This window comes from Acinetobacter sp. TSRC1-2, from assembly GCF_049895885.1.
Taxonomy (GTDB): domain Bacteria; phylum Pseudomonadota; class Gammaproteobacteria; order Pseudomonadales; family Moraxellaceae; genus Acinetobacter.
In genome coordinates, this window is sequence record NZ_JAFCTF010000006.1 from 1 (window position 1) to 57,671 (window position 57,671).

At 40.7% G+C, this 57,671-nt stretch carries 44 protein-coding genes, 5 tRNA genes, 1 other RNA gene and 1 pseudogene (1 of these 51 running past the window's edge); 29 read left to right on the top strand and 22 right to left on the bottom strand.

Annotation, left to right across the window (positions count from 1 at the left end; all coding sequences use genetic code 11):
- The first annotated feature begins 272 nt into the window (after positions 1-272).
- Both ACP69Y_RS07815 and ACP69Y_RS07820 read left to right on the top strand, forming a co-directional pair.
- Complete coding sequence (locus tag ACP69Y_RS07815) at positions 273-524, top strand: hypothetical protein (RefSeq protein WP_425917649.1); 252 nt, start codon at positions 273-275, stop codon at positions 522-524.
- A gap of 1,050 nt (positions 525-1,574) precedes the next feature.
- Positions 1,575-4,142 (top strand): bifunctional diguanylate cyclase/phosphodiesterase, encoded by a 2,568-nt coding sequence (locus ACP69Y_RS07820; RefSeq protein WP_425917650.1) that lies wholly within the window; start codon positions 1,575-1,577, stop codon positions 4,140-4,142.
- A 372-nt stretch (positions 4,143-4,514) separates the two neighbouring features.
- On the opposite strand, the gene ssrS is transcribed toward ACP69Y_RS07820, so the two are convergent.
- The 3 genes from ssrS to ACP69Y_RS07835 all read right to left on the bottom strand — a co-directional run bounded on the left by ssrS (position 4,515) and on the right by ACP69Y_RS07835 (position 5,637).
- Positions 4,515-4,698, bottom strand: a non-coding RNA gene (gene ssrS / locus ACP69Y_RS07825) — 6S RNA.
- A gap of 100 nt (positions 4,699-4,798) precedes the next feature.
- Positions 4,799-5,083 carry a cell division protein ZapA gene (locus ACP69Y_RS07830; RefSeq protein ID WP_131213774.1) on the bottom strand — a complete coding sequence of 95 codons (285 nt, stop codon included), beginning with the start codon at positions 5,081-5,083 and terminating at the stop codon, positions 4,799-4,801.
- Between the two features lie 2 nt (positions 5,084-5,085).
- The gene (locus tag ACP69Y_RS07835) at positions 5,086-5,637 is read right to left on the bottom strand and encodes a hypothetical protein (protein ID WP_425917652.1); all 552 of its coding nucleotides are present in this window, start codon (positions 5,635-5,637) and stop codon (positions 5,086-5,088) included.
- A gap of 64 nt (positions 5,638-5,701) precedes the next feature.
- Here ACP69Y_RS07835 and ACP69Y_RS07840 point away from each other — a divergent pair, with 64 nt between their 5' ends.
- The 6 genes from ACP69Y_RS07840 to ACP69Y_RS07865 all read left to right on the top strand — a co-directional run bounded on the left by ACP69Y_RS07840 (position 5,702) and on the right by ACP69Y_RS07865 (position 11,673).
- Positions 5,702-6,331 (top strand): UPF0149 family protein, encoded by a 630-nt coding sequence (locus ACP69Y_RS07840; protein WP_425917653.1) that lies wholly within the window; start codon positions 5,702-5,704, stop codon positions 6,329-6,331.
- Positions 6,332-6,410: 79 nt separating this feature from the next.
- Entirely contained in the window at positions 6,411-7,742 is a 1,332-nt protein-coding gene (pepP, locus tag ACP69Y_RS07845) for a Xaa-Pro aminopeptidase (RefSeq protein ID WP_425917934.1), read from the top strand.
- Between the two features lie 338 nt (positions 7,743-8,080).
- A complete protein-coding gene (locus tag ACP69Y_RS07850) occupies positions 8,081-8,317 on the top strand; it encodes a DUF378 domain-containing protein (protein WP_425917655.1) in 237 nt (78 codons plus the stop codon).
- A gap of 484 nt (positions 8,318-8,801) precedes the next feature.
- Positions 8,802-10,010, top strand: coding sequence for a 2-octaprenyl-6-methoxyphenyl hydroxylase (gene ubiH, locus ACP69Y_RS07855; RefSeq protein ID WP_425917657.1), 1,209 nt, complete (start codon positions 8,802-8,804; stop codon positions 10,008-10,010).
- Positions 10,007-11,248: an FAD-dependent monooxygenase gene (locus ACP69Y_RS07860; protein ID WP_425917659.1), complete on the top strand. Its 1,242-nt coding sequence runs from the start codon at positions 10,007-10,009 to the stop codon at positions 11,246-11,248. Before ubiH ends, ACP69Y_RS07860 begins: the two co-directional genes overlap by 4 nt.
- Positions 11,249-11,424: 176 nt before the next feature.
- Positions 11,425-11,673, top strand: coding sequence for a hypothetical protein (locus tag ACP69Y_RS07865; RefSeq protein ID WP_425917661.1), 249 nt, complete (start codon positions 11,425-11,427; stop codon positions 11,671-11,673).
- 80 nt (positions 11,674-11,753) lie between these two features.
- Here the strand turns inward: ACP69Y_RS07865 and rsmI are convergent, their stop codons facing one another.
- Positions 11,754-12,593, bottom strand: coding sequence for a 16S rRNA (cytidine(1402)-2'-O)-methyltransferase (rsmI, locus tag ACP69Y_RS07870; RefSeq protein ID WP_425917663.1), 840 nt, complete (start codon positions 12,591-12,593; stop codon positions 11,754-11,756).
- Between the two features lie 12 nt (positions 12,594-12,605).
- Here rsmI and ACP69Y_RS07875 point away from each other — a divergent pair, with 12 nt between their 5' ends.
- The 4 genes from ACP69Y_RS07875 to ACP69Y_RS07890 all read left to right on the top strand — a co-directional run bounded on the left by ACP69Y_RS07875 (position 12,606) and on the right by ACP69Y_RS07890 (position 15,598).
- A complete protein-coding gene (locus ACP69Y_RS07875) occupies positions 12,606-13,541 on the top strand; it encodes a penicillin-binding protein activator (protein WP_425917665.1) in 936 nt (311 codons plus the stop codon).
- Positions 13,541-13,972 carry a YraN family protein gene (locus tag ACP69Y_RS07880; protein ID WP_425917667.1) on the top strand — a complete coding sequence of 144 codons (432 nt, stop codon included), beginning with the start codon at positions 13,541-13,543 and terminating at the stop codon, positions 13,970-13,972. Before ACP69Y_RS07875 ends, ACP69Y_RS07880 begins: the two co-directional genes overlap by 1 nt.
- Before the next feature lie 65 nt (positions 13,973-14,037).
- Positions 14,038-14,721, top strand: coding sequence for a BON domain-containing protein (locus ACP69Y_RS07885; protein ID WP_425917668.1), 684 nt, complete (start codon positions 14,038-14,040; stop codon positions 14,719-14,721).
- The gene (locus ACP69Y_RS07890; RefSeq protein WP_425917670.1) at positions 14,711-15,598 is read left to right on the top strand and encodes an alpha/beta hydrolase; all 888 of its coding nucleotides are present in this window, start codon (positions 14,711-14,713) and stop codon (positions 15,596-15,598) included. The genes ACP69Y_RS07885 and ACP69Y_RS07890 overlap by 11 nt, the downstream gene beginning before the upstream one ends.
- Before the next feature lies 1 nt (position 15,599).
- Here the strand turns inward: ACP69Y_RS07890 and nudC are convergent, their stop codons facing one another.
- The 3 genes from nudC to dnaQ all read right to left on the bottom strand — a co-directional run bounded on the left by nudC (position 15,600) and on the right by dnaQ (position 19,555).
- The gene (nudC, locus tag ACP69Y_RS07895; RefSeq protein WP_425917672.1) at positions 15,600-16,373 is read right to left on the bottom strand and encodes an NAD(+) diphosphatase; all 774 of its coding nucleotides are present in this window, start codon (positions 16,371-16,373) and stop codon (positions 15,600-15,602) included.
- The gene (locus ACP69Y_RS07900) at positions 16,373-18,016 is read right to left on the bottom strand and encodes a chemotaxis protein (RefSeq protein ID WP_425917674.1); all 1,644 of its coding nucleotides are present in this window, start codon (positions 18,014-18,016) and stop codon (positions 16,373-16,375) included. Before ACP69Y_RS07900 ends, nudC begins: the two co-directional genes overlap by 1 nt.
- A 126-nt stretch (positions 18,017-18,142) precedes the next feature.
- Positions 18,143-19,555, bottom strand: coding sequence for a DNA polymerase III subunit epsilon (gene dnaQ, locus ACP69Y_RS07905; RefSeq protein WP_425917676.1), 1,413 nt, complete (start codon positions 19,553-19,555; stop codon positions 18,143-18,145).
- A gap of 218 nt (positions 19,556-19,773) precedes the next feature.
- On the opposite strand from dnaQ, the gene ACP69Y_RS07910 reads away from it, so the two are divergent.
- The 6 genes from ACP69Y_RS07910 to ACP69Y_RS07935 all read left to right on the top strand — a co-directional run bounded on the left by ACP69Y_RS07910 (position 19,774) and on the right by ACP69Y_RS07935 (position 29,930).
- Positions 19,774-23,043, top strand: a complete 3,270-nt coding sequence (locus ACP69Y_RS07910; protein ID WP_425917678.1) for a LysM peptidoglycan-binding domain-containing protein — start codon at positions 19,774-19,776, stop codon at positions 23,041-23,043.
- A 29-nt stretch (positions 23,044-23,072) separates the two neighbouring features.
- Positions 23,073-24,911, top strand: a complete 1,839-nt coding sequence (locus tag ACP69Y_RS07915; protein WP_425917680.1) for an extracellular solute-binding protein — start codon at positions 23,073-23,075, stop codon at positions 24,909-24,911.
- Positions 24,912-24,943: 32 nt separating this feature from the next.
- Positions 24,944-26,008 (top strand): microcin C ABC transporter permease YejB, encoded by a 1,065-nt coding sequence (locus ACP69Y_RS07920; protein ID WP_425917682.1) that lies wholly within the window; start codon positions 24,944-24,946, stop codon positions 26,006-26,008.
- Positions 26,008-27,021 (top strand): ABC transporter permease, encoded by a 1,014-nt coding sequence (locus tag ACP69Y_RS07925; protein WP_425917684.1) that lies wholly within the window; start codon positions 26,008-26,010, stop codon positions 27,019-27,021. The genes ACP69Y_RS07920 and ACP69Y_RS07925 overlap by 1 nt, the downstream gene beginning before the upstream one ends.
- Positions 26,996-28,585 carry an ABC transporter ATP-binding protein gene (locus ACP69Y_RS07930; protein ID WP_425917936.1) on the top strand — a complete coding sequence of 530 codons (1,590 nt, stop codon included), beginning with the start codon at positions 26,996-26,998 and terminating at the stop codon, positions 28,583-28,585. Before ACP69Y_RS07925 ends, ACP69Y_RS07930 begins: the two co-directional genes overlap by 26 nt.
- A gap of 100 nt (positions 28,586-28,685) precedes the next feature.
- Positions 28,686-29,930, top strand: coding sequence for an NADH:flavin oxidoreductase/NADH oxidase family protein (locus tag ACP69Y_RS07935; RefSeq protein WP_425917685.1), 1,245 nt, complete (start codon positions 28,686-28,688; stop codon positions 29,928-29,930).
- A 5-nt stretch (positions 29,931-29,935) separates the two neighbouring features.
- Here the strand turns inward: ACP69Y_RS07935 and ACP69Y_RS07940 are convergent.
- From ACP69Y_RS07940 to pyrC, 11 genes and pseudogenes are all read right to left on the bottom strand, one after another.
- Positions 29,936-30,640 (bottom strand): annotated as a pseudogene (locus ACP69Y_RS07940) (glutathione S-transferase N-terminal domain-containing protein).
- Positions 30,641-30,773: 133 nt separating this feature from the next.
- Positions 30,774-30,849: transfer RNA gene (locus ACP69Y_RS07945), tRNA-Glu, on the bottom strand.
- A 12-nt stretch (positions 30,850-30,861) separates the two neighbouring features.
- Positions 30,862-30,937 (bottom strand) — tRNA-Glu (locus ACP69Y_RS07950).
- 135 nt (positions 30,938-31,072) lie between these two features.
- Positions 31,073-31,957 carry a hypothetical protein gene (locus ACP69Y_RS07955; RefSeq protein WP_425917687.1) on the bottom strand — a complete coding sequence of 295 codons (885 nt, stop codon included), beginning with the start codon at positions 31,955-31,957 and terminating at the stop codon, positions 31,073-31,075.
- An 81-nt stretch (positions 31,958-32,038) separates the two neighbouring features.
- Complete coding sequence (locus ACP69Y_RS07960) at positions 32,039-33,457, bottom strand: amino acid permease (protein WP_425917689.1); 1,419 nt, start codon at positions 33,455-33,457, stop codon at positions 32,039-32,041.
- Positions 33,458-33,568: 111 nt separating this feature from the next.
- Positions 33,569-33,644: transfer RNA gene (locus tag ACP69Y_RS07965), tRNA-Glu, on the bottom strand.
- A gap of 255 nt (positions 33,645-33,899) precedes the next feature.
- Positions 33,900-34,064: a hypothetical protein gene (locus tag ACP69Y_RS07970; protein ID WP_425917691.1), complete on the bottom strand. Its 165-nt coding sequence runs from the start codon at positions 34,062-34,064 to the stop codon at positions 33,900-33,902.
- Between the two features lie 94 nt (positions 34,065-34,158).
- The gene (locus ACP69Y_RS07975; RefSeq protein WP_425917693.1) at positions 34,159-36,675 is read right to left on the bottom strand and encodes a TonB-dependent receptor plug domain-containing protein; all 2,517 of its coding nucleotides are present in this window, start codon (positions 36,673-36,675) and stop codon (positions 34,159-34,161) included.
- 205 nt (positions 36,676-36,880) lie between these two features.
- Positions 36,881-36,956: transfer RNA gene (locus ACP69Y_RS07980), tRNA-Glu, on the bottom strand.
- 20 nt (positions 36,957-36,976) lie between these two features.
- A complete protein-coding gene (gene rnt, locus ACP69Y_RS07985) occupies positions 36,977-37,636 on the bottom strand; it encodes a ribonuclease T (protein ID WP_067724098.1) in 660 nt (219 codons plus the stop codon).
- Positions 37,621-38,655, bottom strand: a complete 1,035-nt coding sequence (gene pyrC, locus ACP69Y_RS07990; RefSeq protein ID WP_425917938.1) for a dihydroorotase — start codon at positions 38,653-38,655, stop codon at positions 37,621-37,623. The genes rnt and pyrC overlap by 16 nt, the downstream gene beginning before the upstream one ends.
- A 154-nt stretch (positions 38,656-38,809) precedes the next feature.
- Here pyrC and ACP69Y_RS07995 point away from each other — a divergent pair, with 154 nt between their 5' ends.
- Positions 38,810-40,069 (top strand): GGDEF domain-containing protein, encoded by a 1,260-nt coding sequence (locus ACP69Y_RS07995; protein WP_425917695.1) that lies wholly within the window; start codon positions 38,810-38,812, stop codon positions 40,067-40,069.
- Between the two features lie 62 nt (positions 40,070-40,131).
- Here ACP69Y_RS07995 and argG read toward each other — a convergent pair whose 3' ends face one another.
- The gene (gene argG / locus ACP69Y_RS08000) at positions 40,132-41,475 is read right to left on the bottom strand and encodes an argininosuccinate synthase (RefSeq protein WP_425917697.1); all 1,344 of its coding nucleotides are present in this window, start codon (positions 41,473-41,475) and stop codon (positions 40,132-40,134) included.
- Positions 41,476-42,267: 792 nt separating this feature from the next.
- Here argG and lldP point away from each other — a divergent pair.
- From lldP to ACP69Y_RS08030, 6 genes are all read left to right on the top strand, one after another.
- Entirely contained in the window at positions 42,268-43,932 is a 1,665-nt protein-coding gene (gene lldP, locus ACP69Y_RS08005) for an L-lactate permease (protein WP_425917699.1), read from the top strand.
- A 20-nt stretch (positions 43,933-43,952) separates the two neighbouring features.
- Positions 43,953-44,696 carry a transcriptional regulator LldR gene (gene lldR / locus ACP69Y_RS08010; RefSeq protein WP_425917701.1) on the top strand — a complete coding sequence of 248 codons (744 nt, stop codon included), beginning with the start codon at positions 43,953-43,955 and terminating at the stop codon, positions 44,694-44,696.
- A gap of 2 nt (positions 44,697-44,698) precedes the next feature.
- Entirely contained in the window at positions 44,699-45,853 is a 1,155-nt protein-coding gene (gene lldD, locus ACP69Y_RS08015) for an FMN-dependent L-lactate dehydrogenase LldD (protein ID WP_425917703.1), read from the top strand.
- A gap of 302 nt (positions 45,854-46,155) precedes the next feature.
- On the top strand, positions 46,156-47,853 hold the full coding sequence (gene dld / locus ACP69Y_RS08020) for a D-lactate dehydrogenase (protein ID WP_425917704.1): 1,698 nt from the start codon (positions 46,156-46,158) through the stop codon (positions 47,851-47,853).
- Between the two features lie 199 nt (positions 47,854-48,052).
- Entirely contained in the window at positions 48,053-50,086 is a 2,034-nt protein-coding gene (locus ACP69Y_RS08025) for an FAD-dependent oxidoreductase (RefSeq protein WP_425917706.1), read from the top strand.
- A 97-nt stretch (positions 50,087-50,183) separates the two neighbouring features.
- A tRNA-Ser gene (locus tag ACP69Y_RS08030) sits at positions 50,184-50,273 on the top strand.
- Positions 50,274-50,462: 189 nt separating this feature from the next.
- Here ACP69Y_RS08030 and ACP69Y_RS08035 read toward each other — a convergent pair.
- The 3 genes from ACP69Y_RS08035 to ACP69Y_RS08045 all read right to left on the bottom strand — a co-directional run bounded on the left by ACP69Y_RS08035 (position 50,463) and on the right by ACP69Y_RS08045 (position 53,945).
- On the bottom strand, positions 50,463-51,434 hold the full coding sequence (locus tag ACP69Y_RS08035) for a methyltransferase (RefSeq protein WP_425917708.1): 972 nt from the start codon (positions 51,432-51,434) through the stop codon (positions 50,463-50,465).
- 347 nt (positions 51,435-51,781) lie between these two features.
- On the bottom strand, positions 51,782-52,480 hold the full coding sequence (locus tag ACP69Y_RS08040) for a pirin family protein (protein WP_425917710.1): 699 nt from the start codon (positions 52,478-52,480) through the stop codon (positions 51,782-51,784).
- A 232-nt stretch (positions 52,481-52,712) separates the two neighbouring features.
- A complete protein-coding gene (locus tag ACP69Y_RS08045) occupies positions 52,713-53,945 on the bottom strand; it encodes a L,D-transpeptidase family protein (RefSeq protein WP_425917712.1) in 1,233 nt (410 codons plus the stop codon).
- 202 nt (positions 53,946-54,147) lie between these two features.
- Here ACP69Y_RS08045 and hemE point away from each other — a divergent pair, with 202 nt between their 5' ends.
- From hemE to ACP69Y_RS08065, 4 genes are all read left to right on the top strand, one after another.
- Complete coding sequence (gene hemE / locus ACP69Y_RS08050; RefSeq protein ID WP_425917714.1) at positions 54,148-55,218, top strand: uroporphyrinogen decarboxylase; 1,071 nt, start codon at positions 54,148-54,150, stop codon at positions 55,216-55,218.
- Positions 55,219-55,256: 38 nt separating this feature from the next.
- A complete protein-coding gene (locus ACP69Y_RS08055; protein WP_425917940.1) occupies positions 55,257-56,057 on the top strand; it encodes a DUF817 family protein in 801 nt (266 codons plus the stop codon).
- A 144-nt stretch (positions 56,058-56,201) separates the two neighbouring features.
- A complete protein-coding gene (locus tag ACP69Y_RS08060; RefSeq protein ID WP_425917716.1) occupies positions 56,202-56,672 on the top strand; it encodes a DUF3015 family protein in 471 nt (156 codons plus the stop codon).
- A gap of 76 nt (positions 56,673-56,748) precedes the next feature.
- Positions 56,749-57,671, top strand: the beginning of a protein-coding gene (locus tag ACP69Y_RS08065; RefSeq protein ID WP_425917718.1) for a DUF4105 domain-containing protein. The gene runs 964 nt beyond the window's last position; only the first 923 of its 1,887 coding nucleotides appear in the window; the start codon lies at positions 56,749-56,751; its stop codon lies off the right edge, out of view.

Here is a 57,671-nt window from a genome sequence, read left to right on the forward strand (position 1 = left end):
ATTTCCAATAAGTTGCTTCAAATTTAAGAAAGAAATCATCAATTAGGCAAAATAATTCGGTACTATTAAACATCAGGCCTAGAGCTTTAGGTTTGGTGTGGTAACTCAACTGATGGCTCTAGTCCTCTTATTTTTCAAGTCAATTTCTTATCCGAGATTCGGGTTAAATAAGTTCTAACAATAAAGAAATCATTACATATCTAATTATAAAATTTACAATTTTTACTTAGCGTCTTTTTATAATGTCTAGGAAAAATAACAGAGACATAAACATGCCTAAACTTCATAAATTAAAAGAGGTCAGTGCTAAAAGTAGTTGTGGCACAGAAATTATCGTAGAGCGGATTTATGAAAGAGTTCTAAATGAAGCCAGTAACGATGAAGCATGGATACCTTTGTCTAAAATTGCGCTTACAGACAAAGTAATTGATTTAAGTTATGACGAGACATTTACTCATCCTCGAACAGGGAAAGTATTTAAAGTATTAAGAGAGGAATATACGTCGGTTATTAGGGTGAACTAGTATTTTTCCCAAGCTGGATCGTCTTGGATAATTGGATAAATACGCCAAATAAAAGATGAAAAGCCCATGTAAAAATGGGCTTTTTTTGTAATAAAAATAAACAAATACTTAACAAATATTTTCTAAATACTAAGAAAGATGCATGCAATATATATTGCTTAATTAACCACTTACTTGATTAGAAAAAATGAAAAATAGTGCTAATTTTCATATATTGCAGCAAGTTTATAACTTTATTGCAGAAAGACCGGGCTTTAAATCGAAAAGTAAGCTGGATCTATTACTGGAGTTTTTCTCGGCAATACATGAGGATTTTCAAACTGCAATCAGGCTTGATTCGCCTTCTAAGATTGTAGGTAAATTTGGAAGTCGAGAAATAATTAATATTAAGTTGGCACCTTCACTAAGGGATAAAAATGAATTCTTGAAATGGGTATATCAACAATTGCACCGATAGTTTTATTTTCTGAACATCAACTTATTAATACAGGTGAAGACTATGATTAGGTTCCTGAGTAAATTATTTTGCATTCCTGTACACGATTATGAGTCTAATATATTTGCTGAAGTCGAATATCAGGAATATGACAAGACTAAATCTGAATAAATTTTCTCCAGTTCTGTGAATACATGATGCTAGACGCCCCATCGCTTGAAAAAGTAGGTGGGGCTTTTCTTATGGGGAATTTTATATAAAGTTGATAATGAACTTCTTATTTAATCTTGTCTCGAATACCGCTATTGATCAGGGCTATATTTTATTGTGACGGAGTGGCCGTAAGCTGAACTTTTGGTGCAGAGCTATTTATTTTGAAATTATATTTCTAAAGTGAGTTTTAGTGAAAATTTTGGGCAATAAAGTCAATTATTGCTATTCTCAATGTCTTAAAAATTGCTTATAAATTGAATGAATGTTTATAGAAATATTCCATCAAATATTTCTCTATTTAATATTGCTCGCTTATACTCGAATAAATACTCATTTCCTGTAATGATTAAGCTAGAGCTAGATCCAAAATGTAGCAAAGCCACAGAAGATAGAGTTTATAAATGAAAAAAAAATATGATGACCACGGTACCCAGCATATTTTTAACCTCATTGGACAACATACAGATCTTACATGTATTTTAAATGCAGTTACCCAGTGGCTTGAATTATGTATTTCAAATGCACTGGTCACTATTATGCTCTATTCCGAACAAGAGCAGACTTTAAAACTGGTCAGTGGGAAACAGCATTTTTCAGATCAGTATTGCACTGCAATCGATGGTTTAAAAATAGGTCCACATCAGGGAACTTTTGGAGCGGCTGCATTTCTGCGCAAGCTGGTGATTAGTCCAAATTTGATGAAAGATGATCATTGGGAACCCTATCGTGCTCTTATTAAAGCCGAAAAACTCTCTAGCTGCTGGGCCGCACCTATCATAAGCGCGACAGGCATCCTATATGGAACTTTTGCAACTTATTACAAAACCTCAAAAATACCGACTAAACGTCATATTAAGCTTTTAGAACAAGCTTCAACTTTAGTTGCATTAGCGCTTGAACTCAATGATGAACGCCAGCGACGACTGGTCATGAATGAAAAATATAGTTCGTTTTATACTTACCATCCCGATATAATTTTTGAACTTGATATACACGGGCATATTCTAAATACAAATATTGCATGCTGTGAAATTACGGGTTTTTCTGAAAAGCAAATTCGGGGCCAACATTACTGTGCATTTATCCCTGCTGAATATCATGAATTGGCTAACTCTGCATTTGAAGAAGCTAGTCAAGGTAAGGCTCAATATTATGAGCTTCCTATCTATAATGCCTTAGGAGAAATCTTGTGGCTTGAACTAACTAATTTGCCCGTTAAACAAAATCAAAAAGTTACGGGGGTATTTGGGATAGCACGCGACATTAGCCTAAGTCGAAAAAATCAGGAAAATTTACGCCTATTGAAACTTGGGGTAGAAGCGAGCCCTAACGCTATATTTATTACTGATGCATCTGAAGAAATGTTAATGGTTTATGTTAATCCTGCATTCCTTAATTTAACAGGCTATACAGAACAAGAAGTAATCGGACAGAGCTGCAATTTTTTACAGGGTTTCGATACCGATTTAGAGCAAATTTTATTACTCAAGCAAGCCGTGAGAGAACGAAAAGAAGTTCAGCTTACGCTAAAAAATTATTGTAAGGATGGAAGCTGGTTCTGGAGCCGTTTAACGTTGGGACCTGTCTTGGATAAAGAGGGGAATTGTAGTCATTTTTTGGGAATTCAGGAAGATACGACCCAACAACGTATTCATGAGGAATATATTAAGCATCAACACAGCCATGATTATTTAACTGGATTACCTAATCAAAAAGCTTTTGAAATTTTTTTAGAGCAATCTTTTGAATCACAACGCGATAGCTTAAAGCCTTTAATCCTGTTTTATATAGATCTAGATGACTTTAAGTCCATGAATGATAGCTTGGGACATCAGGTAGGTAATCAAATTCTGAAAAGTGTTGGTGAGCGGCTGCAAAATTTTCTAAAAGAAGATGATTTTCTCAGTCGTTTTGCGGAAGATGAATTTGCATTACTGATATCAGGTCCCCAAAATCAGAAGAGCGTCATTGCATTAGCCGAAAAGATTCTCGATCTTCTTTCACAACTTTTTCAGGTAGATAATCACCAGATCCATTTGAGTGCCAGTATTGGCATAGCAGTAGATAACGGTTCTATACCACGGTCTTCTGATCTCTTATATCAGTCTGTTCTGGCAATGAAGGAAGCAAAAAAACAAGGTCGTAATACTTGGCAATGGTATAAAGAAAGTAATAATAAAATTGCACCAGAAATAGATTATGCCCATTTGCGTCTGGAACTTAGGGAAGCTATCCAGCAGAAACAGTTTAATCTGTTTTATCAACCTCTGGTTCATCCATCAACTGGAAAGGTTAAGGGGGTGGAGGCGCTTGTACGCTGGTGTCATCCAGAGCGAGGTTATATTTTCCCGGATGTGTTTATACCTTTAGCAGAAAGAACTGGGCAGATTGTAGCAATTGGTCAATGGGTATTAGAAAAAGCCTGTTTAGATATTGCCGAATGGAACAAGCAACACAATACTCATCTTACCGTTTCAGTCAATATTTCTCCCTTACAGTTCGGTAGAACCGGTTTTCTAGAGGGGCTTAACCATGTGCTGGAAGTAAGTCATTTGCCTCCTGAATTGCTTAAAATTGAAATTACAGAAGGTGTAATTATCACGGGGGCAGAAAGAACAGTAGAAATTTTAAAATCGGTACGTGCTTTAGGGGTACAAGTAGCAATTGATGACTTTGGTACCGGTTATTCAAGCCTCAGTTATTTACGCCGTTTACCCATCAATCAAATTAAATTAGACCGTAGTTTTATTGAAGAATTAACCATAAATAATCAGGATGCTGCGATTGTTCAATCCATTATTCACCTGGCACATCAGCTTAATTTAGAAGTGGTGGCCGAAGGTGTAGAAACATTGAAACAGGCCAGTTTGTTATATCAGCAAGGTTGCGATTTGCTTCAGGGTTATTTTTATGCGAAACCTGCCCCGCTCACTGATTTAAAACTTATGTATACGGAATTGGGAAATTAAAGAAGCAGTACTAGGTTTTATTTTATGTTGTAGGGATTTACTTCAGATAACAACCTAAGAGCCACTGTTATTTCTAAGTGAAATATCTGATATATGATGAATATCAATATCTCGAACTGAATATGGATTTGGCCTGTAGATTAATTATATTTTTTGATTTTTTAAGAGATTCAAAACTAAGTGGATAGATAATTTTTTGATTAAATTTTCAATAAATTAAAATAGGAATATTAATTTTCTTCTCAGACCTCTTTTAGTCTAACTCGCAGAGCTGGGAAGATAATTTTTTATCTAGAGTATACAAATACTTAAAAAGGAAGAAATATAGAAGTAGAAATTTTTATTAGATTTATTTTCAAATAAATAACTTAAAACACTCCGAAGATGCCGCTGCATGTCATTACCCTTGAACCCTAAAGTTCAAGGTGGACGCGGCGCATACTTGCTGGGTTTCCTACACGAAGGCAGGCATACACTCTAAATATACAGAACGCATCCGGGGATGTAGATATCGGCTCAGGGGAATCTGACTCGCTGGCGAACATCTCAGAGATGAAACAAGTATAACCAATAATCACGTATTGGCAAATCATCCGTGTGCAGGAACTGTAAACTTAGATTTCAACTGCCGATACTTTACCCGATTTTAACAAAAATTAAGCCAAATCATCCACATCTTCTAAAATGGTCGCCAATAAGCGTTCGCAGTGAGCGTACTCTTGCAACGATTTATTCATCGCGAGCACTTCTTGCATCAACTCCAGCGCAACCATAATAATCAGTTTGGTTGGCTCTAGACGTGGGGCTTTACGACGAAAATCATCATATTTTCCATTTAACAATTCAGCCGCACGTTCCAAATCAGCCTTTTCAGTTTCAGTGGTGGCTAAACGAAAATTATGTCCCAATACGCGCAGCTCAACAGCAATTTGTTCACTCATGCTTAAATGTCCTCATTGGCTTCTGTCGGATGGGCAAGTTGTTGAATTTCTTGCGCGTGCTGGTCTTGAGAAGTCCCTAAAATAGATAAACGCTGAATAATGGCTTCAACCTTGGCCTTGGCATGTTCATTTTTTTGTAACAATCTTTCTCGTTCCTGCTGCAAACCCTGAATTTCCTGTTGAGCAAGCCGTTGTTCATTTTGCATTTTTTCTTTGATGACACGTAATTCATTACGTTCAGCCAGAATTTCCTGAAAACGATTTTTAAGATCGGTACAACTTTTTTCCAAACGGCTATAACGGTCTGCTAAAGAGGTGGCATCTGTATTCAATTGTTTGAATTGGGACCGCGCATCGCTTAATTGTTCACTCAGATCGTCTATTTCTTCTTGTTTCTTGGTGATGATGCCGTTCTTTTGCACAATTTGGGCATGGTGATGCTCGGCAGAATTTTCTTTTGCCGCGGTGAGTGCATTATTTTCACTTTCATAATGCGTAAGTCGCGTTTTTAAAACGCCAAGATGCGCCTGTAGACGCTGTAATTCTTCTAACATATCGTAGTCGCACAGTATTGCAAACAAAGGTAATATATACGAAGTATAGAGATTGGATAAACGAATGCAAGACGATATTTCAGGTTGGTCGGAATGGCACCACAATTTTTCAAAAATTGAAGAGATTTCAAGCCCAAGTGAGTTACATGGGTTACTTACAGGTATTGTTTGTGTTACTCAAGCACCTACCAGTGATGAATGGCAACAAATTTTAGCAAGTCTTGAAATTCCAGCATTGGATGAACATGTTCTGAATCTGCTCGCAGATGAAGCGGAAGATATTGCCCATGCTTTATCAGATGATGAACTCGACTATTTACCTCTTCTTCCTGATGACGAGCACGTTCTTGCGGATCGTGTACAAGCGTTGGCAGACTGGTGTGCAGGGGTTGTACTTGGTTTTGGTTTGGCTTCAGGTCACATCCGTCAAGATGAAATCGAATGGATTGAACATCTTCAAGATGTTGCAGCAGTCGAGTTTGAAGAATCTGATGATGACGAAGAAGGCGAAGAAAGCTATCAGGAGCTATATGAATTTGTACGCTTAATTCCTGTTAGCCTGTCATTGGGACGTAAGAAAGTAGAAATTGCAGAAACACCTTTGTTGAAAAAGATTCAGCCTCAATTGAAAAGCGCAGCTCCTACAGAGCCAAACAGTGTTGTAGAAATGTTTACCCCACATCGTCCGAGCTAATTCGGGCGATTCTGGTTCAACAATAGACCATTTAAAAAGTTATAAACTCCACTCATAAAAGACAAAAGTAAACTTAATGATGAAACTGACTCAAGCAGATTTTCAGGAACGTCGCGACCGCCTGGCAGAAGAAATGGGTCCGCACAGTATTGCGATTATTGCCACCAGTCCGGTTGCTATGCGTAACCGTGATGCAGATTATAAATTTCGTGCGGACAGCAGCTTTTTCTACCTGACGGGATTTGCAGAACCTGAAGCAGTGGCTGTCATTGAGACGTTTGAGTCTATTGATGAAGGTTATACCTATAGCTTGTTCTGCCGTGAACGTAACCGGGAAATGGAAATATGGAACGGTTACCGTGCCGGTGTAGATGGTGCAGTAGATGATTATGAGGCTGATGAAGCCTATGCCATCGATCTGCTGGATGAAGAAATTATCGAGAAATTGCTCGATAAACAAAAACTGTTCTATCGAATTGGCCAGCAAGCTGATTTTGATGCACGTGTAGCAAAGTGGATTGCTGAGGCAAATGGCGAATCACGTCGAGGTACGTCAGCACCTGCACATGTGATTCAGCTGGATCGTATTTTAGATGAAATGCGTTTGCACAAATCGGCACAAGAAATTGCCTTGATGCAAATTGCATCGAATATCAGTAGTGAAGCACATACGCGTGCCATGCAAACGGTTAAACCGGGCATGATGGAATATGCACTGGAAGCGGAACTAAATTACATTTTTGGCAAAAATGGCTGCGTTCCTGCCTATAACAGTATTGTTGGTGGCGGTGCCAATGGCTGTATTCTGCATTATGTGGAAAATGACAAAGAACTAAAAGATGGTGATCTGGTTCTAATTGATGCAGCAGCTGAATATCAATTGTATGCATCGGATATCACTCGTACTTTCCCGATTAATGGCAAGTTTAATCCTGAACAGAAAGCTTTATACGAGCTTGTACTAAAAGCACAACTGGCTGCGATTGATGCGGTACGTATCGGCAATTCCTATAAACAACCGCATAACGTTGCTGTTCGCATTATGGTTGAAGGTTTGGTGGGGCTTGGCTTAATGAAGGGCGACATTGAAGAAATTATCCGTACTGAATCTTTCCGTCAGTTCTATATGCATGGTACGGGTCACTGGTTGGGTATGGATGTGCATGATGTTGGTTCATATAAAATTGATGGGGAATGGCGTGCCTATGAAGAAGGTATGGTCGTTACTGTTGAGCCAGGCTTATATATTGCACCAGATGATGAAACAGTGGAGGCGAAATGGCGTGGTATTGGTATTCGTATTGAAGATGATGTGGTCGCTACTGAAAATGGGCCACTCGTACTCACTAAGGATGTGGTGAAAACAGTAGAAGATATTGAAGCGTTGATGGCGAGAGTGAAAGTAGCCTAAACGATTTTTTAGGATTAAAAGCCGGTCAAATGATCGGCTTTTTTATTAAAAATGCAATATTCTTGGACAAGGCATTTAGATATTTTATGAAGAATTAGCCTGAGTCATGGAGTGAATGTAAATGTTAGGATACTCATTCAATCAAAAGGCAATTTAATTTACGTTTATCACGAATAACTTAAACAAAACTAACCAAGTTAAAATTTAAGTTCTAAAAACTGACACGAATTCAACATAGAAAATCGGTTTTTAGCATCAAAGCAACATATTAAATCTGATTTTCTTCTCATACTTTCTCTGATCCTCAAATAAACTTAAAGAAGAGTGGGAGAGAAATTATGAGATTAAATACTATAGACTGGATTGCTTACGCTTTAACCATTATCGGTGGCATCAACTGGGGCTTAATTGGTGCATTTGACTTCAATTTGGTCGCTGCAATCTTTGGTGAAATGAGCACTCTATCTCGAATTGTTTATGTCTTGGTCGGTTTATCTGCACTTTATTTAATCTATACAGGAACTAAGTTAGGTAAATCGGTAGATCATGAGCCTCAGACAAGAGTTGTGCGTTAAGAGATAACGATCGCATACAAAGACCAATTTGAATCCTAATAAAGTCAATTATTCCGTAATTTATATCATTGGCTTATTCTGATGACCGAGTTGATCCTAGAAACTAGTTGATCTTAGAAAAGCGGAGCATAAGCTCCGTTTTTTTATAATGATGCATCAGAAATAGATGTGTTCCTGTTGGATATTATTTGGCATAGATATAGATACAGAATTTTTAGTTCTTATCGCTTCAATATGCTTTTCATGTTTGAACCATTTTTTATCATTGTTCCACTTATTTGAATAAATAAGTGTAAAAAATCCTTTTATGGCGGAAAGGCAGCAATAGGCTAACAACTGTATAACCGAAATTTACCGACAATCGAACATCACTTACAAGCGAAGCGCTAATTCATTATAAAAATGAAAATCTTTGAGGTAATATAAAATCAATCAAGATTATAAGTATCTAAACCTTATAGATACGACATAAAAGGATCAAAGCATGCAGCAAGAAGTGATCATCGTAGGCGGTGGTATGGTGGGGCTAAGTTTGGCCTTAATGTTAGCTAAAGCAAACATTGGGGTGAAGCTGTTAGAAGCCATCAAATATCCAAATTATGATGATGCCAATCTTGCGCCGTATCACTCCAGTTTCGATGCGCGAAATAGCGCATTATCCCGTCGTAGTGTGCAAATTTATCAAGAACTCGGTTTATGGAATGCCTTGCAAGAACATGCTACGCCTATTCTGGAAGTCAATATTACTGAACAGGGCAGTTTTGGTAAGGCACGTTTAAAAGCCGATCAAGAAAAAGTCGAAAGCTTTGGCCAAGTGATTGAGAATGCCTGGTTGGGTCGTGTGCTGCTCACTGAAGTCCAAAAACAGCCCCTGATTGAATTAATTGATGGTGTACAAGTCACCTCACTAACGCAAGATGCTGATCAAGCCCATATTGAAGCTGTACGTGGTGAGGAAAGCTTATCTTTGCAATCTAAACTCGTTATTGCTGCGGATGGCCGGGACTCTTTCTGCCGTAAAGCTCTAGGCATTGGTGCAGATGAGTATGATTATGATCAGGTCGCAATTGTTACTACAGTGCAAACCTCTAAACCTCATCACCATGTTGGTTTCGAGCGTTTTAGCCATTTAGGGCCTTTGGCACTATTACCTTTACCAGGCGAATATCGCCGTTCAGTGGTTTGGCCAGTGAAAAAAGGCACAGAAGGTGAATGGCTCGGTGAAGAAAACGATCAACATTTCCTAGATGCTTTGCAAGAAACCTATGGTGACCGAGCAGGGAAGTTCCAAAAAACTGGTCGTCGTTTCAGTTTCCCATTGTCACAAGTCCTTGCTGAAAAACAGGCAGTCGGTCGTGTGGTGCTGATGGGCAATGCGGCACATACCATTCATCCCGTTGCTGGACAGGGCTTTAACCTGTGTATGCGTGATGCTTATGTATTGGTGCGTTCTCTGACAGAGCAATTGGCAAAATCAGAAGATATTGGTGAGCCAAGCATGTTGCTTGCTTACGAGCAGGCCCGATTAACCGATCAACAGCGTGTAATTAAGTTCTGTGACACTGTGGTACGTGGTTTTAGTAATCAAAACCCGGTGCTCAAATTGATCCGTAATACCGGATTGCTTGCTTTTGATATGATTCCGGGCGTTAAGCCATTGGTAGCAAATTATGCAATGGGGTTAAAAGCATGAGTGACGTTCTGGAGGTGTTAGATGTCGTTGTTATTGGTGGTGGCTTGGTGGGTGGCTTAACCGCATTGTTGCTGGCTCAAGGTGGTGTTCAGGCGACTGTACTTGATGCCGCACCTATTTTAGATGAGCAAAAAGTACTTTCGGTTGCAAATCCACGTGTTTTGGCCCTTAGCCAAGCCACGATTCATTTGCTAAAAACAGTGCAGGTATGGGAAAAGCTTGCCCGTCAGATGCCGTATAGCGGCATGCAGGTCTGGAATAAAAATGGCTATGGTGAAATCAACTTTGGACAAGCGAGCCAAAACAAACCCAGTCCTGAACATAGGTTAGGTTCGATGGTTGAGCCGAGTATTTTGAATTTAGCCATTCAGCAAAAAATGCTGCAACAGCTACAAGATTACCGCACCCAAGTCAAAGTCATACGCGTAGAACAAGGTGTGGGGGTTTGGCATATTCATCTGGCGGATGGGACAGAGCTTAAAACCAAACTGGTGATTGGTGCCGATGGTGCAAACTCATTTGTCCGAGAACAAGCTTTTATTGATCTGGATATATTGGATTACAAGCAAGCAGGTTTAACTTGCGCAATTCATACTGCACAGCCACACCAGCATGTGGCCCGTCAGATTTTCCTTGAAACCGGCCCCTTGGCATTCTTACCGATGGCCAGTTTAAAGCCGGAACAAAATGGCTATTGGCAATCTATTGTGTGGACATTGCCTGATGATTACGCAGAACAATACGCAACTTTAGATGATGCCGCATTTACTGAACTTTTAACGCGTGAGAGTCATCATATGCTAGGTGAGGTTTTAGAGGCAACACCACGTGCACAATTCCCGCTTAAAGCACGTGCCGCACAGCAATATGTAAAAGCGGGCTTAGCCCTGATTGGCGATGCTGCACATGTGATTCATCCTCTCGCTGGGCAAGGAGTGAATATTGGTTGTCTGGATGCTGCCATTTTATGTGATGCATTACTGCACGACAAAAAGCGTGGAGTGTGGGCACATGAGCAAACCTTGCAGCGTTATGAACACCGTCGTAAAGGACAGAATGATGCCATGATGCATAGCATGTCTGCGATTGGCTGGATGGAAACCACCCAACTTTTCCCGGTTGTCTGGGCGCGAAATTTTGGCTTAAAACAAGTGGAGCAACATACCGCCTTAAAAGATGCCTTTATGTCTCAAGCCAATGGATTACAGGCTCTAAAAGACACTTGTTATGCAGTTTGAGTCTGAAATGCTGCTTTTTGTACAAATATTCATATAAGTTTACTTTTTTGATTAAAAAAGATACGATTTTTTTGTATTTGACTCTATCCGAAACCATCAGAGATTGCTAAATTTCTTCCTAATTCAAAACCAATTCACATTGGAACGATAGACGTTATTTGTGGGGAGAAAGAGCGATGACAGATATGAATGACTACGATGAAGTAGAAGAAACAGCAGTAGATGAGGATGAAGCGAAGGCGGCTGAAAAAGGTGCATCTGACAGTGAAGCTATACCCACTGATGGCGATGTGGCTGAGGCAGAAACTTTAACCGTGACTGCTAAACTTAAGAAGCGCCAAGCCTTAGAAGATGAACTTGCTGCCTTTCTTGCTCAAGGTGGCCGTATTACGGAAGTTCCCGCAGATGAATCTGCTAAGGGTTAATGGTTGTAATCCTTGATTTTGTCCCAGGCTATAAAAAAGCATCACAGAAGTGATGCTTTTTTGGTTTTTACTGATGCATTTTAATCTTTAGTGGTGAGTTCCAAAGCACGTTGATAAGCCACTTTCTTTTTAATGCCCGTCAAATCAGCGGCCAACTGTGAAGCTGCTTTTACCGATAAATCTTGCAACAAGCGAGTCAATAATTGATCCAGTTTTTCTTGATCTAAATCTTTTTCTGCCGTTGCACCACCAATGACTAAAACAATTTCACCTTTTTGCTGGTTATGGTCAGATTCAATCAATTGAATCAACTCCGCCAAAGTCATTTTTTTGATGGTTTCAAACGTTTTGGTAATTTCACGGGCAAAACCAACCGGGCGGTCTGCACCAAAAATATCGGCCATATCTTTAACTGAATCTAAAATGCGATGTGGTGCTTCATAAAAAATTAAAGTTTGGGTTTCATCTTTCAGTTTTTCTAACTGAATTCGACGCTGAGATTGACGCGAAGGCAAAAAACCTTGAAAGCTGAAACGGTCGCTCGGCAAACCGACAGAACTGAGCGCCGCAATTGCAGCACAAGCACCCGGTACAGGAACCACGCGAATATTTTGCTCTTGCGCAGCACGAACCAGTTTAAAACCCGGGTCACTAATCAGCGGCGTCCCTGCATCACTAATTAATGCCATATTTTCGCCATTCAGCAATCTTTGGATCAATATATCTATTTTGTTACTTTCGTTATGCTCATGACACGCAGTCAGGGGAGTTGATATATTATGATGCTTTAATAATTGAGCAGAAGTACGCGTATCTTCTGCCGCGATAATACTTACAGACTTTAAAACATCAATCGCACGATAAGTGATGTCATCTAAGTGCCCAATTGGGGTCGCTACAACAAATAACTGAGCACTCATAAGGTTTCTCCAATGTTGAACAATAAAAATAATTTGATGGGCTTCATGCTGTATTGCGTTTTTAATCATGCACACGCTGAAGTGTTGGTTATTTTACCTGAATCGGGTCCCATGGCGCGAGCCGGATTGAGTGTCAAACAAGGTTTTATGAGTGCTTATCAAGCATCAGACCAGAAAACCCAGATTAAATTTGTAAATTCAGATAAAAAACAAATTGTGCAGCTGTTAAAAATATATGTGAATAAAAAAACCCAAATGGTGATTGGGCCTTTAGCACGTAATGAGGTGGAAGGGTTAATCAAGAGCAAACCCAAAGTTCGTGTTTTGGCTTTAAATGAAGTGACCGACCAAGCAGACAATATCTGGCAGTTTAGTCTATCCAAGAAAGATGATGCTTATGCGCTAAATCAAATTTTGCAGAAAGATAAAATGATAGAACTTTATGTTTTTCGCCAACCCGGAACAGAAGCCGACAGTGAACTTTTTCTCATGTCCTTAGTTTCACAAATGGATTATCCCTTAACTGTTGTCGAGGAACTACCTAAAAAGTTGAATAAAAAAAGTAGTTTATTACTACTCGGAAATAATAAATGGATCAATAGTCTGACAAAGTTACCCAATAAAAATGTCTATGTTTTGGCCAATGCCATTGAACAACATCAACCCCTACCCAAAGGCGTGAAGTTTTGTGATGCGCCGGCTTTGTATGATCTGGCATGGTCAGATGTGATTAAAGCCTATCAACAAAATCCTGTTTCCATGTCGTATCAACGACTATTGGCCTTTGGGGGCGATGCATGGCATATTACTCAACAATATTTAGAGGAACCAAATTTAAAAAATATTGAATTTTATGGGCGTACAGGGCTGATTAAAATCAGTAATAATCATATTCAGCGTATTCCACAGTGCTATGAAAATACCAGAAAAGGCATTAAGACTTTGTAATGGCAACGAATATGCAAGCTAATTTAAATTTAGGCCAATGGGCAGAACAGCAGGCTTTGGAACTTTTACAAGCTCAAGGTTTTGCACTGATTGTCACGAATTATCATTGCCGTTATGGAGAAATTGACCTGATTGTACAAAAGGATCAAGAATTGATATTTGTGGAGGTGAAAGCACGCTCCGCGACTCGATATGCACAATCCTGTGAAACGATTTCATTCTCTAAACAAAAGAAGATTATGAAATCAGCATTATGCTTTTTAAATACTTATCCACAATTCCAACAGTTTTATTGTCGGTTTGATGTGATTTGTTTTGATTTTTTTCAACAATTTGCAAAAACCATACAGCAAGATTTTTCTAAATTCACTTATGATCAGCAATGGATTGAAAATGCTTTTACTTTTGAGCAAGAGTTTATTAATCTTTGAACAAAATCAGAGCATAAATGCTGAAATAAAATAGAATTGAAATTAATGATGAGGAGTCTTGCTGAGTGTTTAACCGTATTGCAATGACGTTACTGTGTGTAGCAAGTTTATCTGGTTGTGCAAGTTTCATCTCTGGTGGCACAGGATCAGCCCCAGTAGGAACAGAGAGTGGTGCCCGTTCGCTTGGACAGGTGTTTATTGATTCTTCTATAGAACGTACCGCTAAAATTAATTTATATAAATTAGATACCCGCTTTAAACAAGCCCGGGTCAATATTGAAAGTTTTCATGGCAATGTCTTACTGACCGGTCAAGTGCCAGATGCCCATTTAAAGCAATTGGCTGAAGATAATGTGCGTGCAATGACGGATGTCAAAACTGTACATAATTATATTACCGTGGGTAATCAAATTGGTTATGCCACGATTATGCAAGATACCACGGTTACAGCCAACACACGTGGGCTGATAATGAAAGCTGTCGTGGTATCGGATAGTAAAGTCCGCATTCACACTGAAGATGGTATTCTATATGTGATGGGACGTTTAAATAGTGCCGAGATTCAGGATCTTAATCAGGTACTTGAGCAAGTGGGGAATGTCACTAAAATCATTACCCTGATTGATAACGTTGAAGAGTCACGTGCAGTGACTTCAAGTTTTAGCAGTCCTGTGGTGTATGCACAACCTGTTGAACAAACCCCTGTAGCGATTGATCCTGACCAAGCTGAGCCTGCGAATGCTCAATAATGTAACTCAATTGGTCAAAAAGAAACTGGAACAAAATGTCGCATTGGTGAAGATGTTTTACAAAGATTTTCGCCTTTACGATTTCGGTAGTTATGCACTGAATCGTTTAACCTCCAGAAAAGGTTATTCGGTCGTTGAAAACGTTGCTTATGGCTTAAAAGCCCGGCAACGCCTCGATATTTTTACTGCGGAAGCACCACGTGAACAACGTCCTTTAATTGTATTTGTACATGGCGGGGCGTGGTTACATGGAGATAAAAAAAATTATCGTTTTGTCGGTGAAGCCTTTGCGAAAGAGGGCTATGATGTTGCGGTGATCAATTATCATCTTGCACCAGAACATGTATTCCCCAGTTATATTGATGACCTCAGCCTGGCATTAAACTATCTGAACCAACATCAATCTAAACTGAATATTCGGACTGAAAAAATCGTGTTGATGGGGCATTCGGCCGGCGCATTTAATGTCATGTCGGCACTGTATCATCCAAAGCCATATACCTTGCACTGTCGTGCTCAAATTCAAGCGATTATTGGATTATCTGGACCTTATCATTTTGATTATAAGAATGATCCCTTATGTGCAGATGCGTTTGATCAGAGTGTACCTTATCAACATGTGATGCCATATTATTTTATTGAATCGAACACGGTGAAGCATTACCTGTTTTTGGCATCCAATGATCAAGTGGTCGGTCATAATAATTCAAAAGATTTGCATCGTATTTTGCAGGAAAAAGGCAATCATAGCCAGATGATTACCATCCCGGGTACCGGGCATGTTTCCATTATGGGATCGGTTTCGAGTTTGTTTAGCCGTTTTTTTCAGACCAAGAAACAAATTTTAGCGGCTTTGGATGAAGCGCTAAAACCCTAGCTTACAACCATTCACGAGTGTCATCTGCAACAGGGTGACCTTCGGTAATGTGTTTAATCATCGCGTAAGCAATACTGCCTTTAAAAGGGATTTCCGGCAGTTGATCCAGTTTAAAAAATTGTGCATCGCTAATTTCTTCTTCTTGAAGCTTGATGTCACCGGAAGCATATTCAGCACGGAAAGCGAGCATTAAATTACTCGGAAATGGCCAGGGTTGGCTGGCAAGATATTGCACATTTTTTACTTTTAATCCGACTTCCTCAAAGGTTTCACGGCGTACTGCTTCTTCTAAAGTTTCTCCAACTTCGACAAAACCGGCAATCAGACCATACATATTGGTTTTGTTTTTAGCATTTTTAGCCAGCAAGATTTCGTCATCACCGCGTGTGATTACCGTGATTACGCAAGGCTGTACCCGCGGATATTGGTGGTAACGACAAGCAGGGCAAATCATGGCATATTCAGTCGGATGTGCTTCCGTCTGATGTCCGCAGTGACTACAGAATTTATGGTTTTTACGCCATTCTAAAAGTTGAATTGCACGACTGGCATGTTCGAATTGCCTTGTATCCCAAAGCGTCAATAGCTGACGGATGGGAACCAACTGCAAGCCTTGAGGAATAGCTTCGTGTTCGAGAAGATCACGGGCAATCACTTGATCACCCGTGTTGAAGTGAAGATCACTTGCTAAACGTTCTACTTGAGGAAGTTGAAAGTTTTCATCCACTAACAGTTGATGTTGATGAAAAATATAAGCAAGTGATAATTCAGACATTAGGCAACAGTTTTCAGTTTTTCGCTACTTTCCAATGCTACATTAAACATCGCCTGTAATACAGGTTGTTTGTATTTTAAATTGTCAATCATCATATCGGCACTGGCTAAAGTGTCGAGAGTATGATTGATTTGTTCAGCAGTAATCACTGTTGAGCTTTCAATTTGCTGCTGAATAAAGTCTGCTGCGGTTTTTAACGCAGTTTGACCCGCTTCAGCATTTAAGAACAAGAGTGCTCCACCAATTTCACGCAATTGGGTCGGCGTATTTTCTATAGTTGCCAAATTGTTGTCTTGTAAGTATTGCATAAGGGTTTGGCTAGAAAGGTCAATCACCGCTTTAGTTTCATTCAGCAAAGCAGCATGCGCTTCATCTAAACGGTCTAAAGAGATATTCATGTTATGCACACGAAGCTGTAAACGGCTTGAGGTGTGATGACGTTCCAATACGCCAATTGAATTCATCGCAGATAGAATGCAATTCATCAATTGTTGTGCAAATCCTTCATCTTTAAGCACTTCAGCACTGCTAAGCAAACTGGCTTGGCGCGACAAATCATTAAAGGCTTCGTTCAGATTTAACACTTTGAAAATATTAGCCAGACTGGTTAATTTGTCTTGTAACTCTCGTGTTTTTTCTGGGCTCATATTTTGATAGTTGTATTCGATGTCGTTACGAATTTGTGTCATTTCAGTGGTCACAAGTTCACTAATCGTATGCATGGTATCAAAATCGGGACCATAAAGATGACGGCTGAACACTTGTAATTGCGTATCGGTCAAATGGTCTTCACCCAGATTAAGCTGGCTGCGGATATGTTGCGCAGTCTCATCTTCTTGACTAATACACAAACTTAAAATGTTGGCTAAATCTGGCAAGCTTGGTTTGAACCGATCAGGAGTATTGAAATATTGCGCCATGTTGCGTTCAATACTAATCAATGTGCGCAAACGCGGATCATTTAGAAGCAAGTGATCAATCTGGTCAAATGCAACATGCACCAGACTCCAATACTGCTTACTTGGGGTGTTTTCCGCAAAACCAGCTAAATATGCCCCGGTTAATTTGATCGCTTGTAGATCAAATTCAGTTTCTTCCTGTTTAATCAGCTTGTTTAAAGATAATTTATACAAGCGATGCACATATTTAGACTTCTCTAAGTTCGGTGCTTTAGGAAGCTGGAAGTCAGGGGTGAAGCTATCAATTAATGACTCAATATGCTGACCTTCATGGGTAATCGGCTTACCCAATACAATCTCAAGGCGATTCAGCGTATCGAGTAAAAATTGCGGAATTTTAACTTCACGCAAGCAAATAAATTCGATATAGCGTTTCATCATGGTGGTGCCTTCACTTAAGGCGATCACCTCCTGCGTATTAATTTGAGCAGGGTGCCCCATGATTTTACGCATTAATTCGGCAGAATATTGAGCGATTTTAGCCAAGCTTTGCATATCAATCAGCGCGAGTACTTGGGCACATTGCTCAAATTGATTCAGCGCATCATCAATACCAAAAGGTAAAGTTTGATCCTCTGCTAAGCTGCTAACCGCTGATTCGACTAGTTTAATTGAGTTATCAACCTCATTTTTTATTATCAGCAATGCAGTTGGGTCAAAATGAATAGAGGTTTGGTAAGACATGTATCTGCACCTTTCCTAGTGTTTTATCTGTTTATGAGCAGCCGGTTAAGGGCGAAACTTCTTTACATTTAACTATAACTTAACTGTTAAACGTTTAAATACAAAAAACCACTAGAAATGTAGATTTTATTTTGCAAAAAGACAAGCTGTTCCATGTTTTTCTTCAAATTGTTTGACCCATGTCTCATGTGCTTCAAGTTCCTGTTCTGAAGGCAGGATAACAGGAAGATCTATTTGTACACTTAGACGTGCGGTCTGTGCCTCTTGTTGCTCACTTTCGGTCAAGGTATCCATATCGAAGGAAACTTGACCACCCGTCATAGCTAAATAGACATCAGCTAAAATTTCAGCATCGAGTAAGGCACCGTGAAAAGTACGGTCTCGTTGTGGAATTTCATAACGGCGAACCAACGCATCCAGGGAGTTTTTCTGCCCTGGATGTTTGCTTTTCGCCATGGCTAAGGTGTCAGTAACCTTACACACTTCTGATAAAGCCACAAAGCCCGCACGTTTGAACTCCATGTTCAAGAAGTTCATATCGAAGCTGGCGTTATGCGCAATAATTTCTGCGCCTTTTAAATACTCAAAAAGTACATCGGCAATTTCTGCATACACAGGTTTGTCTTGTAAAAAGGCATCTGAAATACCATGAATGTTTTCAGAATCACCGACTGGTTTTTTCGGATTGATATAAATATGAATGGAACTACCCGTCAGTTTACGGTTGACCATTTCAATGGCACCGACCTCAATAATCCGGTCAGTATCCTGAAAGTAGAAGCCGGTGGTTTCCGTATCCAGAATCAGTTGGCGCGGACCATGAACCTGTTTGGTTCGTGGCGTAATCATAATATGTGGATGTTCTACATTTAAAAGGTCAGGAGCAACACTTTCTATAAGCTCATCTTGAACTTCAGCTTCGTCATTCATCTCTTCAGGCTGAATCATTTCTTGTTCTAAGTTTTCTAAAGCTTCCGTATCATCCTGCACATCCGATTCGATTAAATCAAAACCAAAAGGATCATCTAGGAGCCAGTCCTTTTCCACTTTTTTTTTATCTAAAACGACAGTTTGTTCTAATGGTTTTTCCGCTTTTGATGATGCATTTCTCATGGCTTTTAAGGTTTGATCTGCACCTAAGTTGGCGAGTTGATCTGCCATTTCATTGCCTGGGTGTCCAGCATGACCTTTAATCCAGTTCCATTCAATGTCGCGGCCCTGGCAGGTTGCGTCAAGCAATTTCCACAGATCAGGATTCTTAACATCTTTCCAGTTTTTCTTTTTCCAACCATGAATCCACTCGGTAATGCCTTGTTTCACATAGTTGGAATCGGTCCAGATAATCAGTTTGGCGTCAGTAGGACAGAACTTAATCCCTTCAATGGCCGCAGTCAGTTCCATGCGGTTATTGGTGGTTTCCGGTACACCGCCATACAGTTTATGTTCTTCAGTTTCAGTAATGACATATGCACCCCAACCGCCTAAACCTGGATTGCCGCGACAAGCGCCATCGACATAGAGTGTGATTGTTTGAGTCATATAAACCAAATCCGAACGAGTGAAAGTCAAATTGAACAGTGTGAATGGCATATTGTATAACGCAATTGCACTTTTGAACTGTATAACATGCTTATTTTTTAATTTCTTGTAACATTTATAGTGAAATCGCGCTAAATTATTGCCTTGTGTCTAAGACATGCTTCACTACAATGGCATATCTAAAAAATAAATTTTATACGAGTTGTCTGGATTTCTTTATGTATAAACCAACCGCGATTTTGGGGCAGCCTTTATTACCCAAATTTTTTAAAATTACAGTATTGGGTTCAGCTTTAGCTGCGCTAGGTCTGACTGGCTGTTCCTCGAGCCAAAGTGCAACGCAAGGATCAAAATCGAAACTGGTTGGTTCGGGATATCTGGACGCCAATAGTCTGGACTCCTTGGAAGATTTGCTTTCTGCCACAGATATGCGCGCGGTGGAGGGTGATCGCCTGCTGATTTTAAAACACGGTGACGTTTGGAAACGCATGACCGTGGGTTTTAAAATGGATCAAACCCATTGGGACTCTCGTATTGAAGCGCAGCGCGGTTGGTTTATTTCGCGTCAACCGTATTTAGATCGTTTGAGTGCGCGTGCTTCACGTTATCTTTATCATACGGTGAAAGAAGCAGAGCGTCGTGGCTTGCCGACTGAACTGGCTTTATTGCCAATTATTGAAAGTTCCTATGACCCTGCAGCAACCAGTAGTGCAGCAGCAGCCGGCATGTGGCAATTCATTCCAAGTACCGGCCGTATTTATGGTTTAAAACAAACCAGTTTATATGATGGTCGCCGTGATGTGGTTGAATCAACGCGTGCAGCGTATGAGTTTTTAGGAGGCTTGTACAACCAGTTCGGTTCATGGGAATTGGCTTTGGCGGCTTACAATGCAGGTCCAGGTCGTATCCAGCAAGCAATTAACCGTAATAAAGCCGCAGGTTTACCGACAGATTATTGGTCACTGAAATTGCCTCAGGAAACCATGAACTATGTGCCACGTTTTCTGGCAGTTGCACAAATTATTAAAAATCCGGGCGCATATGGGGTGTCTTTACCACCGATTGCCAACCGACCACACTTTAGAGAAGTGCCTGTTGGCCCGGTAAGTTTAAATGAAATTGCTTCTATTACCGGCTTGAGCCGTGCTGAGCTATATCAATTAAATCCAGGGCATCGCGGAGATTTGATTGATAGTGAAAGCCCAATGCGAATTATTATTCCGGCAGACCTGAGTCCATCGATTGATGCGCGACTTAAAAAATTATCTTCCAGTTCTGGGGGGTTATGGGCAAGTACTGCAAAACCCTTTACGCCAGAAAAATCTAATCCGCCTGACTTAAACACTCAAGTGATTAATCCGATAAAAACAGCTCCACCCGTATTAACCACGACACCTACAAAAACGTCTCAAGCTGTTGTAACTGCAGCGGTTAAAGCTACGAATCCGGTAACAACAACCTCCACATCAAAGGCACCTCTTTCTACCCCTCAAGGTTCAGCCGCACTGGCATCGTTTGCATCGAATAGCGATATTCCAAGTGCGCCACGTATTCCTGTAGCCGTGACTCAAGTGGCAAATGTTAAGCCGGTAACAGTTGAGCCGCCATTGTCTTCGGCTGAGCGTGAGCAAATTTTGGCTGCAGTGAAAGCTGAAGGTGAAAATAAAACAGTCGAGCAAGTGCTACAACCTGTAGCCAGCAAAGCTGAACAAGACAAAGTGGTTGCAGAGCTTAAAGCCCTTGCACCGCAAGGCACAGAAATTATTGATCCATTTGACGGTAAAATTAAACTCACTGCGATTCAAACCAGTCAGTCGGTGGCAGAGCAACAAGGGAAGGAGTTAACGAGAGGCTTTGCTTATCCTAAGGGGGTAGCGGAAAATACCAAAATTGATTCTGACGAAGCGAAACGTAACCAAGGTAAAAACTACGTTAAAACGGATTCAGAAATTGTGGTGGTTGCGCCTAAAGGAAAACGCAGTACCTATACTGTACTTCCAGGAGATACCTTGGCTGTGATTGCCATGAAAAATGGTTTGAACTGGCGTGATGTGGCGAAGTGGAATCAGATTGATCCAAACTCAGCGCTTTATGTCGGAACCAGTATTTATCTATATGATGCTAAACCGCAAAACACAGAAACATCTGCCAGCAATAAGTCAAAAACGCAGCCTGAAAGTTATGTGGTTCAAGCCAATGATAGCTTGACTGGGGTTGCTAGCCAGTTTGGCATGTCAGTTAAACAACTTGCGGATTACAATAATTTATCAGTCAGTAGTGGTTTGCGTGTTGGGCAAAAATTGTCGTTAAAAGAAACTGCTCAAAGTAATTCCGATACGGCGGAAACTAAGATCAGTAACGCAAAATCCAATGCTAAAGTGAAAACCAAGTCCTATGTGGTCAAACGTGGTGAATATTTAAAGCTGATTGCAGACCGTTATGCCTTGTCTAATCAAGAGCTGGCAGATTTAACCAAGGGTTTAACTGCGGGCAGTAGCTTAATGGTGGGGCAGAAAATTAATGTTCCATTACAAGAAGCAGAAATTAAAGTAGAAACGAAGCAGGAAGAAAAAGCCACTGCAGTTAAAGTAGAAACGGCTACTGTAGAACCTTCGTATATAACTGAAAGCTATCGTGTGCAACGGGGTGATACTTTATCCAGTATTGCAGCACAGTCAAAAATTTCTTTAACTGAATTAGCCCAACTTAATAAATTATCCAATAGCAGCGGCTTACAAGTTGGTCAGACCCTTAAAATTCCTGCAGGTTCAAATGTTCCTGAAAGTTATACCGTACAATCGGGTGATAGTTTGTCGGCTATTTCAGCTAAATATAATTTAGGCATGGATTATATTGCCAATATTAATGGCATTAACCGTAATACAGGCTTGCGTGTTGGACAGCGCTTAAAACTGAGTGGTGAAGAAGCTGCTCAAGACAAAGTTGAAGCAAAAATTGAAAAAGTCAGCTTCGAAAAACAGCCGGATACGCATACTGTAAAATCAGGCGAAACATTAAGCAGTATTGCCAAAAAATATCATTTACAACTGGATTATTTATCTGCATTAAATGGCTTAACCCGAACTTCAAGTTTACGTAGTGGGCAACGTTTGAAAATTGAAGGGGAGCTTCCGACGCTTGAAGAGAAAATTGACGCTCCAACTATAAAAGCTGTCAAATCATCAAAAAATGCTGATGCTTACACAGTGAAACCAGGCGAGTCTTTAAATGCGATTGCCAGTCGGGCCGGAATATCAGTTGCTGAATTGGCATCGTTGAATGATCTGAATGCACGTGCAGGCTTGCGTGTCGGTCAGCAAATCGTTGTCCCTAAAACAGTAATTGACTATAAAATCAAACGCGGTGATACCTTGATTGGTCTAGCCAACCGTTATGGTTTGGATCGCGAAAAGCTTGCTGAAATGAATGCGATTCAACCAAATACTCAATTGCGTATTGGTGATGTCATTAAAGTGCCAAACTTATAATTATACGCAAAGACAGGGAGTCATTTTAGATGTCATTTGCTTTAGCAAAACGCTTTGGTTTTGCCTGTGGGGTGAGTCTTTTGACGCAAGGACTGTGGGCTGCTGTGCAGACCACGCCTTATATTGCAATTCATAGCCAGCCGAAATATGCAGGCTTATCGGTCATGCCTTATGCAAATGCCAATGCTCCCAAAGGCGGTTATTTAAGTACAGCAAGTAATGGTACATTCGATAACTTGAATAGTATGAATGGCAAAGGCAGTTCAACAGAGGGCGTTGACCGTCTATTTGACTCGCTGATGTCGAATTCACTGGATGAACCGGGGGTGATGTATCCCTTGCTAGCGGAGAAAGTAACGTATGATCCCAAGCAAACCAAATATGTCATTTTCCATTTAAACCCCAAAGCACGCTTTAGTGATGGCGGTGCGGTGACTGCCGAAGATGTAAAATTTAGTTTTGATATTTATCAGACCAAGTCTAATCCGGGTTTGCAAATGTATCTGGCAGATTTGGATAAAACCGAAGTATTATCCAAATATACGGTAAAGATGAGTTTCAAGTCTGACAATAATTCTGAAATGCCGCTGATCTTGTCGCAAATGCCAATTTATTCGAAAAAAGATTGGCAGAACAAGGATTTCACCCGGGTCACCATGCAGCCGATTCTAGGTTCAGGGCCGTATCTGATTGATCGAATTGATGCTGGTCGCAGTATTACCTATAAACGTAACCCGAATTATTGGGCTAAAGATTTACCGGTCAATAAAGGGCGTTATAACTTTGACCGGTTGAAGTATGTTTATTACCGCAGTCTGGATATTGCTTTTGAGGGGTTTAAGTCGGGTCAATATACCCTGCATGAAGAGTTTACTGCGCGTAAATGGGTCACGGAATATCATTTTCCAGCGGTAAAAACAGGGATGGTGGTGAAATACAAGTTTCAGCACAATAACCCGATTCCCACGCAAAGTTTTGTGTTTAATACTCGCCGTACACCTTTTCAAGACATCAAATTTCGTCAAGCGATTACTTATGCATACGATTTTGAATGGCAAAACAAGGCGCTATTTTATGGACAATATCGACGATTACAGAGTTATTTTGCCAATAGTGAGCTTGAAGCAAAGGGTGTTCCAAGCCCTGCAGAACTGGCGGTTTTAAAACCCTATTTAGCCAAACTCAATCCGATTCAACGTCAGGGTGTTTTAAAGGACTGGAAATATCCAGTCTCCGATGCCAGTGGTTTTAACCGTAATAATTTGCTGACAGCACGCCAGTTACTCATCCAAGCAGGTTATACCTTTAAGAGTGGTCGTTTGCTCGATACCAAAGGCAAACCGATTCGGATTGAGTTTTTAATTCATCAAGACGGTTTGCAACGCACCCTCATGCCGTTTGTACGCAATATGAAACGTCTGGGTGTGGATGTTGCCATTCGTCATGTTGATGTGCCGCAATACATTGAACGTATGCGCAGCAAAGACTTTGACATGACCACCAATGTGATGCCACAGTCACTCAACCCAGGGAATGAGCAATCACAGTTCTGGGGCAGTGCATCGGCAGATCAACCGGGAAATTATAATTATGCCGGCATCAAAAATCCGGTGATTGATGATGTGATTCAGCAGGTCATCCGTGCACCTGATCGTGAGCAATTGGCCATCAGAACCAAGGTGCTGGATCGTTTATTGCGTGCCGGTTATTATCAAATTCCGACCTATGGTAAAGGTGAAAACTGGTTTGCCTATTGGAACATGTATCATCAGCCGAAGATTAAACCCAAGCTTTCAACAGGGATTGACTATTGGTGGAGTGATGCAGAACAAGCCAAAAAAGTCACTCATTATTTAGGTCAACAATAAGCAAGAGCACAGGCACAAGGAACGTCGTTTCGATGGGCATATATATATTAAAAAGACTGCTGCTGATTATTCCGACACTGTTTTTCATTTTATTGATTAACTTTGTGGTGATTCAAATTGCACCCGGGGGTCCGGTCGAGCAAGCCATTCAACAAGCAGAAGCTTTTCAGGGGCTAGGTGCGACTGGTGGTGAAACCGCGGCGACCAAAAGCAATTATCAGGGCGCAAAAGGCCTGAGCGAAGAAATGGTCGAGAAGATTAAAGCGCAATATGGTTTTGATCAGCCTGCACCCGAACGCTTCTGGATGATGCTGAAAAGTTATGTGACTTTCGATTTTGGCACCAGTTTTTTTAAAGATAAGCCTGTGACCCAATTGCTCTGGGAAAAAATGCCGGTGTCCTTATCATTAGGACTATGGAGCACTTTGCTAATTTATCTGATTTCTATTCCTTTAGGCATTAAAAAAGCGCGGCAACATGGCATGCTGTTTGATAAATCCACCTCCATGCTATTGGCGATCGGTTATGCCGTACCGTCTTTTGTCTTTGCGGTTTTGTTGATTGTCTTTTTTGCAGGCGGTTCATATTTTCAGTGGTTCCCACTCCAGGGACTGGTTTCAGAAAATTTTAGTGAACTGAGCGTATTGGGGAAAATTAAAGATTATTTTTGGCATATGACTTTGCCTTTGCTTGCGATGGTGATTGGCGGTTTTGCTAGCCTCACCTATTTGACCAAATATTCGTTTATGGAAGAATTAAACAAGCAATATGTCTTGGCGGCGCGTTCCAAAGGCTTAACAGAATCAAGGGTGTTATATGGTCATGTTTTCCGTAATGCCATGTTGATTGTAATTGCTGGTTTACCGGAAGCGCTGATTGGTATTTTCTTTGTCGGCAACCTGTTTATTGAAATCATTTTTAATCTGGATGGTCTAGGATTACTCGGTTTTGAAGCCATTCAACAGCGTGATTATCCCGTGATTTTCGGGACATTGTTCCTGTTTACCTTGTTGGGTTTGATTCTACGTTTAATTAGTGACGTGCTGTATCAGGTGATTGACCCGCGTATTAATTTTGATTCGCGAGGTGCAGAATAATGTCACCTTTAATGCATGCACGCCTGAAACGATTTAAGGAAAATAAACTTGGCTTTACTTGTTTAATTGTTTTCACGGTCATTTTTGTGTTGTCGCTGGCTTCTGAATTGATTGCCAACGATAAACCGCTGTTAGTGAAATATGATCATTCTCTCTATGTACCCGTTTTAAAATCCTATCCGGAAACCACTTTTGGCGGTGTCTTTGAAACCGAAGCCGATTATAAAGATCCGGTAGTACAGCAACTCATTAACGATAAAGGCTGGGCAGTCTGGCCGCTGATTAAATATTCCTACCAAACACCTAATCTGGAACTGGCGGTTCCAGTACCCTCTGCACCTACTTCCCAAAACTGGTTAGGCACGGATGATCAGGGGCGTGATGTATTGGCGCGCATTCTTTATGGTTTACGTGTATCGCTATTGTTTGGCTTTGCATTAACCATTGCTTCGGCCATTCTTGGAATCGCTGTCGGGGCGATTCAGGGCTATTATGGTGGATGGATTGATCTGCTTGGTCAGCGCATCCTGGAAGTATGGGGCGGTTTACCGATGCTATTTATGGTGATGATTCTGGTCAGCATGTTTACCCCGAATGTGTACTGGCTGTTTCTGATTATGCTGTTATTTGGCTGGACCACCTTGGTGGGACTGGTTCGTGCTGAGTTTTTAAAGGCACGTAATCTGGATTATGTCCGTGCCGCACGCAGTCTGGGTGTGGCAGATCGAACCATTATGTTGCGTCATATCTTGCCGAATGCCATGAGTTCGAGTTTGTCGCAGCTACCATTTATGTTAACCGCCAATATTACTGCTTTGACCGCCCTAGACTTTTTAGGCTACGGCTTGCCACCGGATGCGGCATCTTTAGGTGAATTATTATTACAAGGTAAATCCAATTTGAATGCACCGTGGTTAGCGCTTTCGGGCTTCTTTACCTTGGCGATTGTTCTATCTTTATTGATTTATATCGGGGAGGCGACACGTGATGCATTCGATCCAAGACGCCAATAATCCGCAAGCGCTATTAACTGTAGAGCATCTTAATATTCAGTATCAACAGCAGGTTTTGGTGGATGACCTGAATTTTCAGCTGCATGCAGGTGAAACTATTGCCATTGTTGGTGAAAGTGGTTCCGGTAAATCGATTAGTAGTCTGGCTTTACTTGGGCTGTTATCCAGCACGCTAAAAATAAAAGGTCAGGCTAGGCTGGGCCAACAGGATTTGCTAGCACTTAAAACTGAACAGCTGAGACAAGTTCGGGGTCATAAAATTGCCATGATTTTTCAGGAACCGATGACGGCTTTAAATCCGTTGCATCGGGTCGAGAAAATTATTGGCGAGACTTTATTACTGCAAGGCTGGTCAAAACAAAAGACTCAGGCACGCATTATTGAATTGCTGAATGATGTCGGAATTAGCGAGCCTGAAGAGAAATTACGCCGTTATCCGCATGAACTTTCCGGTGGGCAACGTCAACGGGTGATGATCGCTATGGCATTGGCCTTAGATCCGGACATTCTGATTGCCGATGAGCCCACCACCGCTTTGGATGTGACTTTACAGGCGCAAATCTTACATCTGCTTAAATCATTACAGCAAAGCCGACAGATGGCGATGATTCTGATCAGTCATGACCTAAATCTGGTACGTCGCTATGCCGATCAGGTGATTGTGATGAACAAAGGCGTAGTAGAAGAACAGGGCAGTGTTGCGGAAATCTTTAAAAACCCGAAACAAGCCTATACCCGAGATTTGCTGAATCATGATTTTGGCGAAGCAATTCAAATTGCAGACAGCCCCAATATCTTGGCTTTACACAATGTCGCGGTGAAGTTCCCGATTAAACAAGGATTGCTGAACCGAGTCAAAGACTACTTTGTAGCGGTTGAACCCTTAGATTTAAAGTTGGCACAAGGCGAATCGATTGGCATTGTGGGGGAAAGTGGGTCGGGCAAAAGTTCGCTGGCTCTGGCGATTACCCGCTTGATTAAAAGTGATGGTGAAATTGTTCTGCTCGGTACAGATTTAAACCAGTGCAATGAAAAGCAGTTACGACCCTTGCGTGCCGAGTTTCAGATTGTGTTTCAAGATCCGTTTAGCAGTTTAAATCCACGGCTGAATGTCGAGCAAACCATTGGTGAGGGGTTGGGCTTAAAAAAACTGTCTGCAATTGAAATATCACAGCGGATTGATGAAGCTTTGGAAAAAGTAGAATTGCCCATTAGCTTTAAAACGCGTTATCCGCATGAATTGTCAGGCGGGCAACGGCAGCGTGTCGCATTGGCACGAGCATTGGTATTACGACCGAAGTTACTCATTTTGGATGAACCGACCTCGGCACTGGATCGAACTACACAGCGTGCAATCGTGAAATTGCTCAGACATTTACAGCAAGAGCACCAGATCAGTTATTTATTTATCAGCCATGATTTACAGGTGGTGAAAGCATTGTGTCAAAAAGTGTTGGTGCTGCGTCATGCTCAAGTGCTGGAATTTCAAAGCACAGAACAATTATTTTTAAATCCAAAAACTGAATATACCCGTCAATTGATTGAAGCAAGCCAGTATGTTTAAAATTACTGACAAGTCATATTGTCAGAATAGTCATTGACGGATTGCATAATCAGTTTAGAGTTTTAACTCTTTATAAATATAAACAAAACAGGATATGGATATGAGCCATCTTGCCGAAGCAATCAGTATTCGAAATACTCCCTTTAAAAATCGCATTATTAAAGGTGCGATGAGTGAAGCCTTGGCAAATGATGCAGGTCAGCCGGGTCAGTTACATTTGGGTTTGTATGAAGCGTGGGCAAAAGGTGACCTGGGTTGTGCAATTACCGGTAATGTGATGGTGGACTTCCGTGCCAAAAACGAACCGGGCGTGGTGGTAATTGAGTCAGAGCGTGATTTGGTTCAGCTGAAGCAATGGGCAGAGATCGGTAAACAACATGGCATGGTGCAACTGATCCAGTTGTCCCATCCAGGCCGTCAGTGTCCTAAAGGTTTAAATAAGGAAACTGTGGCACCATCGGCAGTGCCTTTTAGTCCAATGCTGGCGACCACGTTTGGTACACCGCGTGAATTACGTGAAGATGAAATTCTCGACATTATTCAACGTTTTGCAACTTCAGCTCAAATTTGCGAGAAAGCCGGTTTCGAAGGCGTACAGCTGCATGGTGCACATGGTTATCTGATCAGCCAGTTTTTATCGCCATTAACCAATAAACGTCAGGATCAATGGGGTGGTTCGATTGAAAATCGTATGCGCTTTTTACTAGAAATTTATAAAGCAGTACGTGCAGTCACTTCGGATCAATTTATTATTTCCGTAAAATTGAATTCAGCTGATTTCCAGCGGGGTGGCATTACTGAAGATGAAGTAATTGCAGTCTTTAAAGCGATTGATACAGCGGGAATCGATCTGATCGAGATTTCTGGTGGAACTTATGAAGCACCTGCAATGGCTGGAGCTAAAGCAGATAAACGTAAAGTCAGCACCATTGCCCGTGAAGCCTATTTCCTCGATTTTGCGGAGAAGATTCGTCAGCAAGTAAAATGTTATTTGATGGTGACAGGTGGCTTCCGTACGGTAGAAGGGATGAATGCTGCACTGGACAGTGGTGCATGTGAATTTATTGGGATTGCACGGCCGTTGGCGGTGGAAACTGATTTAACCAATCGTCTGATTGCTGGGGAGGATGTTCGTTATGCGGTAGATAAAATTAAAACCGGTATTCCCATGGTCGATAAAATGGCGATCATGGAAATTATCTGGTATGCCGCACAGTTTAAAGAGATCGCACGAGGAAAACGTCCAAATCCAAAACTCTCGCCACTGAAAGTTTTCTTTAAGTATGCCAAAGGCAATATTACAGCCATGATTAAAGGTCGGGTTAATTCACGTCGAAGTGCTTAAGTGGCTTACCACGCTTTAGACCTATAAGATTGAAATTCCGAAGCAGACCATTGTCCTTTCTTTAATATGCTTTGAAAGGTAGGTCTGCTTTGTATGTGTTACAGATAGCACTGAATATTTTGCAGGGATGAAAATTCTGTATTGGCTTGGGTGCAAGCCCATAGTGGAAACCACAATAAAACATCGGCAATGATGAAATGATTAGCAGCTAAATATAAGTACTTTTTAAAGGTTCATTTATCATGAATAAATGCTGCTGTAATGCATGATTTAAATAACCTCGATCAAAGCCAAACTTTAGAAACTTACTGACCAGTCTCACGGGGAGAGGGGTTCTTGCTACAATTTGAGCAAAAATCTGTTTCAGGGCTAAATCGGGCATAAAAGTCGCTTCAGCAAAATTTTTCCAATAATAATAGAAGTGTATTTCTTGAAGAGAAAGCTGGGAGATACCTAAATCATTTAATTGATGATTTAAGTGATCGGCAATTGCAGCCGTTTCAGTGAGGCTAAGACCTCAGCGGAATGGCCATCAAAAATGTGTATCGTGGGAAATTTGGTGGGTGGATGATTGCTTTGGAGTGGTGCTAATTCTTGAGTCGGGATTTGGTATCACAAAAGACCAATTCATAATCGAGCTGTAATTCTTCTTATAGCCAGAGAATGCGTTGAGAAGGTGAATTGGTTTTGTGGAACAGGCGAATAGGCATAAGGTTAAATTTATTATGTTACTGTCTTGAAAGGATAAAGCAGAAAGAAATTTTGGATTTAAGAATATTTAAAAACAAAAAAACCTGATTCATCATGATCAGGCTTTTTGTTGAGATTTTTCAATCTCGAATATGGCGACCCTACGGGGATTCGAACCCCGGTTACCGCCGTGAAAGGGCGATGTCCTAGGCCTCTAGACGATAGGGTCATCTATATGAATTGGCGTCCCCACGGGGATTCGAACCCCGGTTACCGCCGTGAAAGGGCGATGTCCTAGGCCTCTAGACGATGGGGACGTTTCAGAGGTGGGCGTATAATAGGGTGGATATGATACCCTGTCAAACCTTTTTCCGGGATAATCTTTAAAAACTTAATCAAGTGAATAAAAATAAAACAAATAGGTGGAATATACTCTGAAATGCCCTGTTTTTTCAGTTTAAGGCCTCGACAATGCTTTTAATCACAGCAGGATGCTGCAGGTAGCCGCTAATATTATGGGGATTATTGATCAGCGTCATAATTGCCTGATTAATAATCGGGGGATCGAAATTAAAAGGGGCTTCGGAGAGGGGGAAGGCTGTTAAAAAGTCTTCAGGTGAATAAAAATTAAACCAGTCACCATGCAGTTGAGGCGGTCGGGAAATCGGTGCAACCAGTTTGGCTTGAACCACTTTAAAGGCGAGCGGTGATCCCAGAGTAATAAAGCGCTGTAACCTAAAATTTTTGAATCGATGGAGGAGATTGTAAGCAATCACAGAGCCTAGTGAATGTGCCACAATAATATGATCTTTATTGGGATCAAGATGCGACATAATCCTGTGATGTACCTCATGCATAAAATCTGGATTAGATAAATACAGATAAGTTTCAATTAAAAATTTATGAATCAGTGTTTCATGCAGTTTGGGATAATGATTAAGAAACAAGGATAATTCTCTGAAAGCATGATCTTTAGTGAGCGCAGAAATGATGGATAAACGTTGGGTAAGCGTTTCAGAATGATTTGGATTAAAGGTGGGTAAGGAGGTGACGCAAGGTCTATGTTCTTGATCAATACAGGTATTGTGGCCTAAGTAAAAGGGGAGATGCAGATGTGAAATTGATTTGGGTAAAAATGTGTCTAAATCCACAGTGTTATACAAGTGATGCTTGCTCAGTAAATCACCATAAAAGGGCAGCTTGATTTCCAGTGAATTAACATCAATATTTTGCCCGGAATGATTTAAACCGATTTGAAATACATTTGACCAATGTTTTTTTAATGACTTTTCATCATAATTTTGTTGGTTCATACCGTGAATAAAAATGATTTTCATACCGGCTCATGTTGTTTATAGAAGTTATTGTCTTTATTTAGCTTAAAAAAAAGAGTGGTACTTGACCACTCTTTTTCTGTGTTAGTTTTGCTTCCGGTAGAAAACATAGTAACTGAGATAACAAGCTGCAATAAAGATCAAGCACCCAATAAAGCCAGGCAGCATTTCAGGGTCGAATGCCATGCTTATTGCCGTGATAAAACAGAACACAAAACCTAAAATGGGCACAAGAGGAAACAATGGCGCAGCAAAACCTAAGTCTTTTGCGCTGTGACCCTGTTTATACCATTGACGACGGAAATTGAACTGGCTTAAACAGATACTCATCCATACAATCACCATTGTGAATGCTGCAACACCCAGTAAGTTCTTAAAGATAGTCTCTGGGGCAAATTGTTCAGACAATAGACCAGGTAAGGCACCCAGCATGGTGACCACCACGGCCACAAAGGGAATACCGCGATGATTCACTTTAGAGAAAACCGCAGGTAACTGTTTTTTATCAGACAAAGACCACATCATACGTGATGCAGCAAATAAACCCGAATTTGCCGCAGACAATAATGCTGTGATAATCACAAAACGAATAATGTCTTCAGCGTATGGAATACCGATATGGGTAAATACAGTAACAAAGGGACTGCTACTAACGCCTTCGGCATTTAGGCCGGCCATTTGATGCGGTAACAGCGCACTGATCACCACGATGGTACCGACAAAGAAAATCAATAAACGCCAAATAGCTGCATTGATGGCTTTAGGGACATTCTTGGCTGGGTCTTTGGTTTCACCTGCAGCAACACCAATCAATTCAGTACCAGAGAAGGCAAAATTGACAATCAGCATGGTTGCAAAAATGGGGAACAAGCCTTGTGGGAACCAGCCTTGAGCGGTTAAGTTGCTAAACAAGGGAGCAGACTCATAACCATTAAAGTTTAAAATGCCGAAAATGGCCAATAGTCCCAGTAAAATAAAAGCAATAACAGTCAGTACTTTAACTAAAGATAACCAAAATTCAGATTCGGCAAACCAGCGGGTTGAACTCATATTTAAGCCGAAAACCACCGCAGCAAAAACAATGGTCCATAACCAGACCGATACGTGAGGAAACCACTCCTGCATCAGCAATGCAGCAGCGGTAAATTCTGTACCGAGTGTCGCTGCCCAAGTTAACCAGTAAAGCCAAGTTACGGTATACCCGGTACCTGGACCAATATAATTTCGTGCATATGTACCAAAAGAACCCGATTCGGGCATATGTACCGCAAGCTCGCCTAAGCAAAGCATAACAGCATAGGCAATTAAACCGCCCAATACATAGGAGATGATTGCACCTACAGGCCCCGTTTGTGCAATGACTTCACCCGAACCTAAAAACAAACCTGTTCCGATTGCGCCACCAAGCGAAATCATGACCAGGTGTCGAGTACTCATAGCGCGTTTTAAAGGCGCAGAATTGCCCTGATGCGAAGCATCATTCGGAGTATGAGATGACTGCATAAGAGAAAAATAAAAAAGACAAATGAAGCGAGCTATTGTAGTGAAAAACTACAAATCTGCAATGTAATAATGAGAAGTATTGAAGCTTGAATGATCGTATAGCACGATATATGGCGACCCTACGGGGATTCGAACCCCGGTTACCGCCGTGAAAGGGCGATGTCCTAGGCCTCTAGACGATAGGGTCGTTAGGAGGTGATGCGTATATTATGGATTTTTAATGGGGCTGTCAAACCTGTAATTGGATTATTTTTTAAATATTGAATTGCTTGCATAAAAAATGACAATTTAAAAAGTAAATTGCACGATAAACAATTCAATTTGAAAATGGTCTGAATATTTTCTTGCCATTAAAATGTATTTACATTTAAAAAAGAATGAAGTTAAGAGCTATAAAACCGATAAATTACCCTTTAGAGTAAGGCACGTTTAAAATTAGGCATTAGTGGTCTGGGGTTTGATATTTTTGTGATTGTTCTTGTGCGGGTATTTGTTTAGGTGCTGCAGGAGAGGATTCTCTAGCCTGCTCTGCATCTTTGCTGGCGAGATATAAATATACAGCCGAAGGAAGCAAAATCATTAAAACAATAAAAACTTTTTTCAACATAATCGGCATAACCTTCATTTAAAGGCACTAACGTTAGCATGCAAACTGCCATAAAAAAAGAGCACCGTAGTGCTCAGGAGTTAAACTGTTAAAATTAGAATTTAAAAGTAATATCGGCAATAAACTGGCGACCGATTTCAGAGTTCGTAGTTCCCTCATTATTTACATAGCTATTATGTCGATTTATCACATTGTTTACAGTCAGACCTAAGATGGAATCCAGGTTTTTAGAAACTGAAATTAGGTAAGTGGCCCGAATATCCCAATTAAATGCGTTTTTTGTTTCAATAGGCGTAAACAGGTCATATTGATGACCATCACTATCTGTATAGCCTAATGCTTTTCGTTGCATTGCATCCATTTTTGCTCGGTAGCTAAAGAAATTATTGATTCGTAATGGCGTATTGCTGAATTGAATATCCCATCCTAACCGTACTGTCCATGGGGTATTGTAATTCGAAGCTGGTATCTCTCTGGCATTAATTAGTTTACCGCCGTAGTAGACTTCAGATGTCCCATTGTAGTTCGTGGTGTAATCTGTAAAGTTACGGGTTGTATCAGTGTAATCTGCAGCTAAGCTCAAATGATGGAAAGAGTTTCTCAATTCAATAGGATTAATATTCTTTATGGTAAAAGTATAAATATTTGATTCTGATCGTCCGGAATTATCATAAGTCCACGTTTTTTGTGTTGTAGAACCCGTAATTTCAGGTCTCATAATTGAGGTAGTTTGATTAATCTGGTCTTTGTTGTCGCGATTAACCCACTTTAAGCCCATATCTAAATTTCGATATTTTCCATTCATTGCAAAAAGTATTTCATCTGAATAGGGCGTATTGAGTTCTGAACGTAATCCAGTTGCAATGGCATAAGAGTCATCTGTCTTCCATGCTTCATTGGCATTATTTCGTGTTTCTTTGGTTTGTAAACGATCCTTGCGATCTTGGAGCTCATTAAAAAAAGCATTTAACCCATAATAACGATTCCATCCTGTGGTAATCAAAAAGTGATCATCTCCCCATGGCCTGAATACAAAAGCTGTTCGTGGAGCGATATTATTGTTTTTGGTTAAACTGTCATAGTCTGTTCTAAAACCTAAAGTTGCGGTAATGTACTTATTCCACTGAATTTTATTTTCTAAGAAAGCATGCCAACGGTCTTGTTGAACATCAATAATGCCTTCACGGTAGGAAAAACGATTTTTTAGGAATTGCCCTTGATAATTGCTGAGTATGGTTCTACCTTCATCACAAGCATCATAAGATGTACCATCGGGAGCCCTACAGCTATTGCCATTCAAATTTGCAAAACCGGTATACCAATATGTATCCACAGGTCTTGCCCAATATGCTTCATAATGACCATAACCGGCACCCATTTTAAAAGTATGGCTAAAGTTGTCTGTTTGTATAGGCTCAAAGAGTGCCTTGAAAGAATATTCTAGTTTTTCTTCTTGCTGTTCCATGCTGCCAAAAGTCCCTTCATTTTGAGCAGTTTTTTCTGACCAGTTTTTTGTAATGGATTTTGTCCAGGCATATGCATCTTGTTCGCCATCTCGTGCTGCAGTTTGGGTTTGGTAATTTAGCTGTTGCTCAATATCGACATGGTTCAGTTTGTTTTTAAGATTAATATAAAAATTTTGGCTATTGGAAGTGTGAATAGAATCAGAATCTAATGAATTGGATTGGAAATATAATCCTTCTGATTCAAAAAATTGTGTACCAAATTTTAGGCTGGTTTGATCGTTAGGGGTATAGAATGCTTCAAAACCTGCATTGCTTGATTCACGTTGTTGATCGAACTTAGAAGGCTCAAGTAATTCGGTTTGCAAGGGAATGTCGGAGCGGCGATATGAGCCAAAGACATTTAATCCTAAGTTGTCAGTCAAATTGCCATATGTAGTTGCACTTATACCTTGTTTGGTAAAGTAACGCTGATAATCTTTACCGGTTGAATTTTCAAATTTTTCTTGTTCGGTTTCATTTATATAATTAATTCTAGACCAGTGATCGGACGTATAGTCATAGCTCAAAGAACCATGAATCTTGCCAATAGCAGTTTTAGGCATACATGTGTCAGCACTAACTACGCCGCCAGTAAACTCACCATATTCAGCGCTAATGTTGCTATCTAAAACGGTTAAATTGCAAATTAAATCAGTATTTACTGCTACAGTTTGCGAACTGCCCATCAAATCCATATTGGAGTTGTTGTTAGAGCCTCCAGCTGGATTAATATTATTATTGATGCTTAATCCATTAATTAAAAATTTATTCTCATAAGGCAGGCTGCCATTAATACTGATTTCAGCAGGGGATAATTCACCTTGCTGTTTTCCACTTCTATAGCTTTTATCAAATTGCACATTCGGATTGACCTTTAACAAATCGCTAATGTTCTTTGAGCTATTCGGTATTTTGTCTAAATCTTCTTTTGTATAGACAGTTGTTCCTGTTTCGTCAGTTTTTTCTGCCTGCATCACAATGGGGATAAGAGGAATAGGTGAATCAATTGATGCGGATGTTGCAGTTTGTGAAAGATCATTAGCGTGAATAGAAGTACTCAGCGCAATTAAGATAGCAAAACTGAGAGAAGAGCGGTTAAATCGCATAGCTAATGATTTTAAAAGTGAAAACGAGAGTGATTATCATTAAATAATTAATCTTAATCAATAGTAATGAGAATTATTTTCGATAAAATATTTTAATAGAAAGTAAATTAATCAATAGTATAGGTAGTATTGTTTAGCAATATAGCGAAATCTATAGAATAGAGTGCATTTAAGAAATTGAATTAAAGCGAGGAGAAATAATATATGGCGTCCCTACGGGGATTCGAACCCCGGTTACCGCCGTGAAAGGGCGATGTCCTAGGCCTCTAGACGATAGGGACGTTTAGAAGATGGCGGTATCTTATTGATCCGCCACCAGAGTGTCAAGTAGGTGAGGTGCGAGTTTGTTCAAAATATAGCAAAACAGTTCAGCAGTCTTTTGAGTATCGTATAAAGCAGAGTGTGCTTCCTTACCATCGAACTCAATTCCAGCATGAATACACGATTTTGCCAGTACGGTTTGACCAAACATGACTGCACTTAAAGTCACGGTATCGAACACAGAAAAACTGTGAAATGGATTTTGATTTTTAGTTCCCGTACGCGCAATTGCTGCCTGTACAAAACCCAAATCAAAATGCGCATTATGACCGACTAAAACGGCATGGGTACAATTCTGCTGGCGACGAACTTCATTTACAGATTTAAAAATACGTTTTAAGGCACTTTTTTCATCTTCAGCCATCGCCATGCGCATCGGATTAAATGGATCAACCCCAATAAAATCCAGTGAACGACGGTCTAAATTAGCCCCTTCAAAAGGATTAATATGTGCATGATGGGCTTCACCTGGCACAAATTGACCTTCTTCGTTATAAATAATGGGGATTGCTGCAATTTCCAATAAGGCATCGGTCTGTGAGTTAAAACCTGCTGTCTCGACATCGACAACAACAGGTAAAAATCCACGGAAACGCTGACCAATTATTGGTTGGGTTTCATCTGTCACACTTTTCTCCATTGAATGGTATTACCCGCATATAGTGGGATAATTTTTTCACCATCCAAGTAGTCTAAACTTGTCGGAATAACTTGCTCTTCTTTTACCAAAGTAATGGTATTGGTATTACGCGGCAGACCATAGAAGTCAGCACCAAAATGGCTGGCAAAACCTTCCAGGCGCTCAATTTTACCTACTTGGTCAAAAGCTTGAGCATATAATTCAATGGCGGTTGGTGCACTATAACAACCTGCACAGCCACATGCATTTTCTTTGGCATTTTTTGAATGTGGCGCACTGTCTGTACCCAAGAAAAATTTAGGATTCGAGCTGGTCGCCACTTCAAGTAAAGTTTGCTGATGGGTTTGACGTTTTAAAATCGGCAAACAATAGAAATGCGGTTTTATACCACCAACCAGCATATCATTACGGTTAAACAATAAATGCTGAGGGGTAATTGTAGCCGCAACATTGCGGTCTTGTTCAAGTACAAAATTCGCAGCTTCACTGGTAGTAATGTGTTCAAGCACAAGTTTAAGCTTAGGGAACTGTTTTAGTAGCGGTGAAAGCACTTCATCCAGGAAGCGTTTTTCACGATCAAAAATATCAACATGGTTGTGAGTGACTTCACCATGGAGCAGTAAAGGAACTTGATGCTCTTCAAGTTGTTCAATTACAGCATAGACTTTACGAATATCGCTTACGCCATTGTCTGAATTTGTGGTTGCACCAGCAGGGTAGAGCTTGATGGCATTTACATGTTCAGATTCTTTAATCTTTTTAACTTCGCTAGGTTGGGTGTAGTCCGTAAAGTAAAGCACCATACGTGGATCAAATGAGATACCTTCAGGGACATGGGCCAAAATTCGTTCACGATAAGCATTAGCTTCTTCAACTGTTTTTACAGGAGGAACAGTGTTTGGCATACAAATTGCGCGCGCAAACTGTCTGGCTAAATCTGGAACCGTACGTTTTAAAGCCAGACCATCACGAAGGTGAGCATGCCAATCATCTGGCTGGAGAAGAGTGATTGTATTCAAGGTCATTTTAATCGAACAAATAAAACAAATGATAATCCATAAAGTGTGAAAATGGTAACGACAATTAAAGACAAAAGGCGATATATATTTAAATATAAATCATAAAATTGTGTTATTTTTAAGTAACTAAAAAAGAACTACATAATGCTTGCAAATGGAATACAAGTATAATCTGGCTAAATTACAGTACGATAAAGAAAAAGTAGAAGAACTGGTTACGCAGCAAAGTCGCCGTGTAGGACAAGTTTTTCCAAAAAAACTAGAACAGGAATTTTGGTCTAAAAATTTAGAACGCGCGCGTAAACATATTGAAAAATATTTCTGGGGTGGCGTTTTAATCTATTTTCTTTTCGTAGTGGTCATGATTCCAAGTGACTACTGGATTATCGACAAGCAATATTTTGTCCATGATTTTGTGCAATGCCTGTTGGGACTGGCGAATGGTGGCGCGTGTTTGCTGATTCTATTTTGGTTTGCTTATTTTCCTAAAATACGTCCATATTTTGCCCATGCAGCGATGGGAATCAAGTTTTGGGCCATTGTTTCCATGTCATGGCTGACTATGACAGTTGAAACAGTGGTGCTTCAGCATCAGGCCATGGCTATATTGTGTATTATTTATATTCTTGGCTATATTCTTTCTGGAGTAAAACCGTTTCATATGTTGTTGACAGGTGTGTCGGCAGCAATATTCACAATTGTTCTATTTTTAGGGCTGGATATTAATTTTGATGCGATGGTATTGGGGCGCATTCTCACTGGAAGTTGTGTACTGGGTTATGTCATTAGTCATATGATCTTTGCACGTGAACGTATGATTTATTTATATTCAATGCGTGCCAGAATTAGTGAGAAAATTCACCGCATTCATAATTCAGAATTACTGCATCTTAGTCAGCACGATGAACTGACTAAAATTTCAAATCGCCGTACTTTCGATGAAATGATGGAAGTTTTTTATCAGCAAACTCGTCTTGACCATACCTCTTTATCTATTTTGTTTATTGATGTTGATTTCTTTAAAAACTATAACGATTTTTATGGTCATCAGAAAGGTGATGACGTGATCTCTTCAATTGCCAAATCGATTAAAAATGCCATCCGGCATATGGATTTCGTTGCGCGCTATGGCGGTGAAGAATTTGTGGTTTTATTACCTGAAACAGATGCGCATGGTGCCTATGCGGTTGCATCGAATATTTTTAAGGCAATCGAGCGTTTAGAAATCCCACATGCTAAATCATTGGTGTCGAGCTACATTACGATTAGTTTGGGGATTACGGTTTATCGTGGGGAAAATGAGATTAGCAAAGAAGAATTACTCAAGATTGCCGATCAAGCTTTATATCGGGCTAAACAACTTGGAAGAAACCAAATTTATTATCAATCTATTCGTACGACAAATATCGCTTAAAGGCTTAAAATTCAAGCATAAAAAAACCGCCTAAATAGGCGGTCTTTTAACATCAAACAAACTTATTTGTTTTTGTCTTTTAATTGAGGTACTGCAGAACCTGTCCCCACAGCAAGAAGGCCTGCGTTGGTATAGAGGCCGAGTTTCGCACGCGTATCTGTAATGTCCAGGTTACGCATAGTTAACTGGCCAATACGGTCCATAGGCGTAAACATAGAATCACCTTTCTCCATCGTCAAACGCTCTGCTTCATAAGTGAGGTTAGGAGATTCAGTGTTCATGATTGTAAAGTCATTACCACGACGAAGTTCTAAAGTTACTGTACCTGTTACTGCTTTAGCGACCCAACGTTGAGAAGTCTCACGAAGCATTAATGCTTGTGAATCGAACCAACGACCTTGGTAAAGCAGGCGACCTAGACGTAAACCGTTGATACGGTATTGTTCAATAGTATCTTCGTTATGAATACCCGTTACAAGGCGTTCATAAGTGATATGAAGAAGAGCCATACCCGGTGCTTCATAGATCCCACGAGATTTTGCTTCAATAATACGGTTTTCGATCTGGTCCGACATGCCTAGACCATGACGACCACCGATACGGTTCGCTTCAAGAATCAAGTCAACTGGATTGTCAAAACGTTGGCCATTCAATGCAACTGGCATACCTTCTTCGAAAGTCACAGATACAAGTTCAGGTTTAACCTCAACATCATCTTTCCAGAACGCAACGCCCATGATTGGGTCAACAATTTTGATACCTGCATTGAGGTATTCAAGATCTTTGGCTTCGTGCGTGGCACCCAACATGTTTGAGTCAGTTGAATAGGCTTTTTCTTTTGACATTTTGTAGTCAAAACCGTTATCAATCAGGAACTGTGACATTTCTGCACGGCCACCCAACTCATCAATAAACGTTTGGTCTAACCAAGGTTTATAGATTTTAAGGTTTGGGTTGGTGAGCAAACCATAACGGTAGAAACGTTCAATGTCGTTACCCTTATAAGTTGAACCATCACCCCAGATGTTTACGTCGTCTTCTTTCATTGCGGTAACAAGCATAGTACCTGTTACTGCACGGCCCAAGGGGGTCGTATTGAAATAAGGAACGCCGCCAGTGCTAATGTGGAAAGCGCCACACTGAATTGCAGCAATACCTTCAAGTGCAAGCTGTAAACGGCAGTCAACCAAACGAGCTTTTACTGCGCCATAAGCTTCAGCTTTTTTAGGAATCGCATCGTAGTCTTCTTCATCTGGCTGACCCAAATTTGCTGTATAAGCATAAGGTTCAGCACCTTTTTGTTTCATCCACAATAAAGCAGCTGAGGTATCAAGGCCACCAGAGAAGGCAATCCCGACTTTTTTGCCTACTGGTACATTCTGCAAGATAGTTGCATTGTCAGTCATTGTAAGTCCTAACGATATGAAATAGGCACCACGATAATTGGTAGCCGAGGAGAATCTATAGTTGCCTCAATTGTAGCACTTTTAGGTGAAATTTTTTTCGTAAAAATAAGCAATCAAAAAAAATATCTGTACTTTTTAAGCGGATAGTATAGTGAAAAATCATCAACAGGTGATTTAAGGCCACAGAAAGTAAATTAACTTAAATAAATTAAACCATAAATGAATGAAGTAAATCGTTTGAGCTTAGCAACCCAATAGGGGGTGGATAGAGCAGAAAGATAAAAAGCTTGGTTAAGCCAGACTTTACTTTACTCAATTGCAACCCCTTTCAAACCGTTAAAATAAATTACTGGCCGATTTCTCCGTTAATGAATTGACTGAATGCATACCAAGTTGAAAATTTTAATGAAAAGGCGGGACAGATTATTTTGAGTATTAAAAGTATACAGTAAGAAGCGGAAAATTAGAGGATTAGACTAAAGTTGCATAAATATAAAAAGATTAAAACTTTATTCAAAAAACTTAAATAAAAACAAAGGTAGTAATTCTTTTGAGTAATTTTAGGAGTGTTTTAAAAAAGCAAATTATTATTTAAATTTAAATAATATTGGTCAGACCAATATTATTTTAATCAGACCACTATTGATCTTTAATTAAACAAAAACTAGTATATTTACCGAAATATGAATTATTTTTTTGTTTAACTCAATATTGGTCATACCAATTATAGGTTAATCTTTTAACTAATCAGACCAATTCTAATAGAGCCGTGAGCATTTCAAGGAGAAGACAATGCTTCAATCTTGGCAACAGATTTACGATCCTATGGGCAATATCTGGATTTCCAGCGCGATTGCCCTTATTCCCATTATCTTTTTCTTCCTCGCATTGGCGATTTTCCGGTTAAAAGGTAGCGTGGCGGGAACCATTACGGTTGTTCTAGCACTGTTGGTTTCTCTTTTTGCTTATCAGATGCCTGTTGCAATGGCTTTTGCCTCCATGATTTATGGTTTTTTCTACGGCTTGTGGCCGATTGCCTGGATCATTATTGGGGCAGTGTTTTTATATAAAATTTCAGTAAAAACCGGACAATTTAATATTATCCGTTCTTCCATTTTATCCATTACTGAAGATCAGCGTTTACAAATGCTGCTCGTAGGTTTTGCTTTTGGTACCTTCCTGGAAGGTGCGGCAGGCTTTGGTGCACCGGTCGCAATTACTGCGGCCTTGCTGGTCGGCTTGGGCTTTAAACCGTTATATGCAGCGGGTCTATGTTTAATTGTAAATACTGCACCTGTTGCCTTTGGTGCAATGGGAATTCCGATTATTGTCGCAGGGCAGGTGTCTGGCGTGGATACCATGGAAATCAGCCAGATGGTGGGTCGTCAGTTACCGTTCATGGTGCCAATCGTGTTGTTCTGGATTATGGGGATTATGGATGGTTGGCGCGGTATTAAGGAAACCTGGCCCGCTGTGATTGTGGGTGGTGGTTCTTTTGCGATTGCACAATATTTAACGTCTAACTTTGTTGGTCCGGAACTTCCGGATATTACTGCAGCCATTGCATCTTTAGTGACCTTGACGATTTTACTTAAATTCTGGAAACCTAAACACATCTTCCGTTTTAGCAATGCAGATGGCAATGTGGATGAGAGCTTACAAGCCGATCAGCAAAAAAAATACACACTTGCACAGATTGCCAAAGCGTGGTCTCCATTCATGATTTTAACCGTGATGGTGACCATTTGGAGCATCAAACCCTTTAAGGATCTATTCACCAAAGACGGTGCCTTACATGATTGGGTTTTTTCAATCAAGGTGCCGTATTTGCATCAACTGGTGCAGAAAATGCCGCCCGTGGTTCCACAAGTTAAAGATTACGATGCCATTTTTAAATTTGACTGGCTCTCTGCGACGGGAACAGCCATTTTTATTGCCGCGCTTATTACCATTATTTTCCTGAAAATGAAGCCAAAAGAAGCAGTGGTGACTTTTGGCGAAACCCTGAATGAATTAAAAACTCCCATTTATTCCATTGGTATGGTCTTGGCCTTTGCTTTCATTGCCAATTATTCGGGTATGTCGGCAACGCTGGCATTGGCACTGGCTCATAGCGGCAAAGCCTTTACTTTCTTCTCGCCATTCTTGGGCTGGATCGGGGTATTTCTAACCGGTTCCGATACTTCGGCGAATGCGTTATTTGCAGCATTACAAGCAACTACAGCACAACAGATTGGGGTGCCGGAAGTGCTGCTGGTCGCCGCCAATACCAGTGGTGGAGTCACCGGAAAAATGATTTCACCGCAATCCATTGCGATTGCCTGTGCCGCGGTAGGACTGGTAGGTAAAGAATCTGATCTGTTCCGTTTTACGGTTAAACACAGTATCGTCTTTACCATCATGATGGGTATTATTATTAGCTTACAAGCTTATGTATTCCCGTGGATGATTCCATAACACGCAATTGAGGTCAGCAAATGAAAGTTTCCGACAAAGTAGTACAAAGCCTGCGCATATTGATTGAGCAAAACAATATGAAAGTTGGAGACCGTTTGCCTGCTGAACGAAGATTATGTGAACAACTGGGTGTATCTCGTTCCTCTTTACGCGAAGCTATTCAGCAACTGACCAGTCGCGGAATGTTGCTGAGTAAAGTGGGAGCAGGCACTTTTTTGCAGCAATTGCCGACCAATTGGTCACAACATCAGATTGTGCAGCCTTTAAGTGATTTAATTGATCAAGATCCTGCTTACCGCTTTGATGTGCAAGAAGCACGAACTATTTTGGAAGGCGGGACAGCGTGGTATGCCGCAGAGCGTGCAACACCAGAAGACCTGCAAAATATTCGTGATTGCTATGCACAAATTAGCCATTTTCAAGCCATCGGTGATGATGATCAGGCAGCACAGGCCGATGCCAGATTTCATCTTGCCATTGCCGAAGCTTCGCATAATTTGGTGCTGATCCAGATGATGCGTGGCTTATTTGATTTGTTGCAATTCAACGTGGTGCTGGGGCGCCGAAAAGTGTATTCCGAACCCCATCGTTTTGATCAGTTGCATTTACAGCATCAACAAGTGATAGATGCGATTGAACGTCGAGATCCAGAAGCTGCCAGACAGGCAGTATGTGGACATATTGAGTTTGTTATTCAACAAGTACGCTCGATTGATGAGGAAGATGCCCGTCGTCAGCGTGCGAGTCGATTAAATAGGATTTAACCATGATTATTTCTTCTGCTAATGATTACCGTGAAGCCGCTAGGCGTCGCTTGCCACCCTTCTTGTTTCATTATATTGATGGGGGTGCATATGCGGAATATACACTCAAGCGTAATGTAGAAGACTTATCCAAAATTGCCTTAAGGCAGCGTGTTCTGAACGATATGTCTTCTTTAAGTCTGGAAACCAGATTGTTTAATGAAACCTTGTCGATGCCTGTCGCTTTATCGCCGGTCGGATTGACCGGGATGTACGCACGTCGCGGCGAAGTGCAGGCGGCGGTCGCAGCAGATAAAAAAGGAATTCCTTTTACTTTATCGACAGTTTCAGTTTGTCCGATTGAAGAAGTGGCACCAGCCATCCAGCGCCCAATGTGGTTTCAGCTGTATGTGCTACGTGACCGCGGTTTTATGAAAAATGCCTTAGAGCGTGCCAAAGCGGCGGGTTGCTCAACTTTAATCTTTACGGTAGATATGCCCGTTCCAGGCGCGCGCTACCGCGATGCCCATTCCGGAATGAGTGGCGCCAATGCCGCCATGCGCCGTTATTTACAATCGGTATTGCATCCACAATGGGCATGGGATGTGGGATTGCATGGCCGTCCGCATGACTTGGGCAATATTTCAAAATACTTGGGCAAACCGACAGGACTTGAAGATTATATAGGCTGGTTAGGCAATAATTTTGATCCGTCTATTTCCTGGAAAGACCTGGAATGGATTCGGGAGTATTGGGATGGCCCTATGGTCATCAAGGGTGTTCTGGACCCAGAAGATGCCAAGGATGCGGTACGTTTTGGTGCCGATGGGATTGTGGTGTCGAATCATGGGGGACGTCAGCTCGATGGTGTTTTATCCAGTGCACGTGCTCTACCGCCGATTGCCGATGCAGTCAAAGGCGAGATTAAAATTTTGGCCGATTCCGGTATCCGTAATGGTTTAGATGTGGTGCGTATGCTGGCTTTGGGTGCAGATACTTGCATGCTCGGTCGTGCCTTTATTTATGCTTTAGGTGCAGCAGGCGGAGCCGGTGTTTCTAATCTACTGGATTTAATCGACAAAGAAATGCGTGTAGCGATGACTTTAACCGGTGCGAAGACCATTGCAGATATTACTTCGGATTGTTTGGTGAAACTGGATCGAGAGTTGGTTGGGTGATTTATATTCTGAATGAATATGGAATATAAACTTAATCGCTAAGTTTGATACACGAAAGTGTCATCTGCAATTGTTTGAGGCAGGACTACATTATTAAAAATAATGTTTCTGCGAAGAATGTATTGAAAAGGTGGTCTTTGCCGAGTTTTGCGGATGACAATGGTTTTGCCTACTTTTCCCGAAAGAAAAGTAGGTCGAACCGAAGGTTTATCCAGAAGTATAAATAATATTGAAAAGACTCCGTCGTAATGAATGCCTTGTTAATTGATGTTGAATAAGGATTCGTAAACAGGATATGGAATATGCAATCCCAATCAGATACACAGCAAACCATTCAAAACCTCATCAATATTGTCGGTAGGCAACATGTATTGACCGGTGACAATGACACTCGTTTATATCGTCAAGGTCGTCGTTACGGTTCCGGCCAAGTCTTGGCCGTGGTCATACCGGGTTCATTGCTGGAACAGTGGCAATTGTTGCAGGCTGCGGTGAATGCAGACTGTATCGTGATTATGCAGGCAGCCAATACTGGACTCACTGGAGGTTCAACGCCTTTTGGCAATGATTATGATCGTCCTGTAATTCTCATCAACACCCGGCGCTTAGTTGGCATTCAAGTCATTAATGACGGGAAACAAGTGGTTTGTCTACCTGGGGCAACATTAGATACATTAGAAAAGCAGCTGTCACCGTTTAATCGTGAACCACATTCTGTCATTGGTTCATCCTGTATTGGCGCATCAGTTTTAGGCGGAGTCTGTAATAATTCGGGTGGAGCATTGGTTCGTCGTGGTCCTGCCTATACGGAACTGGCACTATATGCACGCGTAAATGATTCTGGACAGCTCGAATTGGTCAATCATTTGGGAATCAATTTAGGTTCAACACCCGAAGAAGTTTTATCAAGATTAGAAAATCAGCAATATCAGATGAATGACATTCAAGATGATTCCAATTGTTGTGCCTCAGATCAGCATTATGCACATGATGTCACTCAGGTCGATGAAAATACCCCAGCACGATTTAATGCAGATCCATCACGTTTGTATGAAGTATCCGGTTCAGCAGGAAAAGTTTGTGTTTTTGCGGTACGTCTGGACACTTTTGAAAAAATTCCCAGTCAGGTGTTTTATGTCGGCACCAATACCCAAGAGGATCTAACCGCAATTCGCCGTTTTCTACTTACCGATTTACCACGCCTGCCGATTGCAGGAGAGTATATTCACCGGATCGCTTATGATATTGGTGCCGAATATGGTAAAGATACTTTCATGTTTATCGAGAAATTCGGGACTGCCAAAGTACCGGCTGCTTTTGCCATGAAAGATAAAGTCGATGGATACTTGGAAAAAATCGGCATGAAAGGGCTGTCAGATAAAGTCTTGCAAATGGTGAGCAAATTTTTGCCGTCGCATTTGCCGAAACGCATGAATGAATTTCGTGATTTGTATGAGCATCATTTGGTGTTGCGCATCGAAAATCAGGATGTAGCACAGGTTCAGCAATGTTTAAAACAGTATTTTTTATCTCACACCACTGGAAATTATTTCCTCTGTAATGAAGAGGAAGGCCGTAAAGCCTTTTTACATCGTTTTGCCGTTGCAGGCGCAGCCATTCGTTATCGCGATACCCATCGTAGTGAAGTGGAGGATATTGTCGCCTTGGATATTGCTTTACGCCGTAACGACCGTGAATGGATCGAAACTTTGCCTAAGGAAATGGATGAGCTGATCATCCATAAACTTTATTATGGTCATTTTTTATGTCATGTGTTCCATCAAGACTATATTGTGAAAAAAGGTGTTGATCCTTTAGCGATTGAACATCAAATGTGGCATTTACTGGATCAACGTGGAGCCGAATATCCTGCCGAGCATAATGTCGGACATTTATATGTGGCCAAGCCTGCACTCAAAAATCATTATCAAAAGTTGGATCCCACCAATAGTTTTAATGTCGGGATTGGCCATACCTCCAAATTAAAAGGTTGGAGTTAAAGCCTGGTCATTAAAAGATTGTAATTAAAATAAAAAATAATGATGAGTTCTATCTCTGGTGCAACCTGACAACTGCACCTTTTTTATCGAAAATTGACTGTTTCGTCAGACAATGTTGAAAAGATGTCATAAACAAATAAATAAAAATAGGTAAAGTAGTATGCAACAAGTTGCAAAGCCAATAAATTAAGGATTCATCATGACAACTCGCTATGCAAATATTTTAAAACCGCTACATTTGGGCTTTACGACCATAAAAAACCGTGTCGTGATGGGTTCTATGCATACAGGTCTGGAAGACCGATTTTATAACTATCCAAAATTGGCGGCATATTTTGGCGAACGTGCAAAAGGCGGTGTGGGGCTGATTATCACTGGAGGAATTTCACCGAACCGTCAAGGCTGGTTACTGCCGGCTGGTGGAACCATGAACAACTTGGGTGATGTGGCACCGCATCGTTTAGTGACCCATGCAGTACATAAGCATGGTGCAAAAATTTTGATGCAAATTCTGCATTCCGGCCGTTATGGTTACCAGCCTTTTGTAGTTTCTGCCAGCCCAATCAAGTCACCGATTTCACCATTTAAACCGCGTCAAATGAGTGAAAAGCAGATTCTGGATACTATTGAGGATTATGCTCATACTGCCAGCATTGCTAAAAAAGCCGGCTATGACGGTGTAGAAATCATGGGTTCTGAAGGGTATTTGCTGAATCAGTTTTTAAGTCGTCATGTCAATATGCGAGATGACCGTTGGGGCGGTGACATTGAAAACCGCATGCGTTTTGCAGTGGAAATTGTCAAAGCCATACGTGAAAAAATTGGTGAAAACTTTATTATCTGTTTCCGTTTGTCCATGCTGGATCTGGTGCATGACGGCAATACCATGCAGGAAGTGATTGCGGTTGCCCAAGCTCTGGAAAAAGCAGGGGTAACCTTGCTGAATACCGGTATCGGCTGGCATGAGGCACGTATTCCCACCATTGTGACGTCAGTACCGCGTGCTGCATTTGCAGACTACACGGCAGAAGTGAAAAAGCATGTTGCTATTCCAGTGATTGCATCCAACCGTATTAACATGCCTGAAACTGCCGAAGCTATTTTAGCGGCTGGAAAAGCAGATATGGTGCAGATGGCACGCCCCCTCTTGGCAGATGCTTTCTGGGTCAATAAAACAGCGACCAATCGTGTTGATGAAATTAATACCTGTATTGCCTGTAACCAGGCCTGTTTAGATCATACTTTTAAAAATAAACGGGCAACCTGCTTGGTGAATCCGCGTGCTGCATATGAAACTGAACTGGTTTATTTAAAAACCAAAAAACCTAAAAAGATCGCTGTTATCGGTGGTGGTGTGGCAGGAATGTCTGCTGCAACAGTAGCGGCAAGTCGCGGTCATAAAGTTACCTTGTTTGAAGCTGCAACAGATGTAGGTGGGCAATTTAATTTAGCTAAAGTGGTACCGGGTAAAGAAGAATTTCACGAAACCATTCGTTATTTTAAAGTTCAAATTAAAAAAACAGGGGTAGAGCTTCGATTAAATACCAAAGTGAACCGTGAACAGCTTGAACGTGAAGGCTTTGATGAAGTCATCGTTGCAACAGGTGTTGTACCTCGTAGTTTAAAAATTGAGGGCAGTGAGGCACCTCAAGTCTTGTCTTACGCAGAAGTGTTGCGTGGCGCACCAGTTGGTCATAGAGTTGCAGTAATTGGTGCAGGTGGGATTGGTTTTGACGTGTCGGAATTTTTATTAAAACCGGAACATCAGCCTCAGCCGCAACCGTTGGCAGACTGGCAGCGTGAGTGGGGCATTGATCCAAATCCAAACTATATTTCTGAAGGTGGCATGAAAGCGGCTGAAGTGGATCAACCTGTACGCGAGATCTATTTATTGCAACGTAAAATGACACCGCTGGGTATTGGTTTAGGCAAGACTTCAGGCTGGGTACATCGTGCGCAATTGAAAAAGCATGCAGTGAAGATGCTACGTGGTGTGCAATATAAATCCATTACCAATGAAGGCTTATGGATTGAAACTAACGGCTATGACCAACTGTTACGTGTCGATACCATTGTGGTGTGTGCAGGGCAAGAGTCGGTAAAAGACATTATGCCTAATGACGATGAATTTACCTTGGCGAATTATCATATTATTGGCGGTGCCAAACTGGCGGCAGAGCTTGATGCAAAGCGTGCAATCCGCGAGGGTGCTGAATTAGCAGCCAAATTATGATTTTTTAAGTTAATTTGGCGAAACAATATTCATTTGAATGGTTTAGTTGTAATTTTTACTTGTCAGCTTTTAAAAAGATCCGTATTATGGCGCACATGGAAGCGTGGCAGAGCGGTTTAATGCACCGGTCTTGAAAACCGACGAGGGTGTGAGTCCTCCGTGAGTTCGAATCTCACCGCTTCCGCCAAATATCTAAATAAGCCCTTGTTATTACAAGGGCTTTTTTAATGTCTGTAATTTTAGCTATATAAAATTAGCTATATAAAAATGGACACGATAAATAAAAAAGAACCGGACAAAACTAATGGAAAAAAATTAAATAAATTATTTATTTTTTCTGAGGATAATTTTGAATATGTGGATAACACAGCTATTCTTAATGCATCAATTCCAATTTAACCAAAACCAAAGCAATTCGTTCTATATGTTGATAAGCAGGCTGCTCTAATTCTTCGCCAAAAACATCGGGATCAATTTCTTCATAACACCAGTTTATGTTTGATTTAGATAGCATCAACTTTTCAAGCTGTTCTAAAAAAGGGTTACTGTCTGGCCGGATTGCTATCCCAGTATATAAAAATAAACACCCTTGTGGATTCAGTCGCTCAATGCCTTCTTGCAATATTTTAAATGATAATTCATTGCCATCTAGCTCATTACCACCGTGACGATATTGCCGCTGATCTGCATCAATTAAATAAGGGGGATTGGCAAAAATAAGGTCAAACTGTCCTTCAAGATTCTTAAATAAATTGCTGTAGACTGGGGTGATGTTATTTAAATCTGCAAAACTTGCATTGATTTGGCTATATGACAATGCTTTCGGATTAAGATCCGCCACCGTAATTTTATTAAAATCAGGAAAATTTTTGGCCATACTAATGGCAGCCGCCGAAGTACCGCAGCACAATTCTAAACCTCGTTTGAATGACTGAGGTTTGTCCGCCAAATATTGTTTTAAATGATAAACAAAGCGATAAGTATCTGGTCCAAAAAAAACCGCGTCATGTTCAACGGTGGGAAAACCAGAATGAATAAATAATTCATCACCTAAAGAAGCTACTCGTACATGACTGAACCACTGACCATCGTGGAAACGGATAAGCTGATTTTCTTTTAGAATTGTAAAAAGGGAGGATTCCAGAGAGGTTTCTGTGAATGCTAAATTCCAGCCGAATATATCGCGGAGAGTCATATTTTTGTTTTTTGTGTTCTTGTTTCGGTTCAAAATACGTTGATGGGAAAGAGGGGTTATCGTAGTAAAGTGGTAATTCTTTTGTTTTAAAAAATCTAATAAAAAAAGCAGAGCCTGTTGCTGGGTGGTTTGAACATTCAAAATCTGATCCATGTAGATTTTCTCTTCTGATTATTAAAAAATAATTTAAGGTTTATAGATTTATTTCACCATTTGCAATAGATCCACCATCATAGCCTTACTGATTAAAGCTATGTTCTATCTCTTTATTTCAAAATAGGCCAGATTTATATTCCTCTAACAGGCAGTTTTTTTAGGTAAAAATATGATGGTTATTGGTTTAATTTTTATTTTTTGCAGATATGGATGCAACAAGATACAAAGATAATTAGAGTGAATAAGCTGTTAAATACATTTTTTTGATATTCACCTTTTTTAATCTAATCGAGATGACTATTGGGCAATAGTCCTCTCAAGTAGGGAGTTATCAATATACAGCGTTAATTTTTCGCCTTGGGTAAATCAAACCAGATAAATTGACTATCTTCTAAAGCTTTAATTTCATTGTTTTCTGCAAAAAGTAGCGCATCGCCAACTTTCACAATTTGATCTTCAATCTGGATTGCCCCTGAAATGACATGCACATAATTGACTTGCTGTGTCGCTTCAACAGGAAGCCGATGATCTTTTTTCAAGACCGCAGTTTTTACTTCAGCTTGTTGACGAATATGCATAAGCGCATTATCACTCGGTCCAGCAATTAAGTGCCACTGATTCGGTTGCTCATGCGGATTACACTGAATTTGCTGATAATTGGGTTCTGCATCTTGTACATCAGGGTGAATCCAGATTTGCAACATATGCACCGGAGTATCGCCATTGTTCATTTCGCTATGTTGAACCCCTGTACCTGCGCTCATAAGCTGCCATTCACCCGCAGTAATATGACGTTCATTACCCATGCTATCTTTATGCGAAATCGTACCATCAAGTACACAGGTTAAAATTTCCATATTTTCATGGGGGTGTGTACCAAAACCATTATGAGCAGCGATGGTGTCATCATTAATGACGCGAAGTACACTGACGCCCATGTATTTGGGGTCATACCAGCTACCAAAAGAAAAACTATGCTTGGTGTCTAACCAACCGGCATTAACATGACCTCGATTTTCAGCATGATGCAAAAAAGCATTCATCTTTGATGCTCCTTATTATTTGAAATTTGAATGATAATACCGAGCTATAAAAGTGATAAAAATAGTATAAAAGCGACATATCATTCTATTTATGCAACGGCTGTTTTTTATTGTTAATATTCAGAATATGTAAATTAGATCACATTATGAGCAGTTTTAAGATAAATGGCATTTTATTTTTTGTAAAAAAAAGCCCGCATAAATGCAGGCTTTGAAATAATCAATATTTTGATTATTCTAGGAATTTAACAGTTACGCCAGATTTCACTTTTTTACCTAAGTCATTCGCATCCCAGTTGGTTAAACGGATACAACCATGCGATGCAGTTTTAGAAATTGCAGATGGGTTTGGTGTACCGTGAATACCAAATGATTTTTTACTTAAACCAATCCAGATATTTCCAACCGGACCATTTGGACCCGGTGGTAGTGAAAGCGGTTTAGTATTCTTACCTTGCACAAAATTGCTTGGTGAATAACTATACCAAGGATTTGGTGCTACGCCAGTGACTTTATAAGTACCGGTCGGAGAAGGAGTATCTGAACTACCAATGGTCGCCGGGAATGAACCAATCATTTGATTGCGGCTGTTAAATAAGTACAGCTGTTTGGCACCTTTATGCGCAACGATCAGATGAATATCTTCTGGGACTTCGTTACGGATATTTGCGACAATGATTTTCTCGCCCGCTTTCTTGAAAGTTGTTTTCGGATTTAACTTTTTCAAAAAGTCTTCATCCATGTGGAACTTTTCACTCAACATTTCAGTTACACGAGTGTAATACAGACCTTTCATTTTTGCCTGTAACGCATAATCGTGAGGAATAGATGCGGCATAAGGACCTTTTAAGTCAGCATCGGTAATGGTGTATTCAATAAATGCAGGTTTAGAACCCTGTTTGGCAAGTAAGGCATTCCAGGTTTCTTGAGTTAAGGTCCCTGTTGGTTTAATGCCACTTATTTGCTGGAATGACGCAATCGCTTTCAGGGTGTTTTTACCACTTGAGCCATCAATTGCACCTGGTGAAGCATGGGAATTATTTAACATGACATGGGCACGGGCATAAACCGGGAACTGACCTTTACCAATATTTTCATACCATTCGGCACTGTTCAGGCCATCTAATGTCCATGATGCTTTGGCTGCAGCATTAGAACTGGTGGTCACACTCGATGTTTTTGTCGTAGGCGCAGTACCGATTGCAGCAGTATCATCTTCAGATTTTTGAAGATCTTGTAAGGTTTTCGAAGCCTTATTCAAGTCTTGCTGTTCTTGTTGTGTAATATGGGTTTCAGTGCTTTGAGCGCTTGAGGCTGCTTCAGTTGCAAGAGGGTCAATAGGGTCTTGAACCGCAGTATCAGCAATCTTTTTGGGATTTAAAGGCTGTTCAGCAGTAGATGCGGCAAACGCTGTACCCGCAAAAATGCAACTTAAACTCATGGCGAGTAATGTGCGAACGAACATGGAATTCAACCTTAAAAATTATTCATTAACAATTTGATAAAACTACACAAGTATTGCAGAAAAAATGAGGAGATGCAGTATTTGTTTTGTGTAAAAATTATTTTACATTTCCCATGATTACTTTTTAAAGGCGAGAGAAGTTACTAAATTTTCGGGCTTTTTGGTATGATGGTTCGAAGATTAAAAATGAGATGGGAAAGTAATGACGACTCTAAAAAACGATCGTTTTCTACGTGCCTTATTGCGTGAGCCAGTAGATATCACACCAGTTTGGATGATGCGTCAAGCCGGGCGTTATTTGCCTGAATATCGCGAAACACGTGCCAAAGCGGGTGATTTCCTTTCCTTGTGCAAAAATAATGATTTTGCATGTGAAGTCACTTTGCAACCTTTGCGCCGTTATGACTTAGACGCAGCCATTCTGTTTTCAGATATTTTAACTGTGCCGGATGCTTTAGGGTTAGGCCTGTATTTTGAAGCGGGTGAAGGTCCGAAGTTCCATAAAACCATTCGTACTGAACAGGATGTGGCGAATCTACCCAACTTTAATGCCAAATCTGATCTAGATTATGTGATGAATGCTGTAACCACCATTCGCTCTGCATTAGGCGGCCAAGTGCCATTGATTGGTTTTTCCGGTAGTCCTTGGACGCTTGCAACCTATATGATTGAAGGGGGTTCAAGTAAAGACTTCCGTTATACCAAACATATGATGTATGCCCAACCTGAAGTGTTGCATGCCTTGCTTGACCGTCTGGCCATTGCTGTCATTGATTATTTAAATGCGCAAATTGATGCTGGTGCACAAGCGATACAGATTTTTGACAGTTGGGGTGGAGCATTAGCACATCGTGAGTACATCGAATTTTCATTGAACTACATGCAGAAAATTGTTGCAGGTTTAAAACGTGAAAATGAAGGTCGTAAAGTACCGGTGATTTTATTTACCAAAGGTGGCGGTCAGTGGATCGAGCCTATGCTGGCCACGGGTGCAGATGCATTAGGTCTGGACTGGACTACGCCGTTGAATGTGGCACGCCAAACTGTTAATGGTCGTGCTGCTTTGCAAGGAAACCTGGATCCAGCCACCTTGTATGGCACACCGGCATCCATTGAAAAAGCCACCAAAGCCATGCTAGATGATGCTTATGCGGGTGGTGAAAAAACCGGTTATATCGCCAACTTAGGTCATGGTATTACCCAATGGGTCGATCCTGCAAATCCTAAAGTATTTATTGATACTGTGCATGAATATAGCGCCAAATATCTTTAAGTAAATATGAGTAAACTCATTTTTAGGATTTAACCTTGATCAGTCTTTTTAAATCATGTTTTGAATTCTCATTTAAGGCAGCTTCGGCTGCCTTATTTGGGATTTTACTGCTGGTTGCTTTTGTATTTACAGCATTTATGGGAAGCCAAGAATTTTATGGCTTTTTTCGTTACGATTATTTGTTGTTTTATGCCCTCATTATTCAAGTTTGCTTGCTGTATTTAAAGCTAGAATCATGGCCAGAAGCCAAAGTCATTGCCTTGTTTCATATTATGGCGATGGTCATGGAAATTTTCCTGACTCATCCGCAAATTGCTTCATGGCAGTATCCCCAACCTGCAATATTCAAAATTTTGACCGTACCATTATTTGCTGGATTTATGTATTCAGCAGTGGGTAGTTTTTTTGCCCGCTCATTAAGACTGTATCAAGTGTCATTCGAGAAGCTTCCTGATTTTCCTAATATGATGGCTTTGGCAGTACTCTCGTATATTAATTTTATGAGCAAATTTTTTGTTCCAGACATTCGCTTGCTGCTCTTTGCTTGGAGCGTGCTTATTTTCTGGAAAACCAAAATTCGCTTTCAGTTACAACAGCATCAAATAAAACTCCCGATGTTACCGGTGCTGATGATTTTGGCGTTCATTATCTGGATTGCAGAAAATATTAGTACCTTTTATAAAATCTGGTTATATCCTAGCCAAGTTGATGCCTGGCATATGGTGGGGTGGGGCAAGCTTGGTTCTTGGTATTTACTGTTATTGCTCAGTCTGGTACTGGTGATGAGAATTTTAGGCGAACGTCATTCCGAAGGGTGCTGGACCCTTAAAAATCATTAAAACAGTAGCGGTTAATCTTTAGCTAAAGCATACATTTTTTCCATTGCACCATACTTGACTTCAAGCTAATCTGCTAATTATGTAATTTAAATTACATGACTAGAGTAATAACAAAGACTGCATGAGAATAATTGGAGAATAAGCATGTTGAAAAAAATAATGCTGGCCGCTGTATTGGTCACAGGTTCAAGTATGGCTATGGCCGATAACGATGTCGGTTGTGGTATTGGTAGTCAGGTATGGGCGGGTCAGTCCGGCATCATTCCTAAACTTCTGGCAGGAACAACCAACGTTCTTTTTACTAACCAATGGATCGGAATTACTTTCGGTACTTTAGGATGTAGTCAAGGCGGAAGAGTCACCGCTCAGGTGGTCACTTTCACCAACGAAAATGCCGAGACTCTCGCACGTGACATGTCGGTAGGTGAGGGTGAAAGCCTGAATGTACTGGCTGAATTACTCAATATTAAAGCTGAAGATAAAGCACGTTTCTTTGCGGTATCCAAGCAAAATTTCTCTGAAATTTATTCCGATAAAAATCAGAACACTCTTCAAGTATTAACTTCTTTACAAACCGTCATGGCGAAGGATGAGGTGTTAAAAGCCTACGTCTAATCCGCTGTCTGAAAACCCTGTCACCTTGGCAGGGTTTTCTTATGAATATAAGAATTGAAGAGAATAAGATTACTGAATGAAATATGCTTTTTTACTGTTGGGGCTGAGCTTGATTCATTTAAGTCACGCGGCCGAAATAAACCCGGAAATCCAAACTTATTTAGATCGGGCTGAAACGAAACATCTGGATCAGACCCGTACTTGGCAACGACTCATGTATGCGAATGCCCAGGGTAAAAGTGAGGTTCACTATGCAGGCTATTTTCTGGACAAACAGGGATCAACCGACCTTAAAAAGGAAATGCAGCAGAATATACAGGCCTTATTCATAGCCGCAGAACCGAATCAATCTATACGCTGTAAATTTCCGGCACGAAGTCACTGGCTGATGCAGCAATTGAACCTGGCTGAACAGCAATTACCGGCAGTGAGTTGCCCCGAATTTGACCAATGGATCAGTCAGGTCAAACCTTATAAAGCCACCCTGATTTATGCCACAGATTTCATGGGTAATCCCAGTTCGATGTTTGGTCATACTTTATTGCGTCTGGATCCGAAAGATCAGCAGCAGTTAAACCTGATTTCCTATGCGGTGAACTATGCAGCTACAGTAAACAGTAACGACAACTGGTCTTTTGCCTGGAAAGGCTTGACCGGACAATACCCCGGTGAATATTCCCTGATGCCTTATTACCGTAAAGTCAAGGAATATGGCGACTTTGAAAGCCGTGATTTATGGGAGTATGAGCTGAATTTAGACCCGGAAGAAACGCAGTTTCTGGTTCAGCATCTGTGGGAAATGCAGAAGGTCAGTTTCCCTTATTATTTTATTAACGATAACTGTGCTTACCGCTTGCTCGGGCTTTTTGATCTGGCACGTCCCGAGCTGAATCTGCAGGCACAGTTTAACTCTGCTGCTATTCCTATAGAAACTTTGAAAATCGTTGAGCAGCAGGGATTAATCAAGGATAAGATTTATCGGCCTGCTCTGGAAACCCA

What these genes read in the sequence shown, in the direction of transcription:
- ACP69Y_RS07815 (WP_425917649.1), top strand. Translation starts at nt 273, where the DNA reads ATGCCTAAACTTCATAAATTAAAAGAGGTCAGTGCTAAAAGTAGTTGT.
- ACP69Y_RS07820 (WP_425917650.1), top strand. Translation starts at nt 1,575, where the DNA reads ATGAAAAAAAAATATGATGACCACGGTACCCAGCATATTTTTAACCTC.
- ACP69Y_RS07830 (WP_131213774.1), bottom strand. Translation starts at nt 5,083, where the DNA reads ATGAGTGAACAAATTGCTGTTGAGCTGCGCGTATTGGGACATAATTTT.
- ACP69Y_RS07835 (WP_425917652.1), bottom strand. Translation starts at nt 5,637, where the DNA reads ATGTTAGAAGAATTACAGCGTCTACAGGCGCATCTTGGCGTTTTAAAA.
- ACP69Y_RS07840 (WP_425917653.1), top strand. Translation starts at nt 5,702, where the DNA reads ATGCAAGACGATATTTCAGGTTGGTCGGAATGGCACCACAATTTTTCA.
- pepP (WP_425917934.1), top strand. Translation starts at nt 6,411, where the DNA reads ATGAAACTGACTCAAGCAGATTTTCAGGAACGTCGCGACCGCCTGGCA.
- ACP69Y_RS07850 (WP_425917655.1), top strand. Translation starts at nt 8,081, where the DNA reads ATGAGATTAAATACTATAGACTGGATTGCTTACGCTTTAACCATTATC.
- ubiH (WP_425917657.1), top strand. Translation starts at nt 8,802, where the DNA reads ATGCAGCAAGAAGTGATCATCGTAGGCGGTGGTATGGTGGGGCTAAGT.
- ACP69Y_RS07860 (WP_425917659.1), top strand. Translation starts at nt 10,007, where the DNA reads ATGAGTGACGTTCTGGAGGTGTTAGATGTCGTTGTTATTGGTGGTGGC.
- ACP69Y_RS07865 (WP_425917661.1), top strand. Translation starts at nt 11,425, where the DNA reads ATGACAGATATGAATGACTACGATGAAGTAGAAGAAACAGCAGTAGAT.
- rsmI (WP_425917663.1), bottom strand. Translation starts at nt 12,593, where the DNA reads ATGAGTGCTCAGTTATTTGTTGTAGCGACCCCAATTGGGCACTTAGAT.
- ACP69Y_RS07875 (WP_425917665.1), top strand. Translation starts at nt 12,606, where the DNA reads ATGTTGAACAATAAAAATAATTTGATGGGCTTCATGCTGTATTGCGTT.
- ACP69Y_RS07880 (WP_425917667.1), top strand. Translation starts at nt 13,541, where the DNA reads ATGGCAACGAATATGCAAGCTAATTTAAATTTAGGCCAATGGGCAGAA.
- ACP69Y_RS07890 (WP_425917670.1), top strand. Translation starts at nt 14,711, where the DNA reads ATGCTCAATAATGTAACTCAATTGGTCAAAAAGAAACTGGAACAAAAT.
- nudC (WP_425917672.1), bottom strand. Translation starts at nt 16,373, where the DNA reads ATGTCTGAATTATCACTTGCTTATATTTTTCATCAACATCAACTGTTA.
- ACP69Y_RS07900 (WP_425917674.1), bottom strand. Translation starts at nt 18,016, where the DNA reads ATGTCTTACCAAACCTCTATTCATTTTGACCCAACTGCATTGCTGATA.
- dnaQ (WP_425917676.1), bottom strand. Translation starts at nt 19,555, where the DNA reads ATGACTCAAACAATCACACTCTATGTCGATGGCGCTTGTCGCGGCAAT.
- ACP69Y_RS07910 (WP_425917678.1), top strand. Translation starts at nt 19,774, where the DNA reads ATGTATAAACCAACCGCGATTTTGGGGCAGCCTTTATTACCCAAATTT.
- ACP69Y_RS07915 (WP_425917680.1), top strand. Translation starts at nt 23,073, where the DNA reads ATGTCATTTGCTTTAGCAAAACGCTTTGGTTTTGCCTGTGGGGTGAGT.
- ACP69Y_RS07920 (WP_425917682.1), top strand. Translation starts at nt 24,944, where the DNA reads ATGGGCATATATATATTAAAAAGACTGCTGCTGATTATTCCGACACTG.
- ACP69Y_RS07925 (WP_425917684.1), top strand. Translation starts at nt 26,008, where the DNA reads ATGTCACCTTTAATGCATGCACGCCTGAAACGATTTAAGGAAAATAAA.
- ACP69Y_RS07930 (WP_425917936.1), top strand. Translation starts at nt 26,996, where the DNA reads ATGCATTCGATCCAAGACGCCAATAATCCGCAAGCGCTATTAACTGTA.
- ACP69Y_RS07935 (WP_425917685.1), top strand. Translation starts at nt 28,686, where the DNA reads ATGAGCCATCTTGCCGAAGCAATCAGTATTCGAAATACTCCCTTTAAA.
- ACP69Y_RS07955 (WP_425917687.1), bottom strand. Translation starts at nt 31,957, where the DNA reads ATGAAAATCATTTTTATTCACGGTATGAACCAACAAAATTATGATGAA.
- ACP69Y_RS07960 (WP_425917689.1), bottom strand. Translation starts at nt 33,457, where the DNA reads ATGCAGTCATCTCATACTCCGAATGATGCTTCGCATCAGGGCAATTCT.
- ACP69Y_RS07970 (WP_425917691.1), bottom strand. Translation starts at nt 34,064, where the DNA reads ATGTTGAAAAAAGTTTTTATTGTTTTAATGATTTTGCTTCCTTCGGCT.
- ACP69Y_RS07975 (WP_425917693.1), bottom strand. Translation starts at nt 36,675, where the DNA reads ATGCGATTTAACCGCTCTTCTCTCAGTTTTGCTATCTTAATTGCGCTG.
- rnt (WP_067724098.1), bottom strand. Translation starts at nt 37,636, where the DNA reads ATGGAGAAAAGTGTGACAGATGAAACCCAACCAATAATTGGTCAGCGT.
- ACP69Y_RS07995 (WP_425917695.1), top strand. Translation starts at nt 38,810, where the DNA reads ATGGAATACAAGTATAATCTGGCTAAATTACAGTACGATAAAGAAAAA.
- argG (WP_425917697.1), bottom strand. Translation starts at nt 41,475, where the DNA reads ATGACTGACAATGCAACTATCTTGCAGAATGTACCAGTAGGCAAAAAA.
- lldP (WP_425917699.1), top strand. Translation starts at nt 42,268, where the DNA reads ATGCTTCAATCTTGGCAACAGATTTACGATCCTATGGGCAATATCTGG.
- lldR (WP_425917701.1), top strand. Translation starts at nt 43,953, where the DNA reads ATGAAAGTTTCCGACAAAGTAGTACAAAGCCTGCGCATATTGATTGAG.
- lldD (WP_425917703.1), top strand. Translation starts at nt 44,699, where the DNA reads ATGATTATTTCTTCTGCTAATGATTACCGTGAAGCCGCTAGGCGTCGC.
- dld (WP_425917704.1), top strand. Translation starts at nt 46,156, where the DNA reads ATGCAATCCCAATCAGATACACAGCAAACCATTCAAAACCTCATCAAT.
- ACP69Y_RS08025 (WP_425917706.1), top strand. Translation starts at nt 48,053, where the DNA reads ATGACAACTCGCTATGCAAATATTTTAAAACCGCTACATTTGGGCTTT.
- ACP69Y_RS08035 (WP_425917708.1), bottom strand. Translation starts at nt 51,434, where the DNA reads ATGGATCAGATTTTGAATGTTCAAACCACCCAGCAACAGGCTCTGCTT.
- ACP69Y_RS08040 (WP_425917710.1), bottom strand. Translation starts at nt 52,480, where the DNA reads ATGAATGCTTTTTTGCATCATGCTGAAAATCGAGGTCATGTTAATGCC.
- ACP69Y_RS08045 (WP_425917712.1), bottom strand. Translation starts at nt 53,945, where the DNA reads ATGTTCGTTCGCACATTACTCGCCATGAGTTTAAGTTGCATTTTTGCG.
- hemE (WP_425917714.1), top strand. Translation starts at nt 54,148, where the DNA reads ATGACGACTCTAAAAAACGATCGTTTTCTACGTGCCTTATTGCGTGAG.
- ACP69Y_RS08060 (WP_425917716.1), top strand. Translation starts at nt 56,202, where the DNA reads ATGTTGAAAAAAATAATGCTGGCCGCTGTATTGGTCACAGGTTCAAGT.